The organism is Pseudomonas sp. PA-6-3C, assembly GCF_021605825.1.
Classification (GTDB): Bacteria; Pseudomonadota; Gammaproteobacteria; order Pseudomonadales; family Pseudomonadaceae; genus Aquipseudomonas; species Aquipseudomonas edaphica.
In genome coordinates this window covers 1-56,924 of record NZ_WKDV01000014.1, presented here as the reverse complement: position 1 = coordinate 56,924, position 56,924 = coordinate 1, and the positions used below count along the sequence as shown (strand labels likewise).

The following is a 56,924-nucleotide window of genomic DNA, read 5'->3' as shown; positions in this document are numbered from 1 at the left end:
ATGTATGATCCTATCTGGCACACCCCAAGAGGTGACACATTCATCTCGTATTACACAAACTTGAACGGTTTTGAACTATGCCCGGAATCCGTACCGCTGCACAAGCCAAGGCCTGGCTGGAATATCAAGGAAAGTCAGTTCAAGCGTTCGCACGTGAACATGGCGTTGATCCGGCCACCACGTATCAAGTGCTTGCTGGGCGTAAAAAGGGACGGCGTGGGGAAGCCCATAAAGTAGCGGTGCTGCTGGGCATGAAAGAAGGGATTATCGTGGATGAACGCGTCGCTCAACACCTTAATCCAAGCAGTGTGTCCTGAGCGCAGTATGCGCTTATTCCTACAGCGTGCCTGATTTAGTCCACGACAGCCGCCCGACACTCGCGCTCCATGCGCCAAAAGCAGTCCTCCTCCCCGACAATACTCAACCCTTGGCGCTGATACAGGCGTCTCGCCGGGTTGGTCTTGAACACGGTCAAGCGTAAAAGGCCCAAGCCCTGCGCACACGTCTTAAGCACCATCTGCTGTAACACCCAACTGCCAGCGCCCTGTTTGCGGCAGCGCTCGAGCAGGTGTAATTCGCGAATATAGAGTGCCTGGCTGTCACGATTCACGCTGATAAACCCCATCACGGTTTCATTCTGGCAAATCAGCCAGTTTTCACGCGAAGCCCAGGCGACGTCAAAGCCATGGTCAGACCACAACAAATCGTACTGCAGGTAATAGCGGTTCATGGCTTCATGGGTCAGCGTTCGTGCGAATGGCAGGTCGCGGTCCGTCGCCGCGCGCAGGTGAAAAGCCATTTCAGAAGGCTACCACTTGGCCAGTCCATTGCTCACCGTTGCGGCGAGCAATCACCAAGGCCTCGCCAATGCCCGGTACGTCGGCAAGCAGGGTTTCATCAGCGCTCCAGATAGCGCTGCGCCCCGCACAGGTATAACCGCCGGACGGGCCACCATGGTTGGCCATCAGTACCAGCATGCGATGCTCTGCGGCATACCCCTGAAGCAGCGCGCTGTCGGTCGCGTACCCGCCTTCGCTGATCAGCACACCGGCGGCGTACACCGTAGCGCCAGCCTCTGCCGCCAGACGCGGATGGCTGGCGTGGGAAAAGTCCGCACAGACCGCCAGCGCAATCCGGTCATCCGCCCATTCGAGTGCTGCACCTCCCTTCCCTGCGACAAACGCCACCTCTTCGCCCGGGTGCAAATGCTGCTTGGTGTAGACCGCCAGCGAGCCATCTGCGCCCAACACCAGGGCGCCAATAAACGCACCGGTCCCGGGTGCCAAGCGAATCGGCATGCCCACCACTGCGGTCATTCGCAGCTCTTGCGCCATCTCACGCAGCGGCGCCAGCAGCACGTCCTCGGGCGTAATTGCCAGTTGGGCGGCCAAAGCGGGTTCATAGCCGGTCAACGACAATTCCGGAAACACCAACAATTGCACGCCCTGCTCCGCCGCCGCCTGCATGAACCTCAGGTGCCCCTGGATGTTGCCCGGCACGTCGCCGGCGATGGAAGTGGTTTGAGCTGCGGCGAGGGTCAAGGCAGTCATGGTCGCGTCCTGGCAATCATTATTAACGTGTTACCAGCATATCGGCACTTACCCCATAGCCGTAAGTAGGTCATGCGATAGAAATTACTGATTGAATCAACCCGCGTGCCTCTAGTAAGCTCCCCCCATCATTTGGAGAAACACCATGTTGCAACTCACCCACACTCAGGTTTGCCCTGCTGCCAGCGCCCCGCGCTTGGTGTCGGCTACCCGTGTGAGCGGTTTGAGCGCACTGGTCAGCTTTTATTTTGGGTATTGGTTTAGCCACTGGCGCGCCTGATACCTGAAATCGGCGCCCACTACTCAAGGGGTCGCCTACCAGAGAAATCTAACCCCCGGTCGGCTCCCCGACCGGGGGTTTTGTTTTTTCAAGGCCCCAATAATTTTGCTTCACACCGAACACTAAAAGGACTCACGACATGAACTACGCCACTTATTACCGTTACGACACTTCGACTGCATGGCGATTTAGCAAGCTCCGTTCGGGACAGCCTGCCGCCTCCGATCGGTCACCTATTGGTGGCAAGCCAACACACGTAGCCAATACGGCCAATTGTCGAACACCCCAGTAGGGCAGAGCGTGCGGGAACAGCCCGCCGCTTGCCCAGGAAGCCTTGAATATGAACTCTGCCACTGCCGCCTTGCCTGTTGCCAACCTGTCCAGCGCCAATGAAGCCCTGACCCAGCGCCTGCCCAGTTCCCTTGAACTCAAGCACCAGTTGCCCCTCAGCCCGTTCCTCAACGAACAGATCCACGCCCATCGCCAAGCCGTGCGCGCCATCCTCAATGGCGAAGACTCGCGTTTGCTGGTGATTGTCGGCCCGTGTTCGATCCACGACCCCGAGTCGGCCATGGAATACGCGCGCAACCTCAAGAAGCTCGCGCTGGAAGTCAGCGACCAGATGCTGCTGGTGATCCGTGCCTACGTCGAAAAACCGCGCACCACCATCGGCTGGAAAGGCCTGGCCTACGACCCGCACCTGGATGGCAGCGACGACATGGCCGCAGGCTTGACCCTGTCGCGCGAACTGATGCGCGAGATGCTGCGCCTGGGTTTGCCGGTCGCCACCGAGCTGCTGCAACCCATGGCCGCCGGCTACTTCGATGACCTGCTCAGTTGGGTCGCCATCGGCGCACGCACCACCGAATCGCAGATCCACCGCGAAATGGCCAGCGGCCTGGGCATGCCGGTCGGCTTCAAGAATGGCACCGACGGCGGCGTCGCGATTGCCTGTGATGCGATGCGCTCAGCCTGCCACCCGCATCGTCACTTCGGCGTGGACAGCCAAGGCCATCCGGCGATCATCCAGACACCCGGCAACCCCGATACGCACCTGGTACTGCGCGGCGGTCATCGTGGGCCGAACTACGATGCGCAAAGCGTGGCGCAGGTGAAACACGACCTGGCCAAGTCCAAGGTCGCGGCGCGCATCATGGTCGATTGCAGCCACGCCAACAGCGGCAAAGACCCGCTGCGTCAACCGGCGGTGTTCAATGACGTGCTCGAGCAGCGCCTGCAGGGTGACACGTCGCTGATCGGCATGATGCTCGAAAGCCACCTGTTCGAAGGCTGCCAACCGTTGAGCGCGTCGATGAAGTACGGGGTGTCGGTGACCGATGGTTGCCTGGGCTGGAACGGCACCGAGCAATTGCTGCGCAGTGCGGCTGAGCGCCTCCGCCAGCAACACACAGCCAACTGATCCATGCAGATCAAAATGTGGGAGCTGGCTTGCCTGCGATACAGACACCTCGGTGTGTCAGGTACACCGAGTTGATGCTATCGCAGGCAAGCCAGCTCCCACATTTGAATATCGTTGCGTTCAGGACAGTGGATACAGCGCCTCATCAAACTGCGCCAGCTTCGGAAATACCAAGGGCTGCTCATCCGCAAGCCCTTGCAGCCGCTGTTCATACCCCAGCAGAAAATCCTGCCGCGCCTCGGCACTGATATACGGCACATGCCAGGCCACAAATGGCGCCAGCACGTCATACCCGACATACGCCAAGGTGCCGCGCAGAATCGGCCGCAGCATCTCCTCCAACGGCCCGTGAATCGTGCCCTCACCAAACATATGCTCACGCCCGCCCAAGGTCACGGCGACCAGCGCGCGCTTGCCTGCCAGCCCGCCCTGATCGTAAAAACGCTTGCCGCCGTAACACACGCCGGACACCAGCACCCGGTCGATCCAGCCCTTGAGCATGGCCGGTGCCGAGAACCAGAAGATCGGGAAGTTGAGGATCAGCAGGTCGGCCCACAGCAGCTTGTCCAGTTCGCCCTGGATGTCCGCCGCGATCGACTGATTTTTTACGCCCAGGCGCTGCTCCAGGGCATACACCAGATAATCCGGATTCTCCCGCGTGGCAAAGTCAGCGGCAGACGCCACAGGGTTCCATTGCATAGCATACAAGTCACTCACCTGCACTTCATGGCCCTGGCGTTGTAACGTAGCCAGCGCCTGGTCGCGCAACGCCGCGGTAAACGACTGAGGCTCAGGGTGAGCGTGAACAATCAACACCTTCATGTGCATTCCTCAAACAGTGGGCGCCGCCCGTTGGGCCAGCAAATGGTCGAGCCAGTCCGGGTCCATTTCCGGCTCCGATGAAAACAACAGGCCGGTGTAAGCCTGGTACGGCGGAGTAAAAATCGCATTGCGGCTGCCTTGGTCCACTACCCTGCCCCGCTGCATCACCAGCACCTCGTCGGCAATCGCCCGCACGGTGGCCACGTCGTGGGTGATAAACAGGTAGGCCACGCCCAGTTGTTGCTGCAGGCGGTTGAGCAGTTTCAGCACGCCCTCGGCCACCAGTTGATCAAGCGCCGAGGTGACTTCATCGCAGATGATCAGTTGCGGGTCGGCCGCCAGCGCGCGGGCGATACAGATACGTTGTTTTTGCCCGCCCGATAATTCACGGGGCTGGCGCTCCATGAACACCGCCGGGTCCAGTTCAATCATCTCCAGCAACTCGGCGACCCGCGCGCGCATCGCCTTGCCTTTGAGGCCCAGGTAAAACGTGAGTGGCCGGCCGATGATGTCGACGATGCGCTGACGCGGGTTCAGCGCCGTGTCGGGAATCTGGTAGATCATCTGGATGCGCCGCAATTGCTCCTTGCTGCGCCGCCGAAAATCCACCGGCAGCGCCTCGCCGTCATACAGCACCTGCCCTGCCGTGGCCGGCAGCAGCCCGGTAATCAAGCGCGCGGTGGAGCTTTTGCCACTGCCGGACTCGCCGATCACCGCCAGGGTCTGGCCGCGATACAGCTGCATCGACACCTCATGCAGTACCGGCTGCTGCCCATAGCTGGCGCAGGCCTGACGCACTTCCAGCAACGGCACCTGCGCCACCGGGCATGCCTTGGGCTCGGTGCGAAAGCTGCGCACTGCCCACAGCGATTTGGTGTAGTCCTGCTGCGGCTGGCTGAGCATGCTGCGAGTGTCCGCCTCCTCCACCAACTTGCCGTGGCGCAGCACCATGATGCGGTCGGCCATCTGCGCGACCACGGCTAGATCGTGGCTGATGTACAAGGCGGCGCTGCCGAAGGTTTTCACCGCGTCACGGATCGCCGCCAGCACTTCGATCTGGGTGGTGACGTCGAGGGCGGTGGTGGGTTCGTCGAAGATAATCAGGTCCGGATGGCAGGCCATGGCCATGGCCGTCATCACCCGCTGCAACTGCCCGCCCGAGACTTGATGCGGGTAGCGTTGGCCAATGGTCTCGGGGTTGGGCAAACGCAGTACGCGGTACAGCTCCACCGCCTCGCGCTCGGCCTGGGCGCGGCTGATGCCGCCGTTGATCACTGCCGTTTCCACATGCTGGTCGATCAGACGATGCGCCGGGTTGAAGGACGCCGCCGCGCTCTGCGCCACATACGCGATGCGCAAGCCGCGCAGCTTGCGCAAGGCTTCGGGCTTGGCCTGCAGCAACTCAATGCCATCAAAACACACCGAGCCGCCGATGATGCGGCAACCGTCGCGCGCATAGCCCATCGCTGCCAGCCCGAGGGTGGATTTACCCGCCCCGGACTCACCGATCAGCCCCAACACTTCACCGCGCTGCAAGGTCAGGTCAATGCCCTTGATCAACGGGTGCCAGGCATCCTCGTAATGCCCTTCGACCTGCAGGTTGTGGATTTCCAGCAATGGCCTGTCCATCCTCAACCCTCCTTCAGGCCGCTGGATTTGTGCAGCATCCAGTCGACGACAAAATTCACACTGACGGTGATCAACGCCACCGCCAACGCGGGCAACAATGGGCTGATATCGCCGAAGGTAATCAACACCGCGTTGTCGCGCACCATGCTGCCCCAGTCGGCGGTGGGCGGTTGGATGCCCAGGCCGAGGAACGACAGCGCGCTGATAAACAGGAACACAAAGCAAAAGCGCAGGCCGAACTCGGCGATCAGCGGCGCCGCGGCGTTGGGCAGTACTTCGCGGGTGACCAGCCACCACAAGCCTTCACCGCGCAGGCGCGCGGCTTCGACAAAATCCTGCACCACCACCGTCATCGCCACCGCGCGGGACAAGCGAAACACCCGCGTCGAATCCAGCAGCGCAATCACCAGCACCAGCGAGGTGGCATTGGTGCCGACCACGCTGAGAATCAACAAGGCAAAAATCAGCTGCGGGATCGCCATGAGGATATCCACCACCCGCGACAACCCCTGGTCGACCCAACCGCCCTTGATCGCCGCGACCAAACCGCTCAAACCACCGAGCAGAAACGCCAGCGTCGTCGTCAGGAAGGCAATGCCCAAGGTATTGCGCGCGCCGTACATCAGGCGGCTGAACATGTCGCGCCCCAGGTTATCGGTGCCCAGCAAAAACTGGCCGCTCCACGGCGCGAAGCCTTCACCCACCACCTGGGTTTCGCCATAGGGCGCCAGCAGCGGCGCCAACAGCGCCAGCGCGACGTATAACAGAATAATCAGCAGGCCGAACTTGGCGCTCAACGGCGCCCGGGCCACTTGGCTCAACAGGCTCATGGCTTACCCCTTGGGATGCATCAGGCGTGGGTTGCTGGCGATGGACAGCACATCCGCCCCGGTATTGAGCAGGATGTAGGTGGCGGCAAAAATCAGGCTGCACGCCTGCACCACCGGGATGTCACGCTTGGACACCGAGTCCACCAGCAACTGGCCGAGCCCTGGATAGACAAACACCACCTCGACCACCACCACACCCACCACCAGGTACGCCAGGTTCAGCGCCACCACGTTGACGATCGGCGCCAGTGCATTGGGCAACGCGTGCTTCCAGATAATCCGCGATTGGCTGATGCCCTTGAGCCGGGCCATCTCGATATACGGGCTGGCCAACAGGTTGATCAGGGACGCGCGGGTCATGCGCATCATCTGCGCGATCACCACCAGACTCAGGGTGGCAACCGGCAGCACCGAGCGCTCCAGGAGCGTGCCGAACGTGGCATCCGGCGCCAGGTTGGACAGGCTGGGAAACCAGCCCAGCTTCACCGAGAACACCAGGATCAGCAGGTACGCGACAAAGAACTCCGGGAACGACACTGCGCTCAACGCCGTGGTATTGAGCAGGCGATCGAACCAGCTGTTGCGGTACAGCGCCGCAAGCATGCCCAGTACCAGCGCGGTAGGCACCGACACCAATGCCGCCAGGGCGGCCAGGCTCAAGGTGTTACCCAGCCGCGCACCGATCAACTCGGCGATGGGCCGCTGGTTGGCCAGCGACGCACCCAGATCACCCTGTAACAGCCGCAACAGCCAGTGCGCAAAGCGCGTCAGCGGCGGCAGATCCAGGCCCAACTGCGCGCGGAAAGCGGCGATGGTTTCCGGCGTGGCCGACTGGCCGAGCATGGCCTGGGCAATATCGCCAGGCAGCAGGCCGACGGCGAGGAAGATGATCACCGAGACGGCGAACAGCGACAATACGCCGAGGGCCAATCTCTGGAGGACCAGTTTCAACAGACTATTCATGTGTGTGTTGACTCCTAAGCCACCACAAATCCAGTGTGGGAGCTGGCTTGCCTGCGATAGCGGTACATCAGCGATAGATTTTTAGCCTGACACACCGCCATCGCAGGCAAGCCAGCTCCCACATTGAATCTTCATTGTTTGGAGGGTTTCTATGCCTGCCACCACCGCTCAATCAACCGCAACCCATCCAGCTCACCATAGGGCGCCGTCAGCGGCCCATGACTCACGCGGTTCGAACGCGCTGCCACGGAGCTGGCGAACAGCGGCACAATCGCGCCGCCGTCATCGCGGCACAGGGCCTGCATTTCGTTGTACATCTCTTGGCGCAGCGGCGCGTTCATCTCGCCACGGGCGGCGGTGAGCAGTTGGTTGAAGCGTGGGTTGTCCCAGTGGGTTTCGTTCCAGGCTGCACCTTTGGCATAGCCGATACTGAACATGCGGTCGGCGGTCAGGCTGCTGTACCAGAACGAGGTGGTGAATGGCTGTTTCATCCACACATTGGAGAAGAACCCGTCAGCGGGTTCGCGCACCACGTCAATGTCGATACCGGCCTGGCGCGCCTGCTCCTTGAACAGCACCGAGGCGTCCACCGCGCCGGTGTAGGCGGCGTCGGAGGCTTGCAGCCGTACCTTGAGCGAGTCCACACCGGCTTTGCGCAGGTAAAAGCGTGACTTGTCCGGGTCGTAAGTGCGCTGCTCCAGCGCGGCGTTGATAAAGCGGCTGCCGGGCTGGATCGGATGGTCATTGCCCACCAGGCCGTAGCCGTGCAATACCGAAGCCAGCAAGGTTTCGCGGTTGATCGCGTGCTTCATCGCCAGGCGGATGTCGTTGTTCTTGAACTCGTTGCTGTCGCACAGCATCGGGAAGGTGTAGTGCTGGGCGCCCTTGGTTTCCTCGATCACAAGATTTGGATTGCGCTTGAGCAAGGCCACGGTTTTGAGGTCGACCTTGTTGATCACATCCACTTGCCCGGTGACCAGTGCATTGACCCGCGCCGCGCCGTCGGCGATGGCCAGTAGTTCGGCGCTGGCGAAGTGCGCGCGGCCGGGCTTCCAGTAATCGGGGTTGCGTTCCAAGTCCATGCGCACGCCGGGTTCAAAGCTTTTCAAGCGGTAACCGCTGGTGCCCACACCGGCCTGCCAATCGGCGGCGCCGTCTTTGGCGGGCATGATCACCAAATGGTAATCGGCAACTACATAAGCAAAGTCGGCATTGCCGGAATGCAGCTCGAATACCACCGTATCATTGCCCTTGGCGCTGACACTGGCGACGTCGCCCAGTACGGTTTTGGCCGCCGACGTGGAGTCTTTGCTCAGGTGGTGATTGATCGACGCCACCACATCGTCGGCGCTGAGGCTTTTGCCGTTGTGGAAGGTCACGCCCTGACGCAAGTGAAAGGTCCACACCCGCGCATCCGGGGTGGATTCAAAACGCTCGGCCAGCTCGGGGATCGCGCTGCCGTCGACGGCGATTTCAGTCAGCGTGTTGTACACCGCCGAGAAGCCGACGAACGTGAAGGTGTCGACCCAGGAGCCGGGGTCCCGCGAATCGGTGGTGCTGCCGCCGGCCAGGCCCAGGCGCAGCACACCGCCGGCTTTGGGTGTCGCCTCTTCGGCAAACGCGTGCAACGGCAGGCCCATGGAAAACGCTGCCGCCACCGCACCCGCCACGGCGCTGTGTTTGAGAAAGTCCCTTCGGTGCATCGCTTGAGTCATTTTGTTGTTGTTTTCGCTCATGGTCTTGCTCCTCTAAAGGTCAACAGGCACAGGCATGTTTGAGCTCGATCAAGGTCACGCCATTGCGTTTGAAACCGTTGCGCAAGTCCGTCTGCAACTCATCCAGGTTTTTGGGTTGGTTCACGGTGCAGCCGAACGCCTGGGCGAACAGCGCAAAGTCCGGGTTGCGTGGCAGCACGCCGATGGGCTCGATGTCCAGGCTGAGCATGTCGTCGCGGATCTGGCCGAGGGCGTCGTTGTTCCACAGCAGCACCACCAACGGGCTGTGCAGTTCCTCGACCGCGGTCGCCAGTTCCTGGGCGGTGTAGAGGAAGCCACCATCGCCCACCAACACCAGGCCCGGACGCAGCGGCGCGCCGAACTTGGCGCCAATGCCGGCAGGCAAGCCATAGCCCAAGGTGCCGTAGCCGGTAGGGTGCAGCCAACTGCGCGGGGCGCGGCTGCGGTAGGCGTAGTTGCCGGTGTAGGCCAACTGGGTCATGTCGCTGCTGATAAATGCGTTGGCGGGCAGCTCGGCCTCGATACGCTCAAGAATGCCTTGGTGAATGGCCTGCAAAGGGCCGTGCCCCAGCTCGACCGCCTCAAGCAATGTCGCGACCTGTTGGCTTGCCGCATCGGCGTTACGCGGCGCAGGCGGCAGACGTTCGAGCAAGGCCAGCAAGGTCTGTTGGGCATCGCCTTTGAGCGCCACGGCGCAAGGGTAGAAATCGTTGAACTTGCGCGGGTCGATATCGATGCGCAGCAGTTCGCCGGTGATGGGCAAGCGCTCGCGCCAGTAATCGGTGTCGGCCATTTCCGTGCCGACGGCCAGCACCACATCCGCCTGACTGATCAGTTGCCAGCCGGGTTCCACGCACAGGGTGGCACCGGCATTCAGCGGGTCATTGACCGGCAGTAAACCCTTGCCGGCCACACTGCTGAAAAACGGCGCCGCCAACAACGTGCTCAAGCGCTGCAACGCATCACCCGCCGCCAGCGCGCCGCCACCGGCAATGATCATGGGTTGCTTGGCCGCCGCGAGCTTGGCTACGGCCAGCTCCAGCGCCTCGGCCGATGGCATGCCGCGTCCCGGGCGCCGCACGACTTCATGGCTCCAGTCGCGTTTGATCGGCGCTGCCAGCACATCCAGCGGCACCGAAATATGCACCGGCCGTGGCCGCTCGCTGTCGAACACCGCATAGGCGCGGGCGATCAATTCGGGCAAATCCTCGGCACTCAAGGCCACCGCCGAAAACGCGGTGATCGGCGCGGTGATGGCGCGCTGGTCCTGGGTTTCGTGCAGGCTGCCCCAGCCTTTACCGAGGCTGGCGGTGTGGTTGACGCTGGAGATCACCAACATCGGAATCGAGTCGGCGTAGGCCTGGCCGATGGCGGTGGCGGCGTTGGTCACGCCAGGCCCGGTGATCACAAAGCACACGCCCGGTTTGCCGCTGACCCGCGCATAGCCGTCGGCCATAAAACCGGCGCCCTGCTCGTGGCGTGTCAGCACGTGGCGAATGCCGCTGCCGGGCAAGCCTCGATACAGTTCCAGGGTGTGCACGCCGGGAATGCCGAACACGGTGTCGACGCCATAATTAGCCAGCAACCGCACCAGGGCCTGGCCGCCGGTCAGGGTCTTATCTTGCATGTTCATCTCCTAGGCGAATCAACGCATCCACCGCCAGCGTGCCGTGGGCATTGACCAACAATGGGTTCACATCCAGTTCCAGCAACCGCCCGGCGTTGGCGCAGGCGTAGTCGGCCACCGCGCGAATGGCCGCCACCAACGCATCCATATCCGCCACTTCACGCCCGCGAAAACCTTGCAGCAAGGCCGCGCTGCGCAGGCTGAGCACGGCGTTGCGAATCGCCTCATCGGTGGTCGGCAGCAGCAGGCTGCGGCTGTCTTTGAGCAATTCCACGAGGATCCCGCCAGCGCCAATCACCAGGGCCAGGCCAAAGTCATTTTCCCGCTTGATGCCCACGATCAACTCGGCCAAGGGCTTTGTAGCCATGCTTTCCAACAGCAATTGATCAAAGACAATGCCCGGCGCATAAGCGCCGATTTGCTCGCGCATCTGCTCCAGCGCGGCGGTCAGTGCGACACCGTCTTTCAGGTTGAGCGCCACTGCACCGGCTTCGGTTTTGTGTGGCAGGTCGGTGCTGACGGCCTTGAGCACCAACGGATAGCCCAAGAGTTTGGCGTCTGCGATGGCGCGCCCTGGCGTGCTCAGCACCGCCGCTGGCGTGCTCAAGCCAAAGGCGCGCAAGGCTTGTTTGGACGCCCATTCATCCAGCGCCAGGCCTTGGCCCGCAAGAGGCTGAGGGCACAGCGGTGCAAGGATCGACTCGCCGCGTTCCAACAACACACGGCGATGGTTTTGATAGTCGGCAATCCGCCCCCAGGCAGCGAGTGCATCTTCCACCCCCTGCAGCGCGGCAATGCCGTGGGCATGCAGGCGTTCGCGGGCATGGGCCGGCAGTAATTCGGGAAAGGCCGAGGTGACGAATCCGGTTTTGCCATGACGACTGAGCGCGGCGCAAAACAGCGCCAACAACAGGTCGCATTCCTTTCGCTCGCCAGTGAATTCGGCCGGGTAATCCAGCACCAGCATCGCCGCATCGGCATCGGTGCGCAGGGCCGTTTCGAGCATGCGTTCGAGCGCCTCGCGGTCGCCCCAGATGGCGGTGGTGAAGTCCAATGGGTTGACCAGGTTGGCATAGCTGGGCAGCACCTGCGCCAGTTCGGCGCGCTGGCCTGCGTCGAGCTTCGGCAAGGCCAGTTGGTTGCGCTCGGCGTAGTCGGCAATCAGCCCCGCGTCGCCACCGGAACAGGCCAGTGCGATCAGGCAATTGCCGCCAGGTAGATTGCCGCAGGCCGCCGCTTTCAAGGTTTCGACAAAACTCACCGGCCCACTCACGCGGATCACGCCAAGGCGCGCAAACAGGCTGTCGTACAGCGCATCGGAACCAGACAGCGAACTGGTGTGACTCAGGGCCAACTCGGCGCCGATCTGCGACACGCCGGTTTTCAGCGCGATAATCGGGATGCCTTTTTCCAGCGCCTTGTGCGCCGCGCGGGCAAACCCCGGCACATTCTTCAAGCCTTCCAGGTGCAGGCCGATGGCGGTCACGCGCGGCTCATCGAGCAGCACGTCCATCAACTCGGCAACCCCCAACTGCGCCTGGTTGCCCACCGACGCCATATAAGCAATGGGCAGCGAGCGGTCGCTCATCGACAGGTTGTAGGCAAAGTTGCCGCTCTGGGTGAGCACCGCCACGCCCTTCTCTACCGCCTTGCCGCCGTGGGCCACCGGCCACAGCGCGGCGCTGTGCAAATAGTCCAACAAGCCGTAGCAGTTGGGGCCGAGCAAGGCCATGTCGCCCGCCGCTGAAACAAGCTGCTGTTGCAAGGCCGCACCACTGACGCCCGTTTCGGCAAACCCGGAGGCGTAGCAAATGGCGCCGCCGGTGCCGATGGCGGCGAGTTCGGCCACACAGGCCAAGGTCAGCTCACGGTTAGTCGCGATAAACACCGCATCCGGGCCGTAAGGCAAATCGGCAACCCGACGCACACACGGGATGCCGTCGAGGCTGTCATGCTGCGGGTTGACCAGCCACATCGGCCCGGTAAAACCGCCGTCGGCGCAGCGCTTGAGGGCGCGGGCCATGCTGCGCCCGCCGACAAAAGCCAGGTGCCGGGGCGCCAGCAGGCGCTTGAGGTTGTCGCGAATAGCCTGGGACATAAGCGTTCTCCGCGCCGGTCAGCGCAACAACGGCCGCAACAGTTCACGGGCAATAATGTGCCGCTGGATTTCCGAAGTGCCTTCCCAGATCCGTTCGATCCGCGCGTTACGCCAGATGCGCTCCACCGGCCCTTCATCCATCAAGCCCATGCCGCCAAAGATCTGCACGGCTTCATCGGCTACCTTGCCCAGGGTTTCACTGGCAAACAGCTTGGCCATGCCGGCCTCGCCATCGGTCATGCTGCCCTGGTCCATCTTCCAGGCGGTGTGCAGGGTCAGAAGCTCGGCGGCGCGAATCTGCGTGGCCATGTCGGCCAGCTTGAAACTCACGCCCTGGTAGGTGCCGATGGGCTGGCCGAACTGCTTGCGGTCCGCCGCCCATTGCAGCGACACCTCCAGCGCACGCTGGGCCTGGCCGACGCAGTTGGCAGCGACCATCACCCGGCCAGCGGTGAGCCAGGCGTTGGCGACCTCCCACCCCTTGCCGACTTCGCCCAGCACTTTGTAGGCGGGCACGCGGCAGTCGTCGAAGAACATTTCATAGGTGTGATAACCGCGGTTGCTCACACACTTGGGGCCACGGCGGATGGTCATGCCGGGCGTGCCGCGATCGACCAGGAATGCAGTCACCGCATTGCGCTGGCGGCCGTTGTGTTCGTAGGTGTCGGTGACGGCAAACACGATGGCAAAATCGGCATGGCCGGCGTGGCTGATGAAGTGCTTGCTGCCGTTGATCACGAAGTCATCGCCGCTGCGCACGGCGCGGGTCTTGATCGCATTGGCGTCGGAGCCGGCGCCGGGTTCGGTCAGCGCGAAACAGTCAATTTTCTTGCCTTGCACGCACGGCAACAGGTAGTCCTCGACCTGCGCGCCGGTGCAAGCCATGAGAATCTTGGACGGACGCGCGACAAACACATGCAGCGCCCACGAGACTTTGGACAACTCGCGTTCGATCAACGCCTGGGACAGGTAATCCAGGCCACCACCGCCCACCTCTTCGGGCATGTTGAAAGCATAGAAGCCGGCAGCGACAGCCTTGTCGCGAATCTGCGCGGCCAGCTCGGGCGAAACCGCGTCGGCACGGTCCACCGCGTCCTCATGGGGCAGCAATTCCCTGGCAACAAAGCTGCGTACCGCGTCCACCAACATGTCTTGTTCTTGGCTGAGTTGGAAATTCATGGCGCTACCTGTGTGTGCTTCCTGTGTGGGCTTAGCGACCGGAGAAAACCGGCAGGCGTTTTTCCATCGAGGCACGCAGCGCCTCGGCGCCGTCGTCGCTGCGCCCGCACAGCAGCCCGGCGGCCAGTTCGGCCTCAAGCTGTTCAGGCAGGCTGCGCCCGGCGCCTTCGCGGATCAGGGTTTTAGTCTGGGCGAAAGCGAAGGTCGGCCCGTTGGCCAGGCGCGTGGCCAGCTCGCTTGCGTGGGCATGCAGCTGCTCATCGGCGACCACTTCGCCCACCAGCCCGGCGGCCAGTGCGCGCTCGGCGCTCCACAGCTCATCGAGGAACAGCAGGCGCTTGGCCTGCTCGCTGCCGATCAAGCGCGGCAAGTGCCAACTGGCGCCAGCGTCCGGCGAATACGCCATGCTGGTGTAGCCGGCCTTGAACCGCGCCGACTGGGCGGCGATGCGCAGGTCGCAGCACAGGGTCAGGTCCATGCCCGCGCCGACGGCGGTGCCGTTGATCGCAGCAATCGTAGGTTTGTCGAGGGTATGCAGACGGGTCATCAGGGCGTGAGCGGTTTCGGTCCAGCCGTAGGTTTCCAGGGCGCCACGGGACTCGGCGTCGGCCCACTCAGCCAGGTCGGCACCGGCGCAGAAACTACGGCCGCTGCCGGTGAGCACCACCACCCGCACGCTGGGGTCGGTGTTGAACGCGTCGAGCACCGCATGCAGGTAGTTGAGGGTCGGGATGTCGAGTGCATTGCGCTGCGGGCCACGGTTGAGCGTGATCCAGGCAACGCCAGCTTGCACCTGAGTGAGCACGGGCGAATCGGTAGTCATGGCTTCCTCGAATTATTTTAGTTGGCGTGAGGGGTGCGACATGGCGAGATACTAAACGAGTGTTCAGTAAGGAGGCAATCGGCAAACTGCAAATATTTTCAGGGCGAAAAAAAACGCCCGAATAGAGCGTTCAGGCGCTGAAGGGAAGGTTCAGGCTTTGAGCTGGTAGCGCGCGCGACCGCCGCCTTGCAGGCCGTCCACCCAGGCTTCGCAGATCTGGATGCCCTGCTGCGGCGTGAACGTGCCGGGGTTGAGCCCCGACTCCAGCCACAAGCCATCGAGCAACGCGCTCAAGCCGATGGCGGCCAAATCAGCGTCGAATTGCTCCCAGCCTTCCTCCCTGGCCATGTCCGCCAACGCCGAACGCATGATGGTGCGGTACTCGCCATAGGAATGCTCGTGGGCCTGGTTGATCGCCGGCGCGGTCTTGACCGCGCCCCAGAACACCAGCCAGGCGTCCAGCAACTGTGGGTCGAGCAGTTCAGCTGAAAAGGAGCCACGGAACAGCGCCGATAAACGCTCACGCGGCTGCGGCGGCGCCTTGGCCATGGTCTCGCGCAACAGGCTCATGACTTGGGCGGTGATGGTGCGATAGGCCTCGGCCACCAACTCATCCTTGCCCGAATAGTGATGGCTGATCAGCCCTACCGACACCCCGGCCTCAGCGCTGATCTTGCGGATCGAAGCGCCCTGGAAGCCATCGCGCTTGAGGCACGTCAGCGTCGCCTGAACCAGGTTGGCCTTGCGCAATTGCGGCTCCATGCGGGAGAAACGCGATTCCTGAGTCATGGGGCGGTGTCCTTCGGTTGAGTCGGCTGCACGACTCTACCTCAGTCGCGGTAACCGGGCGACACCCGATCCAGCATCCGCAGCAACGCCGCCCATGCCAGCTGCATGGCATTCACATCGGTCAGCTCGCCCTCCTCCAGCGCTCGGTTGGGGTTATTGAATTGCTGCTCGGTGTAAGCGCAAACCTCAGCCGGCGGCAGGATCAGCTTGCCGCAGGCCTGCGCGGCGATCTGGATATCGCAGGCCTTGTCCAGGTAATACATGCGCAGAAACGCCTCACCAACCGTCTCGCCCACCGTCAACAAACCATGGTTGCGCAGCATCAGCACCGGCTTGTCGCCAAGGTCCTGCACCAGCCGGCGTTGCTCGTGCATGTCCAGGGCGACGCCTTCATAGTCGTGGTAGGCAACCTTGCCGTAGAACTCCATCGAGATCTGATTGACCGGCAACAAACCGCACTCCAGCGCCGCCACCGCACAGCCGGCACGGGTGTGGGTATGCAGCACGCACTGGGCGTCTTCGCGAGCGCCATGAATGGCGCTGTGAATGACAAAACCAGCCGGGTTTACGGCATAAGCAGAAGGTTCGACCGCCTGCCCGTCCAGGCCGATCTTGACCAGGTTGGAGGCGGTGATTTCATCGAACATCAGCCCATAAGGATTGATCAGAAAGTGATGTTCCGGCCCGGGAATACGCACCGAAATATGCGTGAAGATCAGGTCGCTCATGCGGTAGTGCGCGACCAATCGATAGCAGGCCGCGAGCTCTTCGCGCAGTTGCTGCTCGGTGGAGTGAGTCATTTTTATTCTCCAGGCACGGGGTTGGTAAAGGCGACGCTAAGCCAGCCGTCAGTAAAAAAACAAGTTGATTTTTTACTGGCGCTCGCCTCTTACTAGAAAAATAACAATAACAGCGCCTGGAGTATCCGCACCATGTCGCACGCTGCCTTCCCGCATCTGTTCGAACCCTTGGTACTGCGCGGCAAACGTCTGAAGAACCGCATCATGTCCAGCGGGCATGACACCTCGATGCCGACGGATAACCGGGTCAATGCGCAATTGATCGCCTATCACCGTGCGCGCGCCGAAGGCGGTGTGGGGCTGATTGTGCTGCAGGTGGCGGGCGTGCATGACAGTGCGCGGTACACCTCCCATGTGCTGATGGCCACCGACGACGCATGCATCGACGGCTATCGCGAGTTGGCCGATATTTGCCACGCTCAGGGCACTGTGGTGCTGTCGCAAATATTCCACCCGGGCCGCGAGATCATGGAGTCGGCAGACGGGTTGCTGGCGGTGGCGTACTCGGCGTCGGGAGTGCCTAATGAGCGGTTTCGGGTGATGCCACGGGCGCTCGACCAGGCGATGATCGATGAGATCGTCAGCGGTTACGCAGCGGCGGCCAGGCGCTTGCATCAGGCGGGCATTGATGGCGTGGAAGTGGTCGCCAGCCACGGCTACCTGCCCGCGCAGTTTCTCAACCCACGGGTTAACCGGCGCACCGATGACTACAACGGCGTGCTTGAACAGCGCCTGAGATTCCTGCGGGAAATTATTGCCGCAGTGCGGGCCGCGACCGACCCGCAGTTCATCATCGGCCTGCGCATTTCTGCCGATGAGCGCGACAGCGAAGGCCTTACCGAAAGCGAATCCCTGGAGGCCGTGCAACACCTGCAAACGCAGCTGGATTATGTGCATATCGTCGCCGGCACCTCGGCGTCCACGGGCGGCGCAGTGCATATCGTGCCGCCCATGGCCATCGCCGCCGCGTACCTGGCCGATGCGGCCGCGACGTTCAAAGCCAGCCTGTCGATACCCCTGTTTGTCACCGGGCGGATCAACCAGCCGCAGGAGGCCGAGCTGATCCTGGCGCGCGGCCAGGCCGATGTGTGCGGCATGACCCGCGCACTGATCTGCGACCCGCTGATGCCGGCCAAAACCCTCGACGGCCGCGCCGAGGATGTGCGCGCGTGCATCGCCTGCAATCAGGCCTGTATCGGGCACTTTCACAAGGGCTTGCCAATCTCCTGCATCCAGCACCCCGAGACGGGGCGCGAGCTGCACTTTGGTAACCTGCAACCGACGTTGAAACGCCGCCGCATCATGGTGGTCGGCGGTGGCCCGGCCGGCATGAAAGCTGCCGCTGTGGCCGCGCAACGCGGCCACGACGTGACCTTGTTTGAAGCCAGCGGGCAATTGGGCGGGCAAGTGCTGTTGGCGCAGTTGCTGCCACGGCGCAGCGAATTCGGCGGCGCCAGTACCAACCTGCAACGAGAGATGACGCTGGCAGGCGTGCGTGTGCTGCGCAATACCCGCGTCGACCGCGCCCTGGTGGAACAACAGCGACCTGATCACGTGATCATCGCCACCGGCGCCGAACCCTATTGGCCGGCATTCGAGCGAGGCGGCGAGCTGCAAGTAGTCGATGCCTGGCAGGTGTTGCGCAATCAGGTCACCTTGGGGCGCTCGGTGGTGGTGGTCGACTGGCGCTGCGACTGGATCGGCCCCGGCATCGCCGAGCGTCTGGTGCGCGCCGGCCATCAAGTGCAACTGGCGGTCAATGGCACGCACTGCGGGGAAAACCTGCCGCTCTATGTGCGCGATCAACTGGCGGGCGAGCTGCACCGCCTGGGCATCCCCATCATCCCTTATGCCCGCCTCTACGGCTGCGACGACAGCACGGTTTACTTGCAACACAGCGCCAGCGGCGAACCGATGCTGTTGGAGAACGTCGACAGCCTGGTGTTGTGCCAGGGCCATCAGCCAGTGGACACTCTGGGCACGGCGCTTGCCGGGCTGGTGCCGTTTGAACGCATCGGCGACTGCCTGGCGCCGCGCACCGCCGAAGAGGCGATCTACGAAGGACTCAAGGTAGCGTGGAAACTCTGAACGACGAACCGCAGCCACTGTTTCTCGGTACGCGCATTCGCGGCCTGCGCAAGGCACGCGGCCTGACGCTGACCGAACTGGCGCAACTGAGTGAACTGACCGCCGGCTATCTCAGCCAGTTGGAGCGCAACCTGGCGTACCCATCGATCCCGGCGCTGTTCAATATCGCCCGCAGCCTGGGCGTGACTATCCAGTGGTTTTTTGCCAGCGAGGCCGCCCCTGCCCCAGCGGATGAAGGCTATGTGGTACGTAAAAACAATCGTCAAAGCATCCGTTATGAAGATGGCATCGTCGACCAACTGCTGACGCCATTGCCCAACCACCAACTGGAGATCCTGCACTCCTGCTTCCCACCCGGCACCTACAGCCAGCAAAGCTACAGCCATGAAGGCGAAGAAGCGGGCTATGTGTTGAGCGGCACCTTTGAGCTGTGGGTCGGTGAGCGGCATTTTCTGCTGGCTGAAGGCGACAGTTTCAGCTTTGCCAGCAGCGAGCCGCACCGGTATGGCAACCCGGGCAAGGTGGATACAGTGGTGATCTGGGTGATTACACCCCCGACATTTTAGGCCGCTGTAGCAAATGCAGACGTTTCCTACGGGAACTGGCGACAGTGGCGCGGCTTGCCATCAGTGGTGAGGCACCCAGTCGCTTGCTATAAAAATGGCTACTTCTTTTCGAGGTTGTCGCCATGTCTTTATTGCATTTGTTGTTTGGGAAACCGACTCAGGACGATTGGGATCGAGTAAGGGATGTCAAATCCCGTAAAACCTGGAAGGTCGTACGTGGAGGCATCGGCCTGGACATCGATGAGGTTATCGCGTCAGAGGGTTACAAGGACGCTCTGCGCCAAGTGCAAAAAATGGAGTCAGACGACTCATGGGCCTGCTGATCATTGTGCCGTTACTGGTCAGTGGCTATCTGGTCTGCCTCAGGCACCCGTTTTTCTACTTGCGATTGCACCGATTCCAGGGACAGTTGCTTTACCTGCAGGTAGCAAGGCTCGGAATGCTCTGCCTAATCGTTGCCACGTTTTTGAGTGCTGCCCTGCTGACGTTATCAAAACAAGCAGCCTTTATCGCCGGGCATGAAGTTGCGGCGGACTACAGCCAAAAACTGGGTACGCTATTGGTACAACTCGACATTGCCAATGAGAAAAACTGCACGCTATGGGTTTTCATGTTGCAGGCGGGTATGACCACTCTGGCGATTCCTTTTTTCTGGGCAAGGCTATATGTACGCGCGAAGAAGAAAATGCTGAAGCTGGAAACCGACACGCAGCTCTACCATGTGCTTTCGCTGGGTATTCTTGAGGGCACGCCATTCAAGCTTTTATTGAGAGAGTCCATCGTCAAGTGTGTGCCGTGCATGTTCAGTTTGAGCAACAGGAAGGTCTATGTCGGGATTGTAGTATTCGCAGGCACCCCCACGGAGTCCGAAGGCATTGGTCAGGGGTTCAGCCTGGTGCCCATACTCAGCGGGTACCGGGACAAGGACACATTGGAGGTCACGCTCCACACTCACCACGCCCCTATAAACCGCCCCAGGCCGATCCTGCTGGTTCAGGAAAACGTCGTGTCGGCCACTCGTTTTGACTTCACCACATGGACCCGTTCCCAGTCCCGCAGAAGCCGAAAGGCGCAGCAGGGGCAGTTCTATCACCACCGCCCTGCGCGCCCGGCAGAAGCCTCGCGCATCTGCGCATGAAGCTGGGTATCACGGCCACTTGAACATATCGTCCACTGGTACACGGTAACCGGTAGCCAGGCGGTTGGTCTCGTTGGCCATGCCGACCACGGCCTGCAATTCGCCAAACATCTCGTCTGTCATGCCGGCCTTGCGTGCGGCGGCGGTGTGGGAGGCGATGCAATACGGGCAATTGTTGGTCACGCTGACCGCCACATACAGCAACTCCTTGGTCAGCGGGTCGAGAGCTCCCGGTGCCATGATTTCCTTGAGGCTTTCCCAGGTGCGGCGCAACGTCGGCGGGTGGGCGGCCAGGCATTTCCAGAAGTTGTTCACCTGGTCGACCTTGCGTGTTTGCATGATGTCGTCGTAAACCGCACGCACTTCAGGGCTGGCGTCGGAGTATTCGGTGAGGTGTTGGGTCATGGTCTTTCCAAGGCTGGCATAAAGCATTCTGGAATACCGCGCCACACCCATGGCTGGCAAGTGAAGCCGGTAAGCATCGGGTGACAAAGTTGACCAGCGGTCATGCGAACCCGTGCTGTTGTGAATCAGCGTGCTGGGCACAGCCTGCTCACCCTGACAAGGCCGCGGGTATTCGTGACTTGTGGTTAAGAGTCCTTTTCGCAATGGGCGGTTTTTCCGAGTGAACGACGGGCGGATACTCGACTCCATTGTTCACACCCCTTCTGGAGTTACTGATGTCTACCCCAACCCCAAACGTCCCCGCCTTCGGCCTCGGCACCTTCCGCCTGCAAGGCCAGGTGGTGATCGACTCGGTGAGCACCGGCCTGGAACTGGGCTACCGCGTCATCGACACTGCGCAGATCTACGAGAACGAAGCCGATGTCGGCCAAGCCATTGCCGACAGCGGCGTAGCGCGTGATGAGCTGTTTATCACCAGCAAGATCTGGATCGCCAATTTCGCCGAAGGCCAGTTGATTGCGAGCCTGCGCGAAAGCCTGCGCAAACTCAAAACCGATTATCTCGACCTGACGCTGATCCACTGGCCATCGCCGGAAGACCAGGTGCCGGTCGCCGAATTCATGGGCCAGTTGCTGGAAGCCAAGCGCTTGGGACTGACACGCCAGATCGGTATTTCCAACTTCACCATTGACTTGATGAAGCAGGCAATCGCCGCGGTGGGTGCCGAGAACATCGCCACCAACCAGATCGAGTTGCACCCCTACCTGCAAAACCAGAAGGTTGTGGATTTTGCCACCGTCCAGGGTATCCAGATCACCTCGTACATGACCCTGGCCTATGGCGAAGTGCTCAAAGACCCGGTGATCCAGCAGATCGCCGAGCGCCATCAAGCCACACCGGCGCAGGTCACGCTGGCCTGGGCCATGCAGTTGGGTTACGCGGTGATCCCGTCGTCGACCAAACGCGCCAACCTGCAAAGCAATCTCAAGGCACTGCACCTGACCTTGAGCGCTGCCGACATGGCGCAGATTGCCGCCCTGGAGCGTGGCCACCGCTTGACCAGCCCCAAGGGCATTGCGCCGAAGTGGGACTAAACCCCGGCCAGCGGTTTGCGCGATAATTCCCGCAGCCATGGCAACACCCGCAGGCCCGCCGTGGCTGCGGGTGGGTCGATGATGTCCATGAAGTGTTCGAGGTTGACGCTGTCCGGCACACCCGGCAACCGCACCAGCACCGCAGGCTGAGTATCAGCCGGTTCGCCCAGTTCCTGATGGTCATAGAGCAGCACATGCCGCACCTGAGGCTGCGGCCCGCAAGCCTGCAGCGCCAGCCCCGCATTAATGATCAATACGTCGAAGGGCTCGGCAGGGATCGCGGTGAGTATCTGGACTTCCTGGTAGGTTTGCACCGGCACAATGCGGTGGTAACCCAACTGATTGAGCATTTTTTCTATGTACAGTCGTTGCAGGTGTTGTTCATCGGCAATCAGGATGGTCAGTGCTTTGTTCGGCATGGCGAACCCCTGGGCTGGCAGCGCTCGTCAGTGAGCGTGCCCCATTCTCCAGACATATACCGAAGACAAAATCAGGCATGTTCCCCCTTCATGTAGGAGTTCTCCCAAATTCACCGAATGCCCCTCAACTGCAGTCAGGCCTGCTTGCAGTAGTCACCCATGCGCTGGTGCAAATCAGCAATTGCCGTGTCAATTGTTGCAACAGCCGCGCCTAATGTGCTGCGCTCCTGTCGCTCACACACCGCCTCCAGCATTTCGCAACTGGCTATCAATGGCTCGGCCTTGACCATTCGCGCCCCACCTTTGACGCGGTGTGCGAGGTCATGCAGCCCACTAAAACTATGCTGACGCGCCAGCAACGCCAGCATCGCGCGGTCTGCCTCCAAACTGTCGAGCAAGGCGCTCAAAAGCTCATTGAGCGCGGCGTGATCGTCTCCCGTGACGACCTTCAAAGCCTTTAAATCAAACCCTGGACCAGCGTCGGGTGACTCAGGGCCGAGCGCATAGACGCTCAGCGCAGAGCGCAAGTCCTCAAGCCCGGCAGGCTTGAACAGGCAACCATCCATGCCCGCCTGCCGGCAGCGCTCGGTTTCTTCCGGCTGGGCATTGGCGGTAAACCCCAGCAGCAGGCAGGCGGGCAAGCCATGCTCACGCTCTTGCGCACGGATTTCACGCGCCAAGGCATAGCCATCCTTGAGGGGCATGTTGCAATCGGTGATTACCACATCCGGCCGCTGGGTTTTCCAGCGTTCCAAGCCCTGGACGCCGTCTTCGGCGGTGCTGATGCGATGCCCCAGAAAGCTCAGCTGCCGGGCCAGCAGCAGGCGATTGGCCGGGTAGTCATCCACCACCAGAATGTCCAAAACACGCACGGGACGGGTAGGTTCCGGCGTAGCCGAAACCTCGGCCGCTATTGCTGCTGTGGTGGCCAACGTGAGTGCTACGTCCACCCGTGTCCCCTGCCCCAGCGTACTGCTCAACTGCAGTTTCCCCGCCATCATTTCGCATAGCGTGCGGCTGATCACCAACCCCAGGCCCGAGCCGCTGCGCGCCGACTGCTCGGTATTGCTGCCCTGGATAAACGGGTTGAACAGCCGCTGCTGGTCCTCGGCACTGATGCCTATGCCGGTGTCTTCTATCCACAAGGTGAGGTTCAATTGGCCGGGGTCCGATGCCAACCCACAGCGGCCGCCCAAGCGCACCCGGCCGTGGTCGGTAAACTTGATGGCATTGCTCAGCAGGTTGGACACCACCTGCTTGAATCGCAACGGGTCGATCAACACCGCGCAATCCATCTGCGGATCAAGCTCTACTTGCAGCGCCAGGCCTTTCGCGCGCGCCAACCCTTCGAATACCCGCGCCACCGACTTCAATAGCTCATGCAGGTTGGCCGGTTCAAGGGACAAAGATAAATGGCCGGACTCAATTCGGGCAATATCCAAAATGTCGCCGATCAGGTCCAGCATGCCGTGCGAGGCCACCGAAGCGACTTCCAGGGCGTCACGGTCGGCACGCCCTTGTTCAGCGTTGGCCAGCGCCAGCTCGATCATGCCGATCACCGCGTTCATGGGGGTGCGAATTTCGTGGCTCATGGTCGCCAGGAACGTGGTCTTGGCACGGTTGGCGGCGTCAGCGTCCTCCTTGGCTTCCTGCAACTGGCCCAGCAGCCGCTGGCGCTCGCTCACATCGACCCAACCGGCAATCATGCCCACGACATTTTCGTCGCCATCACGGTACGGCAGCATCCAGTGGTAAATGGTCAACACCTTGCCCGCAGGCAACCTGAGCACCCGATCATGAATCTGCGGTTCGCCCCGCTCCATCAACCGCAGATAGTCCTCATGGAATGACTGGGCCTGCGGCGGGTTGCCGGTGTCGGTCTCGATCACCGTCTTGCCGATCACCGCTTCAAGCTTGAAGCCAAACACGTCCAGGTAGGCACTGTTGCAGGCCATCAGCCGACCCTGACGATCACGCACGTAGATCGGGTGGGGCGTACCGTCGATCAGCACGCCCATAAAGCGCATCTGGTCACTTAACGCGCGTTCGGCCTGAGCGCGCTTGCGTATCAGGCTGCGCAGGTAAATCGCCCATCCCAGGGTGATCAGCAGCAATACCGCCGCCAGGCCGAATCCTTGGATAATCGTGCGGCGATGGCGTAGCCAATGGTCTTCGATGATGACATCGGTGCGCCATTGGCTGATCAGTTCATCCATTTCCTGAGGCGGGATGCTCAGCAACGCCTTGTCCAGTATCGAGTACAGCTCCAACTGCCCCCGGTTGACCCCGAACGTCATACGCACAGGTTCAGAGCCGACGGTGCTGGTCACGTGCAAGCGATCGCGGTACTCAAAGGCGATCAGGTAACGCGCATAGATCAGTGAACTGACGGCACCCTCGGCGCTGCCATTGGCCACCAGAGCCATGGCATCCGTAGGATTTTTCGCCTCCACAAACTGGATACCGGGATAGTCGCGATTGATGACGTCACGCAGCGCATTGCCGCTGGGTATTACCAGGCGTTTACCCAGCATATTTTCCAGTGTCATGGTGCCAGGCGTGTCGGTACGGGTGACCAGCACCAGCGGATTGGTCAAGTAGGGCCGCGTAAAACGCACCTGGTCAGAGCCTTCGAGGCTGGGCGTGACCACCGCCATCATGTCCGCCCGGCCGGAACGGACCGCCTCTATTTGCTGAGGCATTGAGCCGCCCGGGACCACATCGAACTTCAAGCCGGTGCGCAAGCTGATCCGGGATAGAACGTCTGCACTCAAGCCCTCTGATTGCCCTTGTGCCGTGAAGGATGCCAACGGCAACATCTGGTCGGACGCTACCACCCTCACCCGTGGGTGTTTTTCCAGCCAGCGTTGCTCGCTGGTGCTTAAGCGCAGGCGCTCGGTCCCCAGAACACCAAGATTGCCAGCACTCCAACGGCGCAAAATATCCAGCTGCTGGTTAGCCGGAATCGACCTCAGCGCGCTGTTGATGATGCGCAGCAAGCGAATATTGTCCCGGGCCAGCGCGAACGCAAAGGCGTTGGACTCCAAAGTGGAAAAGTCCGCCAGCTGTACATTGTTGAGGTGGTTGCGGTTGATCTGGTAGTGGGCGGTGATGGCGTCTCCGAGGTAGACATCGGCACGGCCAAAAGCCACGGCGCCGATGGCTTCGAAGACCGACGCAAACAGTTCCACATGGGCCTTGGGGTAAAACGCCTCGACCACATCGGGCGGCATATAGTGATAAAGCATCGCCACACGCTTGCCGGCCAGGTCGACACTCAGGGACTGGGTGTCTCCGGTACGGGTGACCAGGATGGGCTGATCATTGGCATAGGAGCGCGAAAGGACGAGTTGCGGGTCCCCCGCTTCAAACCCGTTGGCCGACCCCAAGAAATCGATAGAGCCCTGCTTGAGCGCCTCAATCACTTCATCACGGGTGTCATAGCGGCGCACTTCAACGCTGACGTTGAGCGCCTGGGCAAGCAACTTGGCATAGTCGGCGGTGACGCCTTCCAGTTCATCGTTATTGTTGGTCAGTTCGAAAGGCCCGTAATCGGGCGCGGAAACCCCCATCCACAGCGTGCGGCGCTCACGCAGCCAGTGCCAGTCAGCGTCCCCCAGCACCACGGGCGGGCCATTCTCGTCGAGGCTGGAATGCCCCAGCAACCGCAAGGTGTGGGGCTCATCAAGGGCCGCAGCGAGCAACGGCAGCAGGCTCATCAACACCAGCATGATCAACCGTCGGACCTGGGCAAGGATCATGTCGATTCAGATCAGATGATTACGCTGGGCAAACTTGGCCATGTGCACCACAGACGTCATCCGCAGCTTCTCCTTGAGCCGGGTCTTGTAGGTGCTGATGGTCTTGTGGCTCAGCAGCATATCTGCAGCAATTTTGTTGTTGGTAAAACCCAACGCCAACATCCTCAGCACTGCCAGCTCGCGGTCTGAAAGCGAGTGCACCAGCTCGTGCTCGGTGGTCTGCAAATCATCACGACGCACCGAACTGCTCGGCAGACTGGGGAAGCAGTTGTAGTTGGACATCACCGCCTTAATGGCTTTTTGCAGCTCCTCCAGCTCTCCGGTCTTGGCGACAAACCCCATGGCGCCGGCACGCATGCACCGCGTGGAAAAAAACTCCGGCAGATACGACGTCAGTACCAGAATTTTGCACGGCACACCCAGCGCCTTGACCCGGCTGATCACCTCCAGCCCACCCAGTTTTGGAATGGCCAGGTCGAGAATAATCAAGACTGGACGCTTCTCTCTAACCTTCTGAAGCGCGTCCGCCCCCGTACCGGCTTCCTCGATGTCAGTGAAGCCTTCGCACTTGAGCAAATGCTTGACGGTTGCCCGTATAAACGGATGATCGTCCACAACTAACACGGTCCCACTACTTAGCGCTTTGCTCATATCACTACCCTGAAAAGAATAAGTACCCTTACACATCACACGGGACACCACTACCTGTGAGAAATGACAGTTTCGACCAGCGGTACTGCCGTCACTCAGGTGGTCCGCTTCTATCGAAGTCACATCGAGCACGTATAGCCAAACCGTGACCACCGGCTAGCTGCAAGTGCGCAACCTTAACAACGAAATGACGTATTGACCGAAGGGGCAATCCCAATCAGATGTAGGATTTTTCTTCACAAAAGTAGCCATTGAGCGCGTGTCAGTCAGTGGTACTCGGGCTCCAGAACGCTTGCACCACCAGTGTCGAGGTGGAAATTCGCGCCACCAGCGCGTCCAGTTCGTCGCCGTCTACCGAGGTCGCGGCCAGGGTGGCCTCGATCTCCACTTCTTCGCTGCCGAACGGCCGCACATCGACGTCGCTGGCCGGGTAGTTGCACCGCGCCAGTTCGGCCTCCAGCAGCACCATCACTGCCTGCTGCTGGCTGCGCCGGGCGATGACATAGAGGATGTTGGTGACCTCCGCCGACACCACGTCCAAAGGCTGACGGTTGATGTTATTGACGATCGGCCGCAGCAAGGTGTTGGCCGCCAGCACAAATAGCGTGCCCAGCAGTGCTTCGAGGATCAGGTCAGCCCCCGCACACGCCCCCACCGCTGCCGAAGCCCACAACGTCGCAGCAGTGTTGAGCCCACGCACGTTGCCTTCCTCACGCATGATCACGCCAGCGCCCAAAAAGCCGATGCCCGAGACCACGTACGCAACCACCCGCACCGCGCCTTCCGCGCCACCCAGGCGGTTGGCCATGTCGACGAAGATCGCCGCGCCCACTGCCACCAGCACATTAGTGCGCAAGCCCGCCGTGCGCTGGCGGTACTGGCGTTCGAAACCGATCAAGCCACCGAGGATAAACGCCGCGGTAAGGCTGACCACGGTATCGACCAACGAGTTGAGGTTGATGTTGTTGATTGCCTGCATAAAAATTCTCCATGACTGCTGCGCATGCCAGAAACCTTAGTGCAGGTACGACCGACTGCACCGTCCCCGTTTAAAGGCACAGTCAGCTTGGCCCGCCCGCCGTAAAAGGCAGGCGCGTCCGTAGCATCCCAAGTGATTTGAGGTGCTGGTCAGCGTCGATGAGAGGGATGCAGGCAGGTGCCAGGACTGGCCGCTGCCGGAATGCCGCTTCTCGCTTTTTGAGGCGAGACAACGGCATCAGGAAAAATGCGCGTTACCTTGCCAAGTATGTGCCAGTAACCGAAACCGGCCGACGACTGTCGCTCGAACAAGTACCCACTGAGGGTCTCCGCTATTGATGAAAACGCGCGGAGTTTACGCCGCGTTTTCGAGGGAGTAAACCGTAGGAGAATTTACCATAGGGGTTTAGGTGGATTGTTCAGGGTGAGTTCAGCAACTGTTTTTTGGGTCACGCCGAAGATCAACTGTGGGAGCTGGCTTGCCTGCGATGGCGGTCTGTCTGCTGGAGGTTTATTGCCTGACACTGCGTCATCGCAGGCAAGCCAGCTCCCACAAGGAGTGTGCACGTCCGCTATTACGGCATATCGGGCCGATCCCGCTCAACCCGTTTCAAGTACTCGTCCATCTGCCCACCTGCCAGCGGCTTGACCTGAATAGACACCCTGTTGACCTGCCGTCCCATCCTGATGCCTTCACGCGTGCGCACCTGCACATACCCAAGCTTGGGCCAGAAGCGCTCGGCCTTGGTATTGCCGACCACCACCGTCAACCGCAGCCACTGGGCACCGTTGCTCACCGCCCACGCTTCAAGATCGGCATGCAATTGTCGCGCGAACCCGGTGCCATGCAGGCGCGTATGCACCAGCAGCAAACCGATATGCCACACGCCGACGGCCAGCAAGTCGGCCGCGATGTTCACGACGGCGGCCAGTTGGTCCTGCGTATCGCGATAACCCAGCCAGTACATCCGGCTGCAACGCCAACCTGCCGGCAACTGACCCTGTAACTCTTCGTGCGCTTCGGTCGGTGTGGCCGGCTCACCATTGACCGCGATGAAATACTCGGGTGCCTGGTCAAAAAAACACTGCAGTTCGGCCGCGTCGCCGTCGTGCAGTTCAACCACTCGAATACCTTCGAGTGCGCAATCAACCTCCATGTTTACTTCCCCTTCAATCGTCGCGCGTCAGCACTTCCAGCAACTCGATTTCAAAGCACAGATTGCTGTTGGGCGTGATATGCGCGCCCATCGAACGCTCGCCATAGGCCAGGTGCGCCGGCACAAACAGTGTGCGCACGCCACCCACCTGCATGCCCATCAAGCCCTGGTCCCAGCCCTTGATTACGCGCCCGGTGCCGATCACGCACTGGAACGGCTTGCCGCGCTCCCAGGACGAATCGAACACGGTGCCGTCTTCGAGGGTGCCGGTGTATTGGGTGGTGATCAGCGCCCCCTTGACCACGGCTTTGCCGGTGCCCAGGCGGGTGTCGGTGATCTGGAGTTCATCGTTGCTCATGGGGCTCTCGTTGGATGAGTTAAGACTGGGGTTTTCCCAGAATAAAATGAGCTTGGCAAGTGCGCCCTCGCCACACCCTTATGCCGATCGTTCCTTACAACCAATGCCAGAACCGGCTCCAGAACCCGCGGCCCAAATCATCCTTACAGCGCGCATATTGCGCCGCGTACATCTGCGAGCGCGCCTGCACCTTGCTCGCCACCGGCGGCAGCCAGGCTTTGGCCGCATAGGTACGCTGGCGATAGCCGCCCCAGCCTTCGTGGTAGTTCAGGTATTGGCCGTAGGCGTCGTATTTGTACACGCCGTTGATGGTGTAGGTCTTGTCCATGTACCAACCCACAAAGTCGATGGAGTCATCGAAATCCTGACGGCTCGCACCGCTGCGGCCGGTGCTCTTGCGGTAGTCGTTCCACACTTCATCCTTGGCCTGGGAATAGCCTTCGGCGGTGGACACGCGCCCCCAGGGGATGATCCATAGCAGGTACTTGCGTGGTGTCTTGGCATCCTGGCGGAAGCCCGACTCTTGATACATGATCGCGAACGGCACCTGGATCGGCACGCCCCAGCGCTTTTGCGTGACCTTGGCGGCGTCGTACCAGTCATCTTTTTCACGGAAGATGCCGCAGATGTCGTTTGGCGTGCGTGGCGGCGAAGTACCGCACGCCGCCAACAGGGAGGTGAGTAATAACAGTCCGACAGCTTTGCCTGCGCTCAAGGGGCACCTTTGCGTGATACACGTAAAAAGCCGGTATTTTACGCATTCATTCGAGCGCAGGGGGTAGCGAGTTCACTCCATAACCAGCTTCCACAGGCGGCATCCATGCCGCACATGCTCAGCTTAAGCCAACGGCACGCGACGCGTGGTCAGCGCGGTACGACCCACAAAGAAGCTCAAGGCTGCACCCAGCAGCAACATGGCCAAGGTGCTCCATGCAGCGCGGGACAGCTGCTTAGCCGCTACTTCACCGGCTTCACGGGCTTTCTGTTCGGCTTGCTGTTTCAGCTCATCGACCTTCTGCATGGCTTGCTGATAAGCCTGGGCATAGTTGTCGACGATCTGCGTGGCTTCGGCTTTGCTCTTGCCGGTACGGGCGGCCACGATGTTGACCAGCGCGTCTTTGTCCGCAGCATTCAACGCAGGCTCGCCGGAGGCTTTGACGCGTTCGAACCACTGCTTCAACTCATCACCGGCCTGGGCAGGGTTGGTCGCGGCGTCCTTGGCCGATTGCTTGCCGTCGGCGGCGGCCTGGTCGGTTTTCTGCTCGACGTTGGCAGGGTCCAGCTCAGGCTTGCCGCTTTGCTTGAGCAAGGTGTCGAGTTGGCCTTGCAGGCTGTTCCAGTCCAGTTGGATACCCTGCTCGTTCAACTGCTGCTTGATGCTGTTGCCGATCCCAGGCGCAGCAGCGGCGATACCACTGCCGGCGGCGGACAAGCCTTTGCCTACTACATTACCGGCGGTGCCGACCACGCTGCCGGCCAGGCCAGCCAGCAGCCAGGTGGTGAGCAAGGTGGTGAAGGTCCAGGTCAATACGCCGTGCAAGCCGCCACGGTCCGGTGCAGTGCGCCCGGCCACAAAGGCGCCGAGGCCGACAGCCACCAGGGTGGAGACAAACAGCCAGATCCCGGCGCCGGTGCCGAAGCCGCTCAGGGGGTTGCCCGCTTCCATCGGGTTGACGGCACTGGCGCCGATGGCCGTGCCCAGCACGCTGAGTACCAGGTAGGTCACCAGGGCAATTGCACTACCGGCGAGCACAGAGCTCCAGGACACGCGAAACGGTGAACGGTTGGTTTCATAGACAGTTGTCATGATTAATCCTTTGAGTGGTTGACCGTATCAGTCTGGCGAGACCGCTGCCGGTCGTCCCCGCTCAAATGCACCAGAGCATCTGGTGCATTCGCACCCCGCAACGGGCACGTTGTGTGCACTATCCTGATGCCTGGGTGTCGTACCCTTCATGCGCCCATCCCCGGAGAGACCATGACCCAGGACGTTCTTGCCAAAGAAACCAACCGCCGCCAATTACAGCAGATCATCTCCGGGTTATCGGACGGTGTGATCCTGGCCGAAGTCGACCAGACCATTCTGTGGGCCAACGAAGCCGCGCTGGCCATGCACGGGGTCAGTGAGGTCGAGCAGCTCGGCGCCAATACCGAGCAATACGCCAAGCGCTTTGCCTTGCGCTATCGCAACAACCACCCCTTGCCGCTGGACAGCTACCCGCTCAGCCGAATCGCAGCCGGTGAAGAATTCAGCGATGTGGTGGTGGAAGTCACCCCCGTTGACGACGAGGACCGCAGTTGGGTGCATCGCTTGCGCAGCCTGGTGCTGACGGACGCCCACGGTGAACCGGAACTGCTGGTGCTGATCCTCAGCGACGCCACCGAATGGGCCAGCGCCGAGCAGCGCTTCGAAAAAACCTTCAACGCCAACCCGGCACCCGCGGTGATCTGCCGCCTCAGCGACCTGCGCTACATCAAGGTTAACCAGGGTTTCCTGGAGATGACCGGTTACAACCGCGATCAGGTCATCGGCAAATCCGTCTATGAACTGGATGTACTGGAACACGCCGATCGCAAGGACCTGGCCATTCAGCGCCTGAGCGAAGGTGCGACCATCCCGCAGATGCAGGCTGAACTGCGCCTGCCCGAAGGCGGCAGCAAACTGGTGATTGTCGCCGGCCAGCCGTTGGACATGAACGAGGAAGACTGCATGCTGTTTTCCTTTACCGACCTGGAGCCAAGGCGCAAGGCAGAAATCGCCCTGCGCCAGAGCGAAGAACGGTTCGCCAAATCCTTTCGCCTCACGCCGGTGCCGACCCTGGTGTGCAACGCCGCCAACCGGCAAGTGGTGGACATCAACGAAGCGTTCATGAACATCACCGGTTACATCAGCGAAGAGCTGATCGGCAAGAACGTTGAGGACATCAACTTCATCGACAGCGCCCCTGCTGGAGCGCAGTTGTTCGCCACCCTGGAAAAAGCCGGCAACCTCGAAGGCCAGGACCTCAAGGTGCGCAAGAAAGGCAACGAGGTGATCGACTGCGTGGTCTCCGCCGACACAGTGATTATCGAGGACGTGCCCTGCTACCTGTTGGTGCTGATGAACATCACCGAACGCAAACGCTCGGAGCTGGAGCTGGTGGCGGCCATTGAGGAGGTGATGCAAGACGCCTCCTGGTTCAGCCAGACCCTGATCGAGAAACTGGCCAACGCCAAGAGCGTCAACAGCCCCAACCTGCCGAACGTAGCCTTCACCGACCTTACCGCCCGTGAGCGTGATGTGCTGGGTTTGATCTGCGAAGGCCTGGCCGACAAGGAAATTGCCTCGCGCCTGAAGCTTGCGCCCAACACGGTGCGTAATCATGTGGCCACGGTGTACTCCAAACTCGGTGTGCACAGCCGCAGCGCGGCCATTGTATGGGCCAGGGAGCGCGGCTTGTTTGCCGGCGAACTGCGCGTCAAAAGCAAACCATAGAGTGCAAATGCACTAGTGCGACCAGTGCAAATTCGCCTTATTGCGCTGGCGTACGCTGCTTAACCTTGAAGGGTGGGCACAGGGCCTTTGGTCCCGTGCCGTAATGGTTTGATCTCTTCCAAGGAAAGCACGATGAAAAGCGAACAAGTCAAAGGCGCCGTAGAGAAGGTTGCCGGCAAGGCCCAGGGTTTTATCGGCGACCTCACCGGCGATGAACAATTGCAGGCTGAAGGTGTGGCGCGTCAGGCCGCAGGTCAACTGCAGCAAACGTACGGCGACGCGCTGGACACTGTCAGTGATTTTGCCAAAAACAAACCCCTGGCTACCGTGGCTGTCGTCGCCGGTATCGGCCTGCTTGTGGGCCTGTTGCTGCGTCGTCGTTGAGGAGGCCGAGGCCCATGTTTACCCTCTCTCAACTGCGCAACTGCATCGAAGAAGGTTTGTCACCGCTGACCTGCGAGTTCACCCTGTGCCGGGACGCGTCCCTGACCCTCAAGGTCTACGACGCCGAAACCGGCCGTGTTGATCTGGTGGTGACAGGCATCAGCACCAACCGGCTGCAAACCGCGCAAGAAGTGGCCAAGATGGTTGAAGAGTTGCGCTACGAACTGCAAAGCAACAACGTCGGCAAGCTCACACTGGATGATCTGCCTTCAACGACGGCCCAATGAAAATGAAGGCAGGCTGATATCCAGGTCGACCTGGGTGACGCCGAGGCCGAAGTGATGGGTGAGGTAACACGACCGGTGTGGCCGGTTACCTTAACGCAAGAGCGAGGAAAACAGACCGATCACCGCTTGACGGGGGTGATCTCAAGAATGGTGCCGTTGGTGGTTTTGAGCAGCACAAACTTATCACCCACCCGCGCCCATTGGCTGTCTGCCTCAGGCTGCTTGAGGCCGCGTTTTTTCCAGTCGCTGACCGCCGATTCCTTGCGCATCAGGATATCCGGGGCGCGATCACCTTCTTTCAGATCCCGCGTATTGATGCTGGAAGGCTGCACGGTTTCCTGGGGTGTATCACCGGCCTGCACGACAAAGCTGACGGTGGACAGGCCAGCGGTGAGCAGCAGGCAAGCGGCTAGGGTCTTGGACTTCATGGGTGCTCCTTCAATGAATGATGCGTACCCAGGTTCCGACCGCAGGCGCATGGAATCATTCAAGTTTGCACCCTTCTTGTGGCAAGGGAGCTTGCTCCCTCGCCACAAGGGCGCCGGGTCTATAACCAGGCTGCGTCCCAGAGCGGATAATCGCCGATATGTTCAGCCAACCCAGCGCGCAATGGGTTGCCAATTATGTAGCGTGCGATCTTTATAAGATCCTCCTCAGCGCGCGCTGCGCGATCATGGTACCCGCACTGCCAGAACGCGCCCCGTGCATGACAGGCTCGATTGATGGTCAATGTGCTGCGCGACTTCACCCTTTTCATCACTTGCGGCAACGATGCGGCTCTGAGTTCAAATAGCCAATGGAAATGGTCTGGCATGATGACCCAAGCCAAAGAGTTAACCATCTCAAGGTCATGAGCCTGTTTGAACTCTGCCACCAACAACCGCCCCAAGCGAAAATTGGCAAACACCGGGCGGCGCTGATAGACCACAGCAGTTACCAAGTAAGCCCGACCCGCCTCTGAATAACGGCCACGTCGCAATAGGTGAGAATTGGGTTTCTGAAGCAATCCTTTGCTCTGCGATTGAATGAATGATCCATTTACCCTAGCAAGCCACGGCAATACCTCCGTTCAATTCAGTTTCCCAATATGTCACGCCCCTCCACTGTGGCGAGGGAGCTTGCTCCCGTTGGGCTGCGCAGCAGCCCCAAAAGGCTGGCCGAGTACCGCCTGAACCAACGCGGTGGATCGATTGGGGCCGCTTCGCAGCCCAGCGGGAGCAAGCTCCCTCGCCACAAAAGCTTAGGCAGCAGGTGTGCGCTGATGAAACACCCTCCACCACTGGCCTGGACCATTCAGTTTCCCACTATGTCACGCCCCCCACTGTGGCGAGGGAGCTTGCTCCCGCTGGGCTGCGCAGCAGCCCCAAAAAGGCTGGCCGAGTAACACCTGAACCAACGCTGTGGGTCGATTGGGGCCGCTTCGCTGCCCAGCGGGAGCAAGCTCCCTCGCCACAAAAGCTATGCCACACCCATTGCCACCGTGAAATAATCCGTGTAATTTTTCATGAAATTTCTCGACATAAATTTCATGAACCAACAACAAGAACTCGACGCCCTGGCTGTGCTCATCCACGATCTGCGCAAGCACAAGAAACTCACGCTCGCCCAACTCGCGCAAAAAATCGAGCGTTCGGTGGGCTTTTTGTCTCAGGTCGAACGCGGCCTGTCACGCCCTACTGTGGCCGACCTGACTGCCATCAGCCACGCCCTGGATGTGCCCACCACCTACTTCTACAGCCTGCCCAAACCCAAGGCCGTCGACTGGGTCACACGCCCCAACGAGCGGCGCACGGTGTATTACGCCAATGGCATCACCGACATTCTGGTTTCGCCAAGCATGCACGGCGCCTTTTCGATGCTCGACAGCCTGTTGGCGCCCGGCGCCAACAGTGGCGAGCACACCATGAGCGATCGCGCCGAACAGGCCGGTTTTGTACTGGAGGGCGAGCTGACGCTGTGGGTGGAAGGTGAAGCCGATTCGGTCACCCTCGGCCAAGGCGACAGCTTCCACCTGGCCAGTTTTGCCCATTGCCGCTACGCCAACCTGACTGATCTGCCCGCCCGCGTATTGTGGGTTTACAACTAGGAGCAACACCCGTGAAAAGCCAACCCTCCACGTTGCTGGCCGAAGTACGGACCTTTCGCCAGAACCACCCCGAGGTGCGTTACGTCGACCTGATCGCCCTGGACATTCCCGGGCATTTCTACGGCAAGCGCTACCCGGTGGAGATGCTCGAAAAAGTCGCCGCCGGCAGCCCGTTGAAGCTGCCGCAAAATGCCGTGCTGCTGGGCGCCCAGGGCGGGCTGTTCAAAATTGGTGACTATTGCTTCCACGACGGCGACCCGGATGCCAATCGCCGCCTGGTGCCGGGCACGCTCAAGCCGGTGAGCTGGGAAGCGCAACCGCTGGGGCAGATGCTGATCACCTCGGATGGCACTGAAGCGCCCATCGAGTTTGAACCACGTGAAGTCCTGGCCAAGGTGCTGGAGCGCCTGCAGCACAAGGGGATTCACCCGGTGGTGGCGTTTGAGCTGGAGTTTTACCTGTTCGATAAAAAACTCGACGACGGCCTGCCGCAATTTGCCCGCGACCCGCTGAGTGATGACGCTGACGACCAGCCCAACCTGCACATCGAGCGGTTGTCGCGCTTCAGCGAAGTGCTCGACGACATGGCGCAAACCGCCCAGGCCCAAGGCATCGACATCACGGTGATCACCGCCGAACTCGGCCCTGGCCAGTTCGAGATCAACTTCGGCCACTGCGACGACGGCCTGCGCGCCGCCGACTGGGCCGCGCTGTTCTGCCGCAGCACGCGTGGCGTGGCACTCAAGCATGGCTACCGCGCCAGCTTTATGGCCAAGCCTTACCTGCAATTTCCCGGCAGCGGCATGCATGTGCATGTCAGCCTGTATGACGGCGCGGGCAATAATTTACTCGCGGCGCACCAGCAGCAACCGCTGCGCCACGCGGTGGCCGGTTGCCTGGAATTGTTGCCGCACTGCATGCCGATTTTCTCGCCCAACCACAACGCCTTCCGCCGCTTGGGTGGCACCGTGAACGCGGCAACGCGTGCCAACTGGGGCTTTGAAGACCGCGACGCGTGCGTGCGTATTCCCGATTCCGACCCGCGCAACCTGCGCATCGAACACCGCCTGGCCAGTGCCGATGCCAACCCCTACCTGGTGCTGGCAGCGATCCTGGCAGGGTTGGAGCATGGCCTTGAAGCCAGGCAAGAACCCATCGCCCCGCTGAATGAGGACCGTAACAGCGGCGCTGACTTCCCCCTGGAAATGCTCGATGCCGTACGCGCCATGCAGCATCAAGCGGTATTGCGCGATAAGCTGGGCGCCGAATTTATCGACGTGTACTGCGAAAACAAACGCCAGGACCACTTGGCCTTTCAACAAGAGATCAACGCGCGGGAATACCGCTGGTTTCTCTAGCCATGGAATCACCGATGACCGACCAAAGCGCCCCGGCCCTCAAGGAAATCTTCAACGTCGAACGCCTGCAACACATCGCCAGTGAAATGACAGCGGTGTACCCGGCCTTTGATGCAAAAGGGTTTCTAAAGCACGCCAAAGCCGGGCTGGCCGAGTTGTCGGTAATGCAGCGCATGGCGCGGGTCAGTGAGAGCCTGCATGCGGTAATCCCACTGGATTACGCGCACACCCTCAAGCTGCTGCATGCGCTGGCTCCGCGACTGAACAGTTCATTTGTGTGCCTGTTTCTGCCGCACTACGTGGCCAGTTACGGGCAAAGTGACTTTAAGCGCTCCATGGCCGCGCTCAAATACTTCACCGTGTTTGGCTCGGCCGAGTTCGCCATTCGCCCATTCTTGTTGAACGACTTCGAGCGTACCCTGGCCGTGATGCAGCAGTGGTCGCTGGACGCCAACGAACATGTGCGGCGCCTTGCCAGTGAAGGCTCGCGCCCTCGCCTGCCCTGGTCCTTTCGCTTGGCGGCGGTGCAGGCCAACCCGCAGCTGTGCGCCTCGATCCTGGATAACCTCAAGGCCGACAGCAGCCTGTATGTGCGCAAGTCGGTGGCCAACCACCTCAACGACATCACCAAGGACCACCCGGAATGGGTGCTCAGCCTGATCGAAGGCTGGAACCTGGACAACCCGCACACCGCCTGGATCGCCCGGCACGCCTTGCGCAGCCTGATCAAGCAAGGCAATCCCCGCGCACTCACGATCATGGGTGCCGGCGCCAGGGCCGAGGTCAACATTCACCACCTGAAGGTCACACCGGCGGTGATCAACCTGGGCGAGCGGATCAACCTGTCGTTCAGTCTGGAATCCACCGCCACCGCCGCGCAGAAGCTGGTGGTCGACTACGCCATCGACTACGTAAAAAGCGCCGGCCACAGCGCGGCCAAAGTGTTCAAGCTCAAGGCCTTTACCCTGGGCGCGGGCGAACATCAGAGCATCCGCCGCGAACAACATATTCGTGAGTTGACCACGCGCAAGCATTACGCAGGCAAGCACTGGGTGCATGTGCTGGTGAACGGCGAAAAGCTCGCCAGTGCCGAATTTGAACTGCTAAAACCCTGACAAAAATCAACCAAAAGGCTCTAGAACGGGCCTTTCAGACACATTAATTGTCAGACAATCCTGGCTTTTGTTGTTGCGATCCATTATCATCCGGCGCCTTCTCACTACCCATCGGGTAGTTGTTCCACTGTGTCACCCGAGGCGCCCATGTACCGTTTGTACCGTTTGTATCGTTTGTATCGTTTTTCGTTTCAAAGACCCTTGCTTGCCCTGAGCCTGGGGCTGGTTTCCCACGGTGTCAGTGCCGCCCTGCAACCCATGACCGAAGCCCCGCTGGCCAGCGACACCGAGCTGCACTGCCACTTCAACCGCGACGCCAGCACCGACTGCACCACCACCCAGCACTACACCATCCTCAAGCCCAACGGCCGCGAAATGCTCTCGCGCATCGACTTCGATTACTCCGAAGGCGACACCTTTGAAGTGATCAGCGCGCAATCCACCCAACCAGGCGCCAAGCCGGTCGCGCTGGACGCCGCGCAAATCGACACGCGCACCGCGCCCAACCCGGACCAGGGCTTCAGCCGCTACAAGCAAACCTCGCTGGCCTTCCCGAACCTGCGCGTAGGCACGCAAATTCGCTACACCGTGCGCGAACGTCGCGCCGCCAAACCGTTGGTGACCCAGTTTCACTACGCAATCGTGTTTGGCCCCAGCGCATTCCGGCGCGACCACGTCAAGGCGCGCTTTACCGCCGAGCGCCCGATCCAGTGGCGCAGTGAGTTGTTCGACGGTTTCAAAGTAACGGCATCTGCCAACGGCAAAACCCTGGACGTGGTGCAAAAAAAACCGACCTATCTCAATTACATCAACGAATCCTCCAGCGCCGCGCTGCAACGCATCCCGCGCCTGGAAGTGGGCAGCGCCCTGGAGCGCCAGGCGTATTTCGGTGATTTCGCCCAGCGTTACAACCAGATCCTCGGCGCCAACCTGCCGGCGCAAGCGGCCGCGGCCGTAGCTGCCGCACGCAACCTGGCGCCGGCACAAAAGGTCGAAGCGCTGATGCAGCACATCAACGATCACTACCGCTACCTGGGCGACTGGCGCGCCACCGAGCGCGGTTATGTGCCGTTCAACCTGGCGGAAATCGAGCAGCATGGTTATGGCGACTGCAAAGACCTGGCGATCCTGCTGACCGCAATGCTCAAGGCCAGCGGCATCAAGGCCGAAACCGCCTGGGTCAGCCGTGGCGACGTGGCGTTCTCATTGTTGATCCCCGGCACCAATGCAGCGAACCACGCCATCGTGCGTGCCGAAGTCGATGGCCAGGTCTGGTGGCTCGACCCGACCAACCCGGTGTTCGCACCCGGCCAGACCATGCCCGACATTCAAGACCGCTGGGTGCTGGTCAATGATGCTCAGGGCCAGGTACGCGAAGAACAGATCCCGCTGGAACGCCCGGAAACCACCCTGCGCCTGGACAAAAAAGTGCACTTCGACAAGCAAGGCAATGGCGCCACCCAGGCCACCATCACCTTCAGCCGCCTGCCGCTGATGCAAATGAGCGTCGCCGATCGCCAGCAAGGCACCACCGCCACCGACCAGAACATCTGCGGCAACTTTGGCAACGAAATCAGCGACTGTAAAATCACCCGCCAACCCACCGCCTTCGTGGTGCACGACGGCTACACCGTCAACGCCAGCATGAACGACCAGCGCGCGCTGGAAAAGCTCGCGAACGACTACGTCTACACCGACGAGTCACTCAAAGGCCGTTGGGATGGTTTCATCAACTACCGTCGCCATGATCAACAAGCCGACCTTTACCTGGGCAACCCCGAAACCTACGACTACCGTTTCAAGCTGACCGGTGGGCAGATGGAAAAAGCCATCCCCGGCTGCCAGGTGCGCTCGCCCTGGTATGACCTGGATCTGGATGGCAAGCGCACGGATGACGGCCTGCAGTATCACTATCGCCTGAGCCAAAAGATACGCTGGCTGCCCCATGCAGAAGTCGCCAGTGAAGCGTTTGGCAAGATGATTGACGAGGCGCGGGCGTGTGCTGAGCAGGTGCATCAGGTGGTGAAGCTCTAACCCCTCACTGACACAACACAAACCCAATGTGGGAGCTGGCTTGCCTGCGATTGCAGTGTGTCATTCAACAAATAAGTTGACTGACAGGGACTCATCGCAGGCAAGCCAGCTCCCACATTTTTTTATCCGGTTTCTTCAGTGGGTTTCGCCTAACAGCAAGCTTTGCTCGCGCGCACACAACTCCACCACATAATCCCACAACACCCGCAACCGCACTGACTTGTGCAGCTCCCGGCGCGAGCTGATCCAGTAGCTGCGCTGGATGCTTTCTGCCGGCAGCAAAGGCACCAGGTCCGGGTCGCCAGCAGCCATAAAGCACGGCAGCACCGCAATGCCCAATCCCGAACGCGCCGCCTGGTGTTGAGCAATCACGCTGGTGCTGTGGAACACCACTTTCGGGTTGCGGCAAAAGCTGCTGAGGAACTTGAGTTCCTGGCTGAACAGCAGGTCATCCACGTAATCGATCCATGCATGGGCGGCGAGGTCTTCACGTTTTTCAATCGGCGGGTTGCGCTCAAGATAAGCCCGGCTGGCGTAGAGCGCCAGGCGGTAGTCGGTGAGTTTGCGCGTGACGAGTTGGTCAACGCTGGGGCGTTCGAGGTGGATGCTGATTTCCGCTTCGCGGTTGAGAATGCTCACAAAGCGCGGCACCGCCACCAGTTCCACTTCCAGCCCTGGATAACGCTCGAACAGCCCGCCCATGCGGCTGGCGAGGAACATCACGCCCAACCCCTCAGCCACGCCAAGGCGGATCTTGCCCAGCGGCGCAGCGGAATGGGTGAGTTCGTCTTCGGCCAGCAACGCGACGTTTTCCATGGCCTCGGCGTGCTTGAGCAGGGCTTCACCGGAAGGCGTCAGTTCGTAACCCTGGGCATGCTGCACGAACAGCGCGGTGCCGAGGCTTTTCTCGATGGCCTCGATATGCCGGGCCACGGTAGCGTGCGTGGTTTTCAGCCGCTGTGCAGCGGTGAGCAGGCGGCCGCTGCGTTGCAACTCAAGAAAAAACCGCAGGTCATTCCAGTCGAACATGTCGCCTCCCTTGGACAAATGTACCTTCTAATGCCTGGCCCGGCACCTGTGGCTGGCGCTTACTGTGGCAAGCTCGCTCGCCACAGGCATAACGTTGCTTCGAGGTTTAAGTGCCGCTGTTTAAAAACGCACAGCAGCTGGGTAAAAACTAACATTTTTAAGACGAAAACTAACAACTAGGATGGGGCCAATAAGAAAAACAAGCGAGACCTCAGATGCCCATTGCAACTGCTGAATACGATTACATCGTCGTAGGCGCCGGCCCCGCAGGCTGCCTGCTGGCTAATCGATTGTCCGCCAACCCCGCCCACCGCGTGCTGCTGCTCGAAGCCGGTGGCCGCGACAATTACCCCTGGATCCACATCCCCGTCGGCTACCTGTTCTGCATCGGCAACCCGCGCACCGACTGGTGCTTCAAGACCGAAGCCCAGGAAGGCCTGCAAGGCCGTGCACTGAGTTACCCACGCGGCAAAGTGCTGGGCGGCTGCTCGTCCATCAACGGCATGATCTATATGCGCGGCCAAGCCCAGGATTACGACGGCTGGGCCGCCGCAGGCAACCCCGGCTGGGCCTGGAAAGACGTGCTGCCACTGTTCAAACAGAGCGAAAACCATTTTGCCGGCGGCTCGGAATTTCACAGCGACGGCGGTGAATGGCGCGTGGAGCAACAGCGCCTGCACTGGCCGATCCTCGATGCCTTTCGCGATGCGGCGGCGCAGAGTGGTATCGCGCCGATCAGCGATTTCAACCAGGGCGACAATGAAGGCTGCGGCTACTTCCAGGTCAACCAAAAGGCCGGGGTGCGCTGGAACGCGGCGAAGGCGTTTCTCAAGCCGATCCGCCAGCGCCCCAACCTCACCGTGCTGACCGAAGTGGAAGTCGACCGTGTAGTGCTGGAAAACGGTCGCGCTTCGGCCGTGGTCGGGCGTCAACATGGGCAACAACTGAGCTGGAAGGCACGCAAGGAAATCGTCCTGTGCGCCGGTTCTGTCGGCTCGCCGGGTATCCTGCAACGCTCAGGGATTGGCCCGTCCCATGTGCTCAAGCCATTGGGCATCAACGTGCTGCATGAACTGCCGGGTGTCGGTGGCAACCTGCAGGACCACCTGCAACTGCGGCTGATCTACAAGCTGGAAAACGCACGCACCTTGAACCAGATCGCCGGCACCCTGTTGGGCAAAATGGGCATGGGCCTGCGCTACCTGTATGACCGCAGCGGCCCATTGTCGATGGCGCCCAGCCAGCTTGGCGCCTTCGCCCGCTCCGGCCCGGAACAGACTACGGCCAACCTTGAATACCATGTGCAGCCGCTGTCACTGGAGCGTTTTGGCGAGCCGTTGCATGCCTTCCCGGCATTCACCGCGTCGGTGTGCGACCTGCGCCCGCAAAGCCGTGGCCGCATTGATATTCGCTCCGCCAACCCGGCGGATGCACCCCTGATACGGCCCAACTACCTCAGCCATCCCGAAGATTTGCGCGTGGCCGCCGATGCGATCCGCCTGACCCGCCGCATCGTCGCCGCACCGGCCTTGAGCCAGTTCAAGCCGGTGGAATACCTGCCGGGCGACGCGCTGCAAACCGAAGAACAACTGCATGAAGCCGCCGCGCGTATCGGCACGACGATTTTCCACCCGGTGGGCACTTGCCGCATGGGCGATGACCAAGATGCAGTGGTCGATGCGCAACTGCGCGTACATGGCGTGCCGGGCCTGCGTATTGCCGATGCCTCGGTGATGCCAAGCATTACATCCGGCAACACCTGCTCACCTACACTGATGATTGCGGAAAAGGCAGCGCAGCTGATGCTTTCGCCGAACACAAGGAGTCTCGCCCCGCAGAGAGAAACGGTTCATGCAATCTGAATAGCGGCGCCGCACCCGGCGCCGGCAGTGGAACAACAATAAATAATCACTGTGAGGGATACCCGATGTCAGAACATGCTCAACCCCTGGGCTCGGCCGTCAAGGCGAGCACCGGCAGCGAATCAAGGAAAGTCATCTTCGCCTCGTCTTTAGGGACGGTGTTCGAGTGGTACGACTTTTTCCTCTACGGCGCCCTGGCGGCGGTGATCAGCAAGCAATTTTTTGCCGGGGTCAACGACACCACGGCGTTCATCTTCGCCTTGATGGCCTTTGCCGCAGGCTTTGTGGTGCGGCCGTTCGGCGCGTTGGTGTTCGGCCGTCTGGGCGACATGATCGGGCGCAAGTACACGTTTTTGGTCACCATCATCCTGATGGGTGTCGCGACCTTCTGTGTCGGGCTATTGCCGACCTATGCCAGCATCGGCATTGCGGCGCCGATCATTCTGATCGTGCTGCGCATGCTGCAAGGCCTGGCGTTAGGCGGTGAATATGGCGGCGCAGCCACCTATGTGGCCGAGCACGCACCGGCCGGCAAACGCGGCCTGCACACCAGCTGGATTCAATCCACGGCCACCCTTGGCTTGCTGCTGTCGCTGCTGGTGGTGCTGGCTTGCCGTTACTTCACCGGTGACCAGTTCGAGGTGTGGGGCTGGCGCATTCCGTTCCTGTTTTCGATTGTGCTGCTGGGTATTTCCACCTGGATTCGCATGAGCCTGCATGAGTCGCCGGCATTCCTGAAGATGAAAGAGGAAGGCAAGGCCAGCAAGTCGCCGATCCGCGAATCCTTCGGTAAATGGGAAAACCTCAAGGTGGTGCTGATTGCGCTGTTCAGTATCAACGGCGGGCAGGCAGTGACCTTCTATGCGGCGCAGTTCTATGTGCTGTTCTTCCTCACGCAGTTCCTGAAGATGGACCCGGCCCTGGCCAATATGCTGTTGATTATCAGCGTAGTGATCGGCGCGCCGTTCTTCATCCTGTTTGGCTGGCTGTCGGACAAGGTTGGGCGCAAACCGGTGCTGATGCTCGGCTTGCTGTTGGCCACCGCACTGTACTTTCCGATCTTCAAAGGGCTGGCGCATTACACCAACCCGGCGATGGACCAGGCCAGCCACCAGGCGCCGATTACCGTATTGGCCGACCCGGCCACCTGCACCTTCCAGTTCGACCCGGTGGGCAAGGCGCGTTTTGACAGCCCGTGTGACAAGGTCAAGACCTTCCTGGTCAAGCAAGGTCTGCCATACAGCAGCGCCGCCGCGCCAGCCGGCAGCCCGGTACAGGTGAGCGTGGGTGATGTGCGTATCGACGGTTACGATGAAGCGGCCCTGCGCGGCGCGGTAACCCTGGCCGGCTACCCGACTTCGGCGGATGTGGCCCAGGTCAACAAAGTGATGGTGGTGGTGCTGATCGTGGTGCTGATCCTGATCGCCGCCATGTGCTACGGCCCGTTGGCAGCACTGATGGTGGAACTGTTCCCGACGCGCATCCGCTACACCTCGATGTCGCTGCCCTACCACATCGGTAACGGCTGGTTTGGCGGGTTCCTGCCGACCGTGTCGTTTGCCTTGGTGGTGTACACCGGCGATATCTTCTACGGCTTGTGGTACCCGGTGGTGGTAACCGGCGTGAGCTTGATTGTGGGGTTGTTCTGCCTGAAAGAAACCAAGAACGTGGATATCAATAACAACTGATCTTCAAAACGCTGAAGCCCCCTGTGGGAGCTGGCTTGCCTGCGATTGCATCACCTCGGAGTGTCAGATGTGCCGAGTTGTCCGTATCGCAGGCAGGCTAGTGCCCACATTTTTCTGAGTGCTGACCACACAAATTGCTGTACATCCATACAGATAACAGTTGCTCAATTGCCTTTGACTGAGCATCCTGCAAGGCATCGACCCGATCTGATGTGATGACCATGCGGCTGTACCTCTGTGAAAAACCCTCCCAGGCCAAGGATATCGCGGCCGTGCTCGGCGCCAGTCGGCGTGGCGACGGGTGCTGGCTGGGTAACGGGGTCACAGTCACCTGGTGCATCGGTCACCTGTTGGAAACCGCCCCACCCGACGCCTACGACGCCAAATACAAGCGCTGGGTGCTGGCCGACCTGCCAATCGTGCCGGAAAAATGGAAGATGTTGGTCAAGCCCAAGACCGCCAGCCAGTTCAAGGCCGTCAAGCGTTTGCTCGGGGAAGCCCAGGAACTGGTGATCGCCACCGACGCCGACCGCGAAGGCGAAATGATCGCCCGTGAGTTGGTGGAGCATTGCCGCTATCGCGGGCCGATCCAGCGTTTGTGGCTGTCGGCGCTGGATGACGCCTCCATTCGCAAAGCCCTCGCCGCCCTCAAACCCGGCGCCGAAACCTTCAGCCTGTATCACTCGGCCCTCGGCCGCTCACGCGCCGACTGGTTGATCGGCATGAACATGAGTCGCTTGTTTACCTTGCTCGGGCGTCAATCCGGGTATCAAGGCGTATTGCCGGTGGGCCGCGTGCAAACCCCGACCTTGCGCCTGGTGGTGGACCGCGACCGCAGCATCGCCGACTTTGTGCCGGTGGCTTACTGGGCCATTGATGTCGACTTGCGGCATGAGCGCATGACCTTTACGGCTCAATGGCGGGCCGCTGAGGATGCCTGCGACGATCAAGGCCGCTGTCTTAACCCACAACTGGCTCGCGATGCTGCCGATGCGATGACCAACGCCGCCAGCGCCAGGTTGGTCAAACTGCGTACCGAACGCGTGCGCGAGGTGGCGCCCCTGCCCTTCGACCTCGGCACGTTGCAGGAAATCTGTTCCAAGAAGCTCGGCCTCGGCGCCCAGGAAACCCTGGACATCGCGCAGTCCCTTTACGAAACCCACAAAGTCATCACCTACCCTCGCAGTGATTGCGGCTACCTGCCGCTCAGCCAACACAGTGATGCGCCGAAGATCTTGGCCGCGCTGGCCCGCGCGGATGCGGCGGTGAATGAGTTGATACCGCATATCAACCCGCAACGCCGCTCGCGGGCCTGGAACGACGCCAAGGTCAGCGCGCACCACGGCATCATTCCTACGGGTGCCGGTAAGGACGTCGCGCAACTGGCCGGCAAACACCGTGCGGTCTACACGCTGATTCGCGCGCGTTACCTGGCACAGTTCCTGCCCAACCATGAATACGATCGCACCCAGGCGGATTTCGATTGCGCCGGCCAAGCCTTGCGCGCGGTAGGCAAAGTCATCATCGAGCCGGGCTGGAAACGCGCCCTGCCCGAGGCGCTGGCGCCTGCCAAAGGCCGTGAAGCTCCTGCACCGCAGGCCTTGCCGACCTTGGTGCAAGGCCAGAATTACGCGGTGGCCAAGGTCAACCTCAAGGACCTCTGGACCCAGCCGCCCAAGCCCTTCACCGAGGGCGACCTGATCAAGGCGATGAAAAACGTCGCCAAACTGGTGGAAGACCCACTGCTCAAGCAAAAGCTCAAGGACACCACCGGCATCGGCACCGAAGCCACCCGCGCGGGGATTATCCAGGGTTTGCTCGACCGGGGTTATCTGGTCAAAAACGGCAAGGCACTGTCAGCCACTCCGGCGGCGTTCAGCCTGATCGACGCGGTGCCTCGGGCGATTGCCGACCCAGGCACCACCGCGATCTGGGAGCAGGCGCTGGACATGGTGCAAAGCGGTGAAATGAGCCTGGAAGAATTCGTCGCCAAGCAGGCGGCCTGGATGAGCAAACAAGTGGCACGCTGCAATGGCATGCGCATGACCATCACCGGCCCAGCCAGCCCGGCAGGCCGAGGTGCTACGCCGTGGAAAAACAAGCGCAAGGCTGCACCGCGCAAGACGACAGGCGCTCCAAAGCGGGCGAAAAAGCCGAAAAGTGCCGGCTGAATAGCGAAATAATCCGGCGAATGACGTTTTTCGACGGGTTTAACGCCGCTTTGGGCCTTGCGGCGCTGTAGCCCGTCTAGGATTCTGTAAGGGACTCGCTGACTTCCTAATAACAACACCGGAGTGGCCGCCATGAAAACCGTTGCACAACTGCTCAAAGCCAAGGACCAGAAGAACCAGGACGTCCATACCATTCAATGGGACCACACGGTCTTTGAGGCGCTGGTGCGGATGTCAGAGAAAAACGTCGGGGCCTTGCCGGTGGTCAAAGACGGCGCGGTTGTCGGAATCATCAGCGAACGTGATTACGCCCGCAAACTCATCCTCAAGGGACTCTCTTCGGTTACCACAAAGGTCCATGAGGTGATGAGTTCACCGGTCATCACCGTGGATACCCATAAAAGTGTCGAAGAATGCATGAACATCATGACCGACAGTCACTTGCGCCACCTCCCAGTGGTCGAAGACGGCGAACTGAAGGGCCTGCTGTCCATCGGTGACTTGGTAAAAGAGGCCATTGCCGAACAGACCGACTTGATCAAACAGCTGGAGCAGTACATCCGCGGCGAATAGGGGAACCCATGCTCGATACGCTGGACCATCAAGAAAACCACCTCGACACCCTGTACCGGGCCATGGCTGAACGACGCTTTTTGGTCTTGACCGGTGCAGGTATCAGCACGTCATCGGGCATCCCGGATTATCGCGACAGCGAAGGCGTGCGCCGTGGCAAGGCGCCGATGATGTACCAGGAATTCCTCGCCACCGCGCAAGCGCGTCGCCGTTATTGGGCACGCGCCATGCTGGGTTGGCCACGGGTGCGTATTGCGCAGCCGAACCAGGCTCATCTGGCGCTGGCCACGCTGCAGCAGCGTGGCCGTATCAGCGGGCTAATCACGCAAAACGTCGACACCCTGCATGATCAGGCCGGCAGCCATGATGTGATCGAACTGCATGGCAGCCTGCATCGTGTGCTGTGCCTGGACTGCCAGCAGCGCAGTACCCGCGATGTGATTCAGCGGCAGATGGAAATCGACAATCCTTACCTGGTGCAGGTCCACGCGGTGCAGGCGCCCGACGGTGACACCCTGCTCGATCCGACCTTTGAAGAACGCTTCCAGGTTCCTCGCTGCCCCCATTGCAATGGCGAGCGCTTGAAGCCAGACGTTGTGTTTTTTGGCGAGAACGTGGCACCGGCTACGGCAGCCAGGGCCATGGCCGCCGTGGGGCATGCAGACGGGCTGCTGGTGGTGGGTTCTTCGCTAATGGCCTATTCGGCGTTTCGCCTGTGCAAGGCGATGGTGGAGCAAGGCAAGCCGGTAATTGCCATCAACCTGGGCAAGACCCGTGGGGATGAGCTGTTGCAGGTGAAAATCCAGGCGTCATGCGAGCGGTTGTTGCCCCTGCTCGCCGAACGACTGAGTTAGCAAAACCACCGAAAATCCAACTGTGGGAGCTGGCTTGCCTGTGATAGCGGTGTATCAGTTAACAAGTCTTTGGCTGACACACCGCGATCGCAGGCAAGCCAGCTCCCACAGGGATTGCGCGTTGGATTGGCTATCTGCCCACCACGACCCACCGCACAAAAAATGACGCCCAAGTCACGTTTTCCCGCATTCTCCCGTCCCCACAGCAATTTATGTAGTGACTAAAAATAATCACTACATAATCGTTGACGTAACCTTTTTGTCCTTGCATTATCGAGACGTCTCCCGGATCGGGAGCGTTGGTAACACGCGTTTTGAACAAGCTCGTCTGACCGCCGAGCTGTTTTTTCCGGATGTGCACTGCCCACAAGGCAGATTGATGAAGCTGACCGGCCCGCAAGGATCGGTACAAGGAGCTCAAACGCTGCTTGTCTTCGTGATGAAACCATCACGTAGCCGCTCATCAGCAAGACTACATGCATCAGGTTCAAGACCCTGCCCGTATTCGGCAGACCGTTACTGACGCCCGGTTTTCGCAACCGGAGACAACTAAGCAGTTTTAACGAACCAACTGATAGATCGCCAACTGGTCAAGGGGCTTACACATGAATCTGAACAACCAACCAACTATCGATGAATTGGCTGAGATGTTCGCAGCGCAAAAAGACAAACTCGACGACCATATCCTGTGGGTTGGCAAGTCGGGCGAAGTCAAAATTGACTGCCTGGCGCCCCACACCGAAGAAGCCGAGTTTGACCGCACTCACCGTGAACTTGCGGCGCGCCTGAAGATGTACCGCCGCGGCCAGGGTTATGTCGGCAAGAAAGCGGCGGCCGATCGAAACTTCATTGAGCAAGTATTCGACACACTTAACAATGCCTGGGCATCTTTCAAGGATAACTCGCAAGTTAAAGTGATCGACCGCTACTACTAAGTAAAACTTGCCCACTGTGGGAGCTGGCTTGCCGGCGATAACGGTTTAACTGCCAACACTTTTGTTGAATGTTAACTGGCTATCGCAGGCAAGCCAGCTCCCACATTTGTTTTGTGGCACGCTCAAAACGTCGGGAAACGTCCCTTCGCCGCTTCGTCGCGAAAAATATCAAACAACACCTGCGCCGCCGCCGACAGTTCGTGACCGGGTTTGGTGAGCACGCCAATCGGCCGCTCGATCACCGGATCGCTCAAGGTGATGCAATGGGCGCCCGCCTCCTCCATCTGGCGCGCGCATAGCGCAGGCACGGCGCTGACACCCAGGCCACTGGCAACCATCTTGCCGACTGTGGCCAATTGATGACTTTCCAACGCCACCGGCAATTTCATCTGCAAGGCCCCAAGGTGCTCCTCCAGCATCACGCGCACCGTCGAGGGCCGTTGCAGGGTGATGAACGGGTGTTCCAACAGGGTTTTCCAGTCGACTTCGGTACATTGCGCCAAGGGCGAATCACCGGGCACCACCGCAATAAACCGGTCCAGGTATAAAGGCGTGAATGCCAGGGACGAACCTTCGGATGGCTCGAACGCCACGCCCAACTCCACTTGGCGATCGCGGACCATTTCCAGCACCTGTTCATTGATCAGGTCATGCACCGTCACATTCACCTGCGGGTAACGTGCGCGGAATATCTTAAGAATCGGTGGCAGCAGGTTGCCCGCAAACGAAGGCATCGCCGCCACGGTGACGCGGCCACGCTGCAGGGTGAAACGCTGACGCAGTTCGTCTTCGGCATTGTCCCAGTCGGCAATCAACCGGCGCGCCAACGGCAGCAGCGATTCACCTTCAGGCGTCAGTGCGACGTTGCGGGTATTGCGGCTGAACAGGCGGCCGCCCAGGCCCTCCTCCAAGCCCTTGATGGTCAGGCTCAGCGCCGATTGGGAAAGGTGCAGGCGCTCGCAGGCGGCGGCAAAACTCAGGCTTTGGGCCACGGCGAGAAAGGCGCGCATCTGTTTGACGGTCATGAGGCTGCTCCGGGCGGCGATTGGACTATGCTGTTTTCTAAATCAATCAACCTTAAAAAACAACTTAACAAATCAATCCGTCGGCGCAACACTCAGTTCATTGGCTGGCCCACAAACAATAAAAGAGGTGCATATGGCAGGTTTCGATAAACGCGTGGCGTCCTATGAAGAAGCACTGGCAGGCCTGGAAGACGGCATGACCGTGCTCTCCGGTGGTTTTGGCCTGTGCGGCATTCCAGAAAACCTCATCGCCGAGATCAAGCGCAAAGGCACCCGCGACCTGACCGTGGTTTCCAACAACTGCGGCGTCGACGGGTTTGGCCTGGGTGTACTGCTGGAAGAAAAGCAGATCAGCAAGGTAATCGCCTCCTACGTCGGTGAAAACGCGCTTTTCGAGAAGCAACTGCTCAGCGGCGAAATCGAAGTGGTGCTCACGCCCCAAGGCACCCTGGCCGAAAAAATGCGCGCAGGCGGCGCCGGCATCCCGGCCTTCTTCACCGCCACCGGCGTCGGCACTCCGGTGGCCGAAGGCAAGGAGACCCGCGAGTTCAACGGTCGCCCGTACCTGATGGAAGAGTCCATCACCGGCGACTTCGCCATTGTCAAAGGCTGGAAAGCCGACCACTTCGGCAACGTCATCTACCGCCATACCGCGCAGAACTTCAACCCGCTGGCGGCTACTGCGGGCAAGATCACCGTGGTCGAAGTTGAAGAAATCGTCGAACCGGGCGAGCTGGACCCGGCGCATATCCACACCCCAGGGATTTACGTCGACCGAGTCATTTGCGGCACCTTCGAGAAGCGCATCGAACAGCGCACCGTCCGCAAATAATCCGCCAGCCCAAATAATAAGGAGACAACACATGGCTCTTACCCGCGAACAAATGGCTCAACGCGTCGCCCGCGAAATGCAGGACGGTTTCTACGTCAACCTCGGCATCGGCATCCCGACCCTGGTGGCCAACTACATCCCCGAAGGCATGGAAGTGATGCTGCAATCGGAAAACGGCCTGCTCGGCATGGGCCCGTTTCCCACCGAAGAAACCATCGATGCCGACATGATCAACGCCGGCAAACAAACTGTGACCGCACGCATCGGCGCCTCGATCTTCTCCTCTGCCGAGTCCTTCGCAATGATTCGCGGCGGGCATGTCGACCTCACCGTGCTCGGCGCATTTGAAGTGGACGTGCAAGGCAACATCGCGTCGTGGATGATCCCCGGCAAGCTGGTCAAGGGCATGGGCGGCGCCATGGACCTGGTGGCCGGTGCAGAAAACATCATCGTGATCATGACCCACGCGTCCAAGGACGGGGAGTCCAAACTGCTCAGCCAATGCAGCCTGCCGCTGACCGGCGCCAAGTGCATCAAGCGCGTGCTGACAGACCTTGCGTACCTGGAAATCGAAAATGGCGCTTTTGTCCTCAAGGAACGCGCACCTGGCGTCAGCGTTGAAGAGATTGTGAGCAAGACCGCCGGTAAACTGATCGTCCCGGACCACGTTCCAGAAATGCACTTCCAGTGAGGACAGATTCCATGCAAGACGTCGTGATTGTTGCTGCCACCCGCACCGCCGTGGGCAGCTTTCAAGGAGCGCTGGCCAGCATTCCGGCACCGGAGTTGGGCGCGGCCGTGATCCGTCGCCTGCTGGAGCAGACCGGTCTGGACCCGGCTCAGGTCGATGAAGTGATCCTCGGCCAGGTACTGACCGCAGGCAGCGGCCAGAACCCGGCGCGCCAGGCCTCTATTCTGGCGGGTCTGCCCCATGCGGTGCCGGCTTTGACCCTGAACAAGGTCTGCGGCTCGGGCCTCAAAGCCCTGCACCTGGGTGCCCAAGCCATCCGTTGTGGTGACGCTGAGGTGATCATCGCCGGCGGCATGGAGAACATGAGCCTGGCGCCATACGTATTACCCGCTGCGCGCACCGGTTTGCGCATGGGCCACGCCAAGATGCTCGACAGCATGATCACTGACGGCCTGTGGGATGCGTTCAACGACTACCACATGGGCATCACCGCCGAGAACCTGGTGGACAAGTACGGCATCAGCCGTGAAGCCCAGGACGCCTTCGCCGCCGCCTCCCAGCAGAAAGCCGCCGCCGCTATCGAAGCCGGCCGGTTTGTCGATGAGATCACTCCGATCCTGATTCCACAGCGCAAGGGTGATCCGTTGTCCTTCGCCGTGGATGAGCAACCGCGCGCCGGCACCACAGCCGAGTCGCTGGCCAAGCTCAAGCCCGCGTTCAAGAAAGAGGGTAGCGTCACCGCCGGCAACGCCTCCAGCCTCAATGACGGCGCCGCCGCTGTCTTGTTGATGAGCGCCGAAAAAGCCAAGGCTCTCGGCCTGCCGGTGCTGGCGCGTATCGCCAGCTACGCCAACGCCGGCGTGGACCCTGCGATCATGGGCATCGGCCCGGTCTCGGCTACCCGCCGCTGCCTGGACAAAGCCGGTTGGAGCCTGGGTGACCTGGACCTGATCGAAGCCAACGAAGCCTTCGCCGCGCAATCTCTGGCGGTGGGCAAAGAGCTGGAGTGGGATGCGAACAAGGTCAACGTCAATGGCGGCGCCATCGCCATCGGCCACCCGATCGGCGCCTCAGGCTGCCGCGTGCTGGTGACCCTGCTGCATGAAATGATCAAGCGCGACGCCAAGAAAGGCCTGGCCACCTTGTGCATCGGCGGCGGCCAAGGTGTAGCCCTGGCCCTCGAGCGCAGTTGATCTAAAGAGCAACAGGCTAATTGTGGCGAGGGAGCTTGCTCCCGTTGGGCTGCGCAGCAGCCCCTGTCGACAAGAGCAACATGAGAAAAGGCTCGATTCCACGAAAAATCGGGCCTTTTCTTTGCCCGGTTTTCCTGAAAAAAAACAATACTCATGTGGGAGCTGGCTTGCCTGCGATAGCGGTGTATCAGGTAACAACTGCTTGGCTGACACACCGCTATCGCAGGCAAGCCAGCTCCCACATTTAATCTTCATCGTCAGAGTGAGGTACCGCAAACACCGCATTCGCCCGTGCCACCACCTTGTCCCCCACTTGCAGGCTCACGGTGGCAAACGCCATCTGCCTGCCACGCTTGTGGTGCTCCACCCCACCTGCACGGCACCCAGGTAGTCCAGGGTCATGCTAGCGGTTATCAGCGGTAACGGCGGTTCGCTGGAAAACGCCATCGCATAGCCCATGCCGACATCCGCCAGCGTTGCCAACACCCCACCGTGCACCGTGCCGCGCCCATTGGCGTGGCGGTTGTCGGCACGCAGGCCGATTTCCAGTTGCAACCCTTCACCCCGGCAATACGCCGGACCTAACAGGTCGAGCAACGGGCTGCTGCGTGGCAGCGAGACAAAGCCTTCGGGCACGGTGTAAGTGATCATGGCGAGCTCTTCCTTGGCCAAAACACGAGGTGTACCCCAGCCTCCCCAAGTTCACCATCAAGATCAGCCTAGCCAATGATCAACAATCAGCTAACGCTTCATGCAACGCTGATAGCGCTCATCCACACGCTTGGCAAACCACGCGGTGGTGAGGTTGCGGGTGATCTTCGGACTCTTGAGCACGATGCCCGGCAAAATCGCGCGCGGCACAGGCTTGCCGGCAGCTTTGTCGGCCAGGGCAAATACGCGTTTGTAGAGGGTGGTTTCTTCGAAGTCGAGCTGCTCGCCCTTTTCCAGCTGGCTGCGGATGCTGGGGTTGCGCATATCCAGCTTCGCGCCCAGGGAACGCACCGCCAACTCGGTGGTGCCGGGCAGCAGTGAGCCATAACGAATCAGGTCCCCATCCAGCGCCAGCTCGGTGCCGCTGACTCGGCTGACAGCAGCCTGGAACGCGGCATTGCGGCTGGCATACCACCCCGCGTTGAAATCGGCAAAGCGGTACAGCGGCTGGTCGTAGCTCACCGGGTAACCGAGAAGATGCGTGATACCGAAGTACATGCCGCCACGACGGGTGAAGACTTCGCGACGAATTGTGCCATCCACGGTGTAGGGATAATCGCGGGCGTGTTGCTGCGCAAAATCGATGCTGACCTGCATGGGGCCGGCGGTGTGCACCGGGTTAAAGCCGCCGAACAAGGTATTACCCAGGGGCACCATGCTGATGAAATCGTCAAAAATGCTGCTCAAGTCCTTCTCTGTGCGCGCGGCATTCAAGCGCTCGGCGTAAGTCTTGCCGGTCGGCGAACGCAGTTGCAGCGTGGTACGCACCACAAAGGCCGGCACATGGACCTTGCCGGCGCGGCGCAGGATTTCATCCTGGGCGATCTTGCCCATGTTCGGCACCGGCGGGTCTACCTGATAGGTGGACTCTTGCTCGGTCACCGCCAGCACAGCGCAGATATTTTCGCTGCTGGGGTAGATTTTCTGGGTGTCGAAGGCAGTGTAGATGTCTTTGGCCCAGCCGTTGCGGTCCGCCACCGTGGCCGGTAACAGCCGCACAATCTGCGCCTTCACCTCGGCCTCGCTGCGCTCAGGCTGCTGCGGGCCGCGTGGAGTGGAGCAGCCGGCCAGCACCAGCAAGGTGGTGAGGCACAGGATCAGGCGGCTTGAATACATGGGGTTTCCTTGAATAACGACGGGCCGGTTGTGCGGATATCGACAGGTAAGTCTAACCGGGGTTCGCCGACCTGTTGCACTCGCCAGTTATCACTGAACGTGACAGGATCGGTCATCGACCATTCGTACAAGGAGTTTGAATGCCATGCTCAGCCTGAACTTTTTCGTCACCTGCCTGATCGTCGTGCTGATCCCCGGCACTGGGGTGATCTTTACCGTGTCCACCGGCCTCACTGCCGGCAAGCGTGCCAGCCTGTTCGCCGCGTTGGGCTGTACTGCCGGGATCATTCCCCACTTGCTCGCATCGATATTGGGCCTTTCCGCCCTGCTGCATACCAGCGCCCTGGCCTTTGAGGCGTTGAAATTCGCTGGGGCGGCCTACCTTTTGTATCTGGCCTATGCCACCTGGCGTGACCGCTCGGCCTTCGTCATGAGCGACACACCAGCGGTCGCGACTGCACGCAGCCTGATGCTGCGCGGCTTTCTGCTGAATATCCTGAACCCCAAGCTGACGATTTTCTTCCTGGCCTTCCTGCCGCAATTCGTCACCCCCGGCAGCACGGCGCCCGCTGTGCAGATGCTGGTACTAAGTGGCGTTTTCATGGCGATGACGTTTGCGGTGTTTGTGGTGTACGGCCTGCTGGCCAATGTGTTTCGCCGTGCCGTGATCGAATCGCCACGGGTACAGAATTGGTTGCGCCGCAGTTTTGCCGCAGCCTTTGCGGGGTTGGGGTTGAACCTGGCGTTTGCGCAGCGCTGACAAGAACTAGCGAAACCTCCTACCCAACACCCGGATAAGCTCTACAGATCCTTCCTGAAAACCGCTGCAAAGTCCTTCGCCTGATCACACAGTGCGAGGGATTGCAGATGGTTTTGTTAGTTAGAGCCCAGGCCAAAGGGGCTAGCGCTTGAACCCGGCCATTGGCAGGCTGGCCCTGACCCCAATGGACGTGAAGACGGTCGACGTTGAAAGCGTCTTCCGTGATTTTCGCGAATGCCTGAATACCTTTGACGAATGGGCGTCGAGCTTCTGGAGCTTCTCGGCGCTGGATGTCGAGCAGGTGTTCAAGGTCGGGGATGAGGTGGCGCTGGTCGCCCCGATCAACCGCTCCATCATTCCCAGCAGCACCGTTGCCACGTGCCAGGCCAATGGCACATTGACCCTGGTGCATATGTTCCAAAGCAAGCGCTTCGTGCCTATCGGCAATACGCCGGTGGTGCTGCAACGCGTCGATCCCAACGGCGGCCCATTGGGCGAGCCGATCCACCACACCATCGGCCCCAGCGGCATTCTCGAAATCACCGAGTGTGATCGTAATCAATCGTACCGAATCAGTTTTTATCCCGATGTTTCCAAAGATCACGTCAAGGCACTGTACGCGTCTTATCAGACAGTGATTGCGGGGTTGGAAGAGCGCCTGCGTAAAGCGTGGAACGACACCTTCCAAGCGCAGTGGAGAATTTATACCGACGCCAAACCGCTTGATCAACGCAGGATGCTGGAGAAAGCGGCTCTCAATGGCATGGGCACGGCGCTCTACACCCTTTGGGACAACTTGACGCAGTTGTTTGACATGTTGGCGGACATCAAACCCAACAGCGAAAAGTTGCTCAAGTACATCTCCCAGGCCGAGCTTGATGAGCTGCTGACACTCAGCAATGACGCGATCGCCAACGGCCTGCTGGTACTCAGCGATGAGCCGCTGTTGTTCATTTACGTGTCGGCGATGGTCAGCTGGATGCGCCTGCTGCCGCCGCAAGACATGCAGGAGCTGATGGGCGAAATCACCGGCGAGGTGTTGATCAACTTGCTGTTGATTCGGGCGACGGCGGGCATGGGCGTGGCAGTACGCCTGGGCACTCAAGTCCTCGGGCACATCAAGTCCGGACGGGCGCGGAGTTTGCTCGAGTTGCTGGCAAAACAGCATGTGGGGCCGACGTTGGAGCCACATGTAGCGGCGGTTAAACCCTTGTTGCTGAGCAGTGCCCCGACGCCGATCAAGACCGTGCCGGTTGCGCCGCTGAAGGCTGGGGATCAGTTGGTTGCCAACCCGGTGCCGGCGGTGCGCGGCAAGACGCAGCAGACCGCGTTGGTGCGCCAGGAACCTGTGGATGATGTGCCGGCTTCGGGCAAGAACCTGAACGGCGATGCGGCGGCCCCTGCGGACAAAACCGTCACCCACGGTTGCCCCGTTTCGATGGTCACCGGCGAGGAATTGCTGACCCTCACCGATGGCACGTTGGACGGGATTTTGCCGTTTGAGTGGACGCGGGTGTATCGCACCAGTGCGGTGGAAGTGGATTGCGGGTTGGGGTTTGGCTGGAGCCATTCGCTGGCGCAGCG

General features: G+C 60.6%; 51 protein-coding genes and 1 pseudogene. 24 read left to right on the top strand and 28 right to left on the bottom strand.

Annotation, left to right across the window (positions count from 1 at the left end; translation table 11 throughout):
• Nucleotides 1-77 precede the first annotated feature (77 nt).
• On the top strand, nt 78-317 hold the full coding sequence (locus GIW48_RS11940) for a DNA-binding protein (protein WP_017139021.1): 240 nt from the start codon (nt 78-80) through the stop codon (nt 315-317).
• A gap of 35 nt (nt 318-352) precedes the next feature.
• On the opposite strand, the gene GIW48_RS11935 is transcribed toward GIW48_RS11940, so the two are convergent.
• Nucleotides 353-799 (bottom strand): GNAT family N-acetyltransferase, encoded by a 447-nt coding sequence (locus GIW48_RS11935; protein ID WP_099547684.1) that lies wholly within the window; start codon nt 797-799, stop codon nt 353-355.
• Nucleotide 800: 1 nt separating this feature from the next.
• Nucleotides 801-1,550, bottom strand: coding sequence for a carbon-nitrogen hydrolase family protein (locus GIW48_RS11930; RefSeq protein ID WP_236461214.1), 750 nt, complete (start codon nt 1,548-1,550; stop codon nt 801-803).
• A 620-nt stretch (nt 1,551-2,170) separates the two neighbouring features.
• Between GIW48_RS11930 and GIW48_RS11925 the strand changes: the two genes are divergently transcribed.
• Complete coding sequence (locus GIW48_RS11925) at nt 2,171-3,250, top strand: 3-deoxy-7-phosphoheptulonate synthase (protein WP_236461212.1); 1,080 nt, start codon at nt 2,171-2,173, stop codon at nt 3,248-3,250.
• Between the two features lie 120 nt (nt 3,251-3,370).
• On the opposite strand, the gene GIW48_RS11920 is transcribed toward GIW48_RS11925, so the two are convergent.
• The 11 genes from GIW48_RS11920 to GIW48_RS11870 form a co-directional block, all read right to left on the bottom strand.
• The gene (locus GIW48_RS11920; RefSeq protein WP_236461210.1) at nt 3,371-4,072 is read right to left on the bottom strand and encodes an NAD(P)H-dependent oxidoreductase; all 702 of its coding nucleotides are present in this window, start codon (nt 4,070-4,072) and stop codon (nt 3,371-3,373) included.
• A 9-nt stretch (nt 4,073-4,081) separates the two neighbouring features.
• On the bottom strand, nt 4,082-5,701 hold the full coding sequence (locus GIW48_RS11915) for an ABC transporter ATP-binding protein (protein ID WP_236461208.1): 1,620 nt from the start codon (nt 5,699-5,701) through the stop codon (nt 4,082-4,084).
• 2 nt (nt 5,702-5,703) lie between these two features.
• Nucleotides 5,704-6,531, bottom strand: a complete 828-nt coding sequence (locus tag GIW48_RS11910; protein ID WP_170038725.1) for an ABC transporter permease — start codon at nt 6,529-6,531, stop codon at nt 5,704-5,706.
• A gap of 3 nt (nt 6,532-6,534) precedes the next feature.
• Nucleotides 6,535-7,494 carry an ABC transporter permease gene (locus tag GIW48_RS11905; RefSeq protein ID WP_138453369.1) on the bottom strand — a complete coding sequence of 320 codons (960 nt, stop codon included), beginning with the start codon at nt 7,492-7,494 and terminating at the stop codon, nt 6,535-6,537.
• Nucleotides 7,495-7,643: 149 nt separating this feature from the next.
• Nucleotides 7,644-9,230, bottom strand: coding sequence for an ABC transporter substrate-binding protein (locus GIW48_RS11900; protein ID WP_170038729.1), 1,587 nt, complete (start codon nt 9,228-9,230; stop codon nt 7,644-7,646).
• A 19-nt stretch (nt 9,231-9,249) separates the two neighbouring features.
• Complete coding sequence (locus tag GIW48_RS11895; RefSeq protein WP_236461206.1) at nt 9,250-10,857, bottom strand: 5-guanidino-2-oxopentanoate decarboxylase; 1,608 nt, start codon at nt 10,855-10,857, stop codon at nt 9,250-9,252.
• Nucleotides 10,847-12,955 carry an acetate--CoA ligase family protein gene (locus GIW48_RS11890; RefSeq protein WP_017139010.1) on the bottom strand — a complete coding sequence of 703 codons (2,109 nt, stop codon included), beginning with the start codon at nt 12,953-12,955 and terminating at the stop codon, nt 10,847-10,849. The genes GIW48_RS11895 and GIW48_RS11890 overlap by 11 nt, the downstream gene beginning before the upstream one ends.
• An 18-nt stretch (nt 12,956-12,973) precedes the next feature.
• The gene (locus tag GIW48_RS11885; RefSeq protein ID WP_236461203.1) at nt 12,974-14,134 is read right to left on the bottom strand and encodes an acyl-CoA dehydrogenase family protein; all 1,161 of its coding nucleotides are present in this window, start codon (nt 14,132-14,134) and stop codon (nt 12,974-12,976) included.
• 31 nt (nt 14,135-14,165) lie between these two features.
• Nucleotides 14,166-14,957, bottom strand: coding sequence for an enoyl-CoA hydratase/isomerase family protein (locus tag GIW48_RS11880; protein WP_236461202.1), 792 nt, complete (start codon nt 14,955-14,957; stop codon nt 14,166-14,168).
• 150 nt (nt 14,958-15,107) lie between these two features.
• Nucleotides 15,108-15,746 carry a TetR family transcriptional regulator C-terminal domain-containing protein gene (locus tag GIW48_RS11875; protein ID WP_058420659.1) on the bottom strand — a complete coding sequence of 213 codons (639 nt, stop codon included), beginning with the start codon at nt 15,744-15,746 and terminating at the stop codon, nt 15,108-15,110.
• A 41-nt stretch (nt 15,747-15,787) separates the two neighbouring features.
• Complete coding sequence (locus GIW48_RS11870; protein ID WP_138450339.1) at nt 15,788-16,546, bottom strand: class II aldolase/adducin family protein; 759 nt, start codon at nt 16,544-16,546, stop codon at nt 15,788-15,790.
• A 132-nt stretch (nt 16,547-16,678) separates the two neighbouring features.
• Between GIW48_RS11870 and GIW48_RS11865 the strand changes: the two genes are divergently transcribed.
• The 3 genes from GIW48_RS11865 to GIW48_RS11855 all read left to right on the top strand — a co-directional run bounded on the left by GIW48_RS11865 (nt 16,679) and on the right by GIW48_RS11855 (nt 20,338).
• Entirely contained in the window at nt 16,679-18,634 is a 1,956-nt protein-coding gene (locus GIW48_RS11865) for an oxidoreductase (RefSeq protein WP_236461180.1), read from the top strand.
• Complete coding sequence (locus GIW48_RS11860; protein WP_017139004.1) at nt 18,622-19,200, top strand: helix-turn-helix domain-containing protein; 579 nt, start codon at nt 18,622-18,624, stop codon at nt 19,198-19,200. Before GIW48_RS11865 ends, GIW48_RS11860 begins: the two co-directional genes overlap by 13 nt.
• 310 nt (nt 19,201-19,510) lie before the next feature.
• Nucleotides 19,511-20,338, top strand: coding sequence for a hypothetical protein (locus tag GIW48_RS11855; RefSeq protein WP_236461178.1), 828 nt, complete (start codon nt 19,511-19,513; stop codon nt 20,336-20,338).
• Between the two features lie 9 nt (nt 20,339-20,347).
• Here the strand turns inward: GIW48_RS11855 and GIW48_RS11850 are convergent, their stop codons facing one another.
• A complete protein-coding gene (locus tag GIW48_RS11850) occupies nt 20,348-20,743 on the bottom strand; it encodes a carboxymuconolactone decarboxylase family protein (RefSeq protein ID WP_017139001.1) in 396 nt (131 codons plus the stop codon).
• Nucleotides 20,744-21,018: 275 nt separating this feature from the next.
• Here GIW48_RS11850 and dkgB point away from each other — a divergent pair, with 275 nt between their 5' ends.
• Nucleotides 21,019-21,837 (top strand): 2,5-didehydrogluconate reductase DkgB, encoded by an 819-nt coding sequence (dkgB, locus tag GIW48_RS11845; protein ID WP_236461176.1) that lies wholly within the window; start codon nt 21,019-21,021, stop codon nt 21,835-21,837.
• Here the strand turns inward: dkgB and GIW48_RS11840 are convergent.
• The 8 genes from GIW48_RS11840 to GIW48_RS11805 form a co-directional block, all read right to left on the bottom strand.
• Nucleotides 21,834-22,256 (bottom strand): hypothetical protein, encoded by a 423-nt coding sequence (locus GIW48_RS11840; RefSeq protein ID WP_017138999.1) that lies wholly within the window; start codon nt 22,254-22,256, stop codon nt 21,834-21,836. The genes dkgB and GIW48_RS11840 overlap by 4 nt on opposite strands.
• Nucleotides 22,257-22,390: 134 nt before the next feature.
• Nucleotides 22,391-26,017 (bottom strand): transporter substrate-binding domain-containing protein, encoded by a 3,627-nt coding sequence (locus GIW48_RS11835; RefSeq protein ID WP_236461173.1) that lies wholly within the window; start codon nt 26,015-26,017, stop codon nt 22,391-22,393.
• Nucleotides 26,018-26,023: 6 nt separating this feature from the next.
• A complete protein-coding gene (locus GIW48_RS11830; RefSeq protein WP_026013841.1) occupies nt 26,024-26,668 on the bottom strand; it encodes a response regulator transcription factor in 645 nt (214 codons plus the stop codon).
• A gap of 262 nt (nt 26,669-26,930) precedes the next feature.
• Nucleotides 26,931-27,647, bottom strand: a complete 717-nt coding sequence (locus GIW48_RS11825) for an MgtC/SapB family protein (protein WP_099547668.1) — start codon at nt 27,645-27,647, stop codon at nt 26,931-26,933.
• Nucleotides 27,648-28,221: 574 nt separating this feature from the next.
• Entirely contained in the window at nt 28,222-28,803 is a 582-nt protein-coding gene (locus GIW48_RS11820; RefSeq protein ID WP_017138995.1) for a GNAT family N-acetyltransferase, read from the bottom strand.
• Nucleotides 28,804-28,816: 13 nt separating this feature from the next.
• A complete protein-coding gene (locus tag GIW48_RS11815) occupies nt 28,817-29,161 on the bottom strand; it encodes an FKBP-type peptidyl-prolyl cis-trans isomerase (protein WP_170038739.1) in 345 nt (114 codons plus the stop codon).
• Between the two features lie 94 nt (nt 29,162-29,255).
• Nucleotides 29,256-29,876 carry a transglycosylase SLT domain-containing protein gene (locus tag GIW48_RS11810; RefSeq protein ID WP_017138992.1) on the bottom strand — a complete coding sequence of 207 codons (621 nt, stop codon included), beginning with the start codon at nt 29,874-29,876 and terminating at the stop codon, nt 29,256-29,258.
• A gap of 123 nt (nt 29,877-29,999) precedes the next feature.
• The gene (locus GIW48_RS11805; protein ID WP_236461171.1) at nt 30,000-30,968 is read right to left on the bottom strand and encodes a hypothetical protein; all 969 of its coding nucleotides are present in this window, start codon (nt 30,966-30,968) and stop codon (nt 30,000-30,002) included.
• A 171-nt stretch (nt 30,969-31,139) separates the two neighbouring features.
• Here GIW48_RS11805 and GIW48_RS11800 point away from each other — a divergent pair, with 171 nt between their 5' ends.
• The 3 genes from GIW48_RS11800 to GIW48_RS11790 all read left to right on the top strand — a co-directional run bounded on the left by GIW48_RS11800 (nt 31,140) and on the right by GIW48_RS11790 (nt 33,307).
• Nucleotides 31,140-32,636, top strand: coding sequence for a PAS domain S-box protein (locus GIW48_RS11800; protein WP_017138990.1), 1,497 nt, complete (start codon nt 31,140-31,142; stop codon nt 32,634-32,636).
• A 132-nt stretch (nt 32,637-32,768) separates the two neighbouring features.
• Nucleotides 32,769-33,020, top strand: a complete 252-nt coding sequence (locus GIW48_RS11795; RefSeq protein WP_064451786.1) for a CsbD family protein — start codon at nt 32,769-32,771, stop codon at nt 33,018-33,020.
• Nucleotides 33,021-33,034: 14 nt separating this feature from the next.
• On the top strand, nt 33,035-33,307 hold the full coding sequence (locus GIW48_RS11790) for a DUF1652 domain-containing protein (protein WP_017138988.1): 273 nt from the start codon (nt 33,035-33,037) through the stop codon (nt 33,305-33,307).
• A gap of 119 nt (nt 33,308-33,426) precedes the next feature.
• Here GIW48_RS11790 and GIW48_RS11785 read toward each other — a convergent pair whose 3' ends face one another.
• Both GIW48_RS11785 and GIW48_RS11780 read right to left on the bottom strand, forming a co-directional pair.
• The gene (locus GIW48_RS11785; protein WP_017138987.1) at nt 33,427-33,735 is read right to left on the bottom strand and encodes an RcnB family protein; all 309 of its coding nucleotides are present in this window, start codon (nt 33,733-33,735) and stop codon (nt 33,427-33,429) included.
• Between the two features lie 119 nt (nt 33,736-33,854).
• Entirely contained in the window at nt 33,855-34,313 is a 459-nt protein-coding gene (locus tag GIW48_RS11780) for an REP-associated tyrosine transposase (protein WP_099547842.1), read from the bottom strand.
• A gap of 522 nt (nt 34,314-34,835) precedes the next feature.
• Between GIW48_RS11780 and GIW48_RS11775 the strand changes: the two genes are divergently transcribed.
• The 4 genes from GIW48_RS11775 to GIW48_RS11760 all read left to right on the top strand — a co-directional run bounded on the left by GIW48_RS11775 (nt 34,836) and on the right by GIW48_RS11760 (nt 39,900).
• A complete protein-coding gene (locus tag GIW48_RS11775) occupies nt 34,836-35,393 on the top strand; it encodes a helix-turn-helix domain-containing protein (RefSeq protein WP_017135024.1) in 558 nt (185 codons plus the stop codon).
• 11 nt (nt 35,394-35,404) lie between these two features.
• A complete protein-coding gene (locus GIW48_RS11770; RefSeq protein WP_170038741.1) occupies nt 35,405-36,751 on the top strand; it encodes a glutamine synthetase family protein in 1,347 nt (448 codons plus the stop codon).
• 14 nt (nt 36,752-36,765) lie between these two features.
• The gene (locus GIW48_RS11765; RefSeq protein ID WP_170038743.1) at nt 36,766-37,866 is read left to right on the top strand and encodes a DNA alkylation repair protein; all 1,101 of its coding nucleotides are present in this window, start codon (nt 36,766-36,768) and stop codon (nt 37,864-37,866) included.
• Between the two features lie 174 nt (nt 37,867-38,040).
• Nucleotides 38,041-39,900 carry a DUF3857 domain-containing transglutaminase family protein gene (locus tag GIW48_RS11760; protein WP_236462154.1) on the top strand — a complete coding sequence of 620 codons (1,860 nt, stop codon included), beginning with the start codon at nt 38,041-38,043 and terminating at the stop codon, nt 39,898-39,900.
• Nucleotides 39,901-40,035: 135 nt separating this feature from the next.
• On the opposite strand, the gene GIW48_RS11755 is transcribed toward GIW48_RS11760, so the two are convergent.
• Nucleotides 40,036-40,929: a LysR family transcriptional regulator gene (locus tag GIW48_RS11755; RefSeq protein WP_017135020.1), complete on the bottom strand. Its 894-nt coding sequence runs from the start codon at nt 40,927-40,929 to the stop codon at nt 40,036-40,038.
• Nucleotides 40,930-41,144: 215 nt separating this feature from the next.
• Here GIW48_RS11755 and GIW48_RS11750 point away from each other — a divergent pair, with 215 nt between their 5' ends.
• The 6 genes from GIW48_RS11750 (at nt 41,145) to GIW48_RS11725 (ending at nt 49,012) form a co-directional block, all read left to right on the top strand.
• Nucleotides 41,145-42,791, top strand: coding sequence for a GMC family oxidoreductase (locus GIW48_RS11750; RefSeq protein ID WP_236462145.1), 1,647 nt, complete (start codon nt 41,145-41,147; stop codon nt 42,789-42,791).
• A gap of 65 nt (nt 42,792-42,856) precedes the next feature.
• A complete protein-coding gene (locus GIW48_RS11745; RefSeq protein ID WP_017135018.1) occupies nt 42,857-44,479 on the top strand; it encodes an MFS transporter in 1,623 nt (540 codons plus the stop codon).
• Between the two features lie 221 nt (nt 44,480-44,700).
• Entirely contained in the window at nt 44,701-46,650 is a 1,950-nt protein-coding gene (locus GIW48_RS11740) for a DNA topoisomerase III (RefSeq protein WP_236462147.1), read from the top strand.
• Between the two features lie 132 nt (nt 46,651-46,782).
• Nucleotides 46,783-47,223 (top strand): CBS domain-containing protein, encoded by a 441-nt coding sequence (locus tag GIW48_RS11735; RefSeq protein WP_017135016.1) that lies wholly within the window; start codon nt 46,783-46,785, stop codon nt 47,221-47,223.
• A gap of 8 nt (nt 47,224-47,231) precedes the next feature.
• Nucleotides 47,232-48,077, top strand: a complete 846-nt coding sequence (locus tag GIW48_RS11730) for an NAD-dependent protein deacetylase (RefSeq protein WP_170038749.1) — start codon at nt 47,232-47,234, stop codon at nt 48,075-48,077.
• Between the two features lie 605 nt (nt 48,078-48,682).
• Entirely contained in the window at nt 48,683-49,012 is a 330-nt protein-coding gene (locus tag GIW48_RS11725; RefSeq protein ID WP_017135014.1) for a hypothetical protein, read from the top strand.
• 122 nt (nt 49,013-49,134) lie between these two features.
• Here GIW48_RS11725 and GIW48_RS11720 read toward each other — a convergent pair whose 3' ends face one another.
• Nucleotides 49,135-50,037, bottom strand: coding sequence for a LysR family transcriptional regulator (locus tag GIW48_RS11720; protein ID WP_017135013.1), 903 nt, complete (start codon nt 50,035-50,037; stop codon nt 49,135-49,137).
• Nucleotides 50,038-50,170: 133 nt separating this feature from the next.
• Here GIW48_RS11720 and GIW48_RS11715 point away from each other — a divergent pair, with 133 nt between their 5' ends.
• From GIW48_RS11715 to GIW48_RS11705, 3 genes are read left to right on the top strand one after another with little or no spacing between them, the layout of a single operon-like run.
• Complete coding sequence (locus GIW48_RS11715) at nt 50,171-50,869, top strand: CoA transferase subunit A (protein WP_017135012.1); 699 nt, start codon at nt 50,171-50,173, stop codon at nt 50,867-50,869.
• Between the two features lie 31 nt (nt 50,870-50,900).
• Complete coding sequence (locus tag GIW48_RS11710) at nt 50,901-51,560, top strand: CoA transferase subunit B (RefSeq protein ID WP_017135011.1); 660 nt, start codon at nt 50,901-50,903, stop codon at nt 51,558-51,560.
• A gap of 11 nt (nt 51,561-51,571) precedes the next feature.
• Complete coding sequence (locus GIW48_RS11705) at nt 51,572-52,753, top strand: acetyl-CoA C-acetyltransferase (protein ID WP_017135010.1); 1,182 nt, start codon at nt 51,572-51,574, stop codon at nt 52,751-52,753.
• Between the two features lie 244 nt (nt 52,754-52,997).
• On the opposite strand, the pseudogene GIW48_RS11700 reads toward GIW48_RS11705, so the two are convergent.
• Nucleotides 52,998-53,404: pseudogene (locus GIW48_RS11700) on the bottom strand (PaaI family thioesterase).
• 90 nt (nt 53,405-53,494) lie between these two features.
• On the bottom strand, nt 53,495-54,580 hold the full coding sequence (locus GIW48_RS11695) for a DUF1615 domain-containing protein (protein ID WP_186617355.1): 1,086 nt from the start codon (nt 54,578-54,580) through the stop codon (nt 53,495-53,497).
• Nucleotides 54,581-54,725: 145 nt separating this feature from the next.
• On the opposite strand from GIW48_RS11695, the gene GIW48_RS11690 reads away from it, so the two are divergent.
• Both GIW48_RS11690 and GIW48_RS11685 read left to right on the top strand, forming a co-directional pair.
• Complete coding sequence (locus GIW48_RS11690) at nt 54,726-55,340, top strand: LysE family translocator (protein WP_236462151.1); 615 nt, start codon at nt 54,726-54,728, stop codon at nt 55,338-55,340.
• A 184-nt stretch (nt 55,341-55,524) separates the two neighbouring features.
• Nucleotides 55,525-56,924, top strand: a 1,400-nt coding sequence (locus tag GIW48_RS11685; protein WP_236486582.1) for a DUF6531 domain-containing protein, incomplete at its 3' end; no start/stop codon positions are given.

What these genes read in the sequence shown, in the direction of transcription:
- GIW48_RS11905 (WP_138453369.1), bottom strand. Translation starts at nt 7,494, where the DNA reads ATGAATAGTCTGTTGAAACTGGTCCTCCAGAGATTGGCCCTCGGCGTA.
- GIW48_RS11775 (WP_017135024.1), top strand. Translation starts at nt 34,836, where the DNA reads ATGAACCAACAACAAGAACTCGACGCCCTGGCTGTGCTCATCCACGAT.
- GIW48_RS11725 (WP_017135014.1), top strand. Translation starts at nt 48,683, where the DNA reads ATGAATCTGAACAACCAACCAACTATCGATGAATTGGCTGAGATGTTC.
- GIW48_RS11850 (WP_017139001.1), bottom strand. Translation starts at nt 20,743, where the DNA reads ATGACCCAACACCTCACCGAATACTCCGACGCCAGCCCTGAAGTGCGT.
- GIW48_RS11880 (WP_236461202.1), bottom strand. Translation starts at nt 14,957, where the DNA reads ATGACTACCGATTCGCCCGTGCTCACTCAGGTGCAAGCTGGCGTTGCC.
- GIW48_RS11715 (WP_017135012.1), top strand. Translation starts at nt 50,171, where the DNA reads ATGGCAGGTTTCGATAAACGCGTGGCGTCCTATGAAGAAGCACTGGCA.
- GIW48_RS11895 (WP_236461206.1), bottom strand. Translation starts at nt 10,857, where the DNA reads ATGCAAGATAAGACCCTGACCGGCGGCCAGGCCCTGGTGCGGTTGCTG.
- GIW48_RS11730 (WP_170038749.1), top strand. Translation starts at nt 47,232, where the DNA reads ATGCTCGATACGCTGGACCATCAAGAAAACCACCTCGACACCCTGTAC.
- GIW48_RS11790 (WP_017138988.1), top strand. Translation starts at nt 33,035, where the DNA reads ATGTTTACCCTCTCTCAACTGCGCAACTGCATCGAAGAAGGTTTGTCA.
- GIW48_RS11695 (WP_186617355.1), bottom strand. Translation starts at nt 54,580, where the DNA reads ATGTATTCAAGCCGCCTGATCCTGTGCCTCACCACCTTGCTGGTGCTG.
- GIW48_RS11690 (WP_236462151.1), top strand. Translation starts at nt 54,726, where the DNA reads ATGCTCAGCCTGAACTTTTTCGTCACCTGCCTGATCGTCGTGCTGATC.
- GIW48_RS11765 (WP_170038743.1), top strand. Translation starts at nt 36,766, where the DNA reads ATGACCGACCAAAGCGCCCCGGCCCTCAAGGAAATCTTCAACGTCGAA.
- GIW48_RS11865 (WP_236461180.1), top strand. Translation starts at nt 16,679, where the DNA reads ATGTCGCACGCTGCCTTCCCGCATCTGTTCGAACCCTTGGTACTGCGC.
- GIW48_RS11940 (WP_017139021.1), top strand. Translation starts at nt 78, where the DNA reads ATGCCCGGAATCCGTACCGCTGCACAAGCCAAGGCCTGGCTGGAATAT.
- GIW48_RS11735 (WP_017135016.1), top strand. Translation starts at nt 46,783, where the DNA reads ATGAAAACCGTTGCACAACTGCTCAAAGCCAAGGACCAGAAGAACCAG.
- GIW48_RS11750 (WP_236462145.1), top strand. Translation starts at nt 41,145, where the DNA reads ATGCCCATTGCAACTGCTGAATACGATTACATCGTCGTAGGCGCCGGC.
- GIW48_RS11915 (WP_236461208.1), bottom strand. Translation starts at nt 5,701, where the DNA reads ATGGACAGGCCATTGCTGGAAATCCACAACCTGCAGGTCGAAGGGCAT.
- GIW48_RS11795 (WP_064451786.1), top strand. Translation starts at nt 32,769, where the DNA reads ATGAAAAGCGAACAAGTCAAAGGCGCCGTAGAGAAGGTTGCCGGCAAG.
- GIW48_RS11835 (WP_236461173.1), bottom strand. Translation starts at nt 26,017, where the DNA reads ATGATCCTTGCCCAGGTCCGACGGTTGATCATGCTGGTGTTGATGAGC.
- GIW48_RS11890 (WP_017139010.1), bottom strand. Translation starts at nt 12,955, where the DNA reads ATGTCCCAGGCTATTCGCGACAACCTCAAGCGCCTGCTGGCGCCCCGG.
- GIW48_RS11900 (WP_170038729.1), bottom strand. Translation starts at nt 9,230, where the DNA reads ATGAGCGAAAACAACAACAAAATGACTCAAGCGATGCACCGAAGGGAC.
- GIW48_RS11705 (WP_017135010.1), top strand. Translation starts at nt 51,572, where the DNA reads ATGCAAGACGTCGTGATTGTTGCTGCCACCCGCACCGCCGTGGGCAGC.
- GIW48_RS11710 (WP_017135011.1), top strand. Translation starts at nt 50,901, where the DNA reads ATGGCTCTTACCCGCGAACAAATGGCTCAACGCGTCGCCCGCGAAATG.
- GIW48_RS11720 (WP_017135013.1), bottom strand. Translation starts at nt 50,037, where the DNA reads ATGACCGTCAAACAGATGCGCGCCTTTCTCGCCGTGGCCCAAAGCCTG.
- GIW48_RS11930 (WP_236461214.1), bottom strand. Translation starts at nt 1,550, where the DNA reads ATGACTGCCTTGACCCTCGCCGCAGCTCAAACCACTTCCATCGCCGGC.
- GIW48_RS11840 (WP_017138999.1), bottom strand. Translation starts at nt 22,256, where the DNA reads ATGCCGAACAAAGCACTGACCATCCTGATTGCCGATGAACAACACCTG.
- dkgB (WP_236461176.1), top strand. Translation starts at nt 21,019, where the DNA reads ATGTCTACCCCAACCCCAAACGTCCCCGCCTTCGGCCTCGGCACCTTC.
- GIW48_RS11910 (WP_170038725.1), bottom strand. Translation starts at nt 6,531, where the DNA reads ATGAGCCTGTTGAGCCAAGTGGCCCGGGCGCCGTTGAGCGCCAAGTTC.
- GIW48_RS11785 (WP_017138987.1), bottom strand. Translation starts at nt 33,735, where the DNA reads ATGAAGTCCAAGACCCTAGCCGCTTGCCTGCTGCTCACCGCTGGCCTG.
- GIW48_RS11870 (WP_138450339.1), bottom strand. Translation starts at nt 16,546, where the DNA reads ATGACTCACTCCACCGAGCAGCAACTGCGCGAAGAGCTCGCGGCCTGC.
- GIW48_RS11815 (WP_170038739.1), bottom strand. Translation starts at nt 29,161, where the DNA reads ATGAGCAACGATGAACTCCAGATCACCGACACCCGCCTGGGCACCGGC.
- GIW48_RS11800 (WP_017138990.1), top strand. Translation starts at nt 31,140, where the DNA reads ATGACCCAGGACGTTCTTGCCAAAGAAACCAACCGCCGCCAATTACAG.
- GIW48_RS11825 (WP_099547668.1), bottom strand. Translation starts at nt 27,647, where the DNA reads ATGCAGGCAATCAACAACATCAACCTCAACTCGTTGGTCGATACCGTG.
- GIW48_RS11920 (WP_236461210.1), bottom strand. Translation starts at nt 4,072, where the DNA reads ATGAAGGTGTTGATTGTTCACGCTCACCCTGAGCCTCAGTCGTTTACC.
- GIW48_RS11855 (WP_236461178.1), top strand. Translation starts at nt 19,511, where the DNA reads ATGGGCCTGCTGATCATTGTGCCGTTACTGGTCAGTGGCTATCTGGTC.
- GIW48_RS11875 (WP_058420659.1), bottom strand. Translation starts at nt 15,746, where the DNA reads ATGACTCAGGAATCGCGTTTCTCCCGCATGGAGCCGCAATTGCGCAAG.
- GIW48_RS11805 (WP_236461171.1), bottom strand. Translation starts at nt 30,968, where the DNA reads ATGACAACTGTCTATGAAACCAACCGTTCACCGTTTCGCGTGTCCTGG.
- GIW48_RS11885 (WP_236461203.1), bottom strand. Translation starts at nt 14,134, where the DNA reads ATGAATTTCCAACTCAGCCAAGAACAAGACATGTTGGTGGACGCGGTA.
- GIW48_RS11755 (WP_017135020.1), bottom strand. Translation starts at nt 40,929, where the DNA reads ATGTTCGACTGGAATGACCTGCGGTTTTTTCTTGAGTTGCAACGCAGC.
- GIW48_RS11740 (WP_236462147.1), top strand. Translation starts at nt 44,701, where the DNA reads ATGCGGCTGTACCTCTGTGAAAAACCCTCCCAGGCCAAGGATATCGCG.
- GIW48_RS11925 (WP_236461212.1), top strand. Translation starts at nt 2,171, where the DNA reads ATGAACTCTGCCACTGCCGCCTTGCCTGTTGCCAACCTGTCCAGCGCC.
- GIW48_RS11935 (WP_099547684.1), bottom strand. Translation starts at nt 799, where the DNA reads ATGGCTTTTCACCTGCGCGCGGCGACGGACCGCGACCTGCCATTCGCA.
- GIW48_RS11820 (WP_017138995.1), bottom strand. Translation starts at nt 28,803, where the DNA reads ATGGAGGTTGATTGCGCACTCGAAGGTATTCGAGTGGTTGAACTGCAC.
- GIW48_RS11745 (WP_017135018.1), top strand. Translation starts at nt 42,857, where the DNA reads ATGTCAGAACATGCTCAACCCCTGGGCTCGGCCGTCAAGGCGAGCACC.
- GIW48_RS11830 (WP_026013841.1), bottom strand. Translation starts at nt 26,668, where the DNA reads ATGAGCAAAGCGCTAAGTAGTGGGACCGTGTTAGTTGTGGACGATCAT.